Raw genomic sequence first — 57,671 nt, 5'->3', positions numbered from 1 at the left:
CACTTCATCACTACCTGCTAAGTAGTCATGCTTCGCCGTAATCGTGTCCCCTATTTTATAGCGGAGGCCTAACTCATCTAGAAAAGCTAATGCATCTCCTAATTTTTCTGGCTCCTCAAGACTGGACAAACATACAACACCAACCGTATCGCCTTTTTCTAAATGTGCGACTGTACTTATCACACTACCCCCTCCAATTCTATCTCTAATTCTAGCATATGCATCATTTATCAGACTAAAATAAAAAAGCGTAGACTGCAAAATGAAGTCTACGCCTTAATTTTTTATTTTGTACCACCGTAAATAACAGTAACATTAGGATGATTTAATAATCTGCTAGCTGGGAACGTTTCTGTTACTTCCCCGCCTCGTAACTTTTCAATAGCTTCTAGCTTCTTTTCTCCAAATGCAATGAGAACAATTGCCTTCGCATTCATAATAGATTGGATACCCATTGTAATAGCATGCGTAGGTACTTCCTCTGGACGATCAAAATAAATAGCATTTTCAGTTCGCGTTGATTCTGTAAGTTCGACAATGTTTGTAAGCGAATCAAATGACGTACCAGGCTCATTAAAGCCAATATGTCCATTTACCCCAATACCAAGCAGCTGTAAATCAATACCACCAGCTTCCGCAATTCGAGCATCATATGCTACACATTCAGCGGCTAAATCCTCCGCCTTACCATTTGGTAAATGTATATTTTCCTCATTGATATCTACATGATTAAATAAATTCTCATGCATAAACGTCCAATAGCTTGCAGGGCTAGTTTGTTCTAAACCTACATATTCATCAAGATTAAATGTTGTAACTTCCTTAAAGGAAATATCACCAGCTTGTTGACGCTTAACTAATTCTTTATACATGCCGACTGGTGAACCACCTGTTGCTAGTCCTAAAATGCTTGCTGGTTTTGCTTGTAGTTGCTCAGTAAAAATATGTGCAGCTACCTCACTCATTTCTTCGTAAGAATTTACTTCTATCCACTTTATTTCATTCGTCATTTATATACCTACCTTTAGAATCGTTATTTTTAACTAAAAATGGGAAATTCATTACTATCTAGTAGTGAATATATTAATTCTACAAGTTATTTAGCTGTATTTCTATTATTTTCTTTATCTATTTTTTACGTGTATTCTTTTGCTATTTCGGTTATGTTAATTAGTAAGGAAGTGAGGCGATTTTATGAATTCTCAAATACAACAATATTTAAATTATCTTCAATTTCAAGGATCTATAGAGCCGTCTATCAAGCTACTTGGTCAATTACAAACAAAACATCTACATACAATACCCTATGAAAATTTAGACGTTGCCTTGAAACGCGGCATCTCCTTTGCTATTCCTGATCTTTTTCAAAAAATCATTGTTCAACGACGCGGAGGCAATTGCTTTGAACTAAATATTTTATATAGCTGGTTACTCCGTGAGCTCGGTTTTTCTGTCACAAATCGCTATGCACAATTTTGGCGCAATATGGATGCGAATACACCACTTGAAGATGTCCCTATGCATCAGCTACTTCTCGTCCAATTTGACGGTGTACCTTATATCTCTGACGTTGGTGTAGGTGCACTAGCCCCATGTAAACCAGTGCCGTTAATTGCTCACCACGAACATCGAGAAGGTAATGAGCTATACAAAATTGAATGGGATGACACGTACGGCTGGATGCTTTATGAGCAAACACCACACAATTGGCGTCTACTTTACAACTTCACAGATAACGATAACGATGCCAATTTTGCCCCACGGCTTTCACACCAAAAAAATAAAATCGCAATGATTCGCACTCCTTCTGGACGACATACTATGTTCAATAATGAATTTCGTATATATGAAGGGCAATCTTTAACAACTTATACAACACATACTGAGCAAGAGTGGCAGCAAGCTCTTGAACGTTATTTTCATATATCGATCACTTAAAAAAGGATGCATTGTTGGAATGCATCCCTTTACGCTTCTAATTTGCTGTTCGTTTTAGCAACTCATATACTACTTCGCCATTGTGAAGTTCCTTGACTAAACCAATACCGTCTACAAAATAATAGGTTTTCACTACATCAATATATTTAAAACTTTCTTCTAGTACAGCTACATTTTTATAGTTAACACCACCTGCTCGAACCGTTCCATCCGTCGTTTGAACAGTTATACGATTACCGTTAACTGGACCTTCATCGTCTTCGTGAACAATTACGCCAATTCTTAGAGGAAGCCCTATATAGAAGTCGTAATGTGAGCTATATTCTTGAGCAATTGCTTGAGCATATACTGAGCCATCATAATATAATAACTCATCATTAAACTGCTTATTATTGGTCATATTAGCAATTGACCAAACATCGTTTTTATTATCATTATGGCTGTATTGATAATTTAATGTATATCTTAGGCCATCATCTGGTGAGTAAAATGCATAGGTGTATTTATTTGCAGGATCCTTTTGTAAATTTGGCTTTGAAAGGGTCATGGCACGAGCAACAAATGCTGAAAAATGTGCACGTGTTAATGGCAATTTAGGTTTAAATGTACCATCCTGATAACCGCTCGTAATATTATTGTTCGCTACCGCTAATATTTCCTTATAACCTGGTGTTTTCTCCGTAACATCCGTAAAATAATAAGGGCTCGTTCCCTTTAATTTAAAAGCACGTTGTAAAACAATGGCCATATCTGCTCTCGATAGCGTCCCATTCGGATTAAATTTCTTTGTTGCCTCGAATATGCCAGCATTTTGTGTAGCAGCGATTTCTTTATAGTAGACATGTGATGTCGGGACATCTTGATACTTCGGATTTTTCACATTCGTCGTTTTCAATCCTAACGCACGAGTTAACATGACAGCTACTTGAGCTCTTGTTACATATTCATTCGGTTTAAAAGTGCCATTAGGATACCCTTTAATAATCCCACGTTCAACTAAATAATCTATTTCCGTATTTAACGTATTGTCAGATGACACATCTTTAAAACTAGCTGCATATACCGGCTGAATCTGTAATAACCCAAAAATCATAACTACAATCAACATCCTACTTATTTTCTTCATCCTATTCCCCCTATATTTACTCCCATCCTTGTTATCCTATTCATCAAGTAAAATAAATATTAACTAAAAAGACATTTTTAATAGTTTTCTTGCATTAGTATCTAAGTATTCCATACCCGTTTGAAAATGTGCTTACACTTCTAATAGAGTTATAGCTCTTGTAAAATAAAAAACCTCTGCAAGACTTTGCAGAGGCGTTAAAGTTTATTCATTTTTCTTATTTTGAATTAAACCAAAACCTAGTCCAGTAGGGTCTACTAAATACGCAAGATAAAATTCATCAAATTCCATTTTTTCTCGGACAATAATAGCTCCCTCCTCCATAGCTTTTGCAATAGCGTCATCAATTGAATCTACTTCAATTTGCACGCGTACTCCATGTGGATAATCGATGCTTTTTTACCTTGTACTGTTTCAGAATATAAAAAAAAGACCTCAACAGAGTTGTTGAAGTCTTTTAAATTTACTTTGGATACCGGTGGTCGGGGTCGAACCGACACTCCAAAGGAACACGATTTTGAGTCGTGCGCGTCTGCCAATTCCGCCACACCGGCATAATACTTTAGAGATAAAAAAAATCGGAGTATCCGATTAAGTAAAAAATATGGAGGCGGCAACCGGATTTGAACCGGTGATAAAGGTGTTGCAGACCTGTGCCTTACCACTTGGCTATGCCGCCATATTATTGGAGCGGAAGACGAGGTTCGAACTCGCGACCCCCACCTTGGCAAGGTGGTGTTCTACCACTGAACTACTTCCGCATAAATGGCTGGGGTACCTGGATTCGAACCAGGGCATGACGGAATCAAAATCCGTTGCCTTACCGCTTGGCTATACCCCAACAATGGGGCGACTGATGGGAATCGAACCCACGAATGCCGGAACCACAATCCGGTGCGTTAACCACTTCGCCACAACCGCCACTGCTTTATAGTTTTACGTTAATTTTATATTAAATGGGGCGACTGATGGGAATCGAACCCACGAATGCCGGAACCACAATCCGGTGCGTTAACCACTTCGCCACAACCGCCATAAAATTAATTGGCAGGGGCAGTAGGAATCGAACCCACATCAAAGGTTTTGGAGACCTCTATTCTACCGTTAAACTATGCCCCTATAAAAAAACTGGTGGAGGGGGACGGATTCGAACCGCCGAACCCTAAGGAGCGGATTTACAGTCCGCCGCGTTTAGCCACTTCGCTACCCCTCCGGGAAAACATGGTGCCGGCTATAGGAATCGAACCCACGACCTACTGATTACAAGTCAGTTGCTCTACCTGCTGAGCTAAACCGGCAAAAAAACCTGATGGGTCAGGACGGAATCGAACCGCCGACACTTAGAGCTTCAATCTAATGCTCTACCAACTGAGCTACTGACCCATATTATTATTTTGAAAAAATGGCGGTCCCGACCGGGATCGAACCGGCGATCTCCTGCGTGACAGGCAGGCATGTTAACCGCTACACCACGGGACCATTTTGGTTGCGGAGACAGGATTTGAACCTGTGACCTTCGGGTTATGAGCCCGACGAGCTACCACTGCTCCACCCCGCGACAATACTATTTGATTTTAAAAATGGTGGAGGATGACGGGCTCGAACCGCCGACCCTCTGCTTGTAAGGCAGATGCTCTCCCAGCTGAGCTAATCCTCCATCTGGGTATTCGTTATAAATGGTGACCCCTACGGGATTCGAACCCGTGTTACCGCCGTGAAAGGGCGGTGTCTTAACCGCTTGACCAAGGGGCCTTACTAATTGGAATCGTAAAGTGCTGGCGGAGAGTAAGGGATTTGAACCCTTGAGACAGTGTTAACCGCCTACACGATTTCCAATCGTGCTCCTTCGGCCACTCGGACAACTCTCCAAGAATGGCTCCGAAGGCAGGACTCGAACCTGCGACAACCTGATTAACAGTCAGGTGCTACTACCAACTGAGCTACTTCGGAATAATGTTATTATGTATAGCCTAGCGACGTCCTACTCTCACAGGGGGAAGCCCCCAACTACCATCGGCGCTAAAGAGCTTAACTTCCGTGTTCGGTATGGGAACGGGTGTGACCTCTTTGCCATCATCACTAGACTATTTAAAAGACAAGATTCATTATAACATAAAATGTTATAAATGCAAGCTTTTTTCAAAGCTTTCTTGTTCTTTCAAAACTGGATAAACGTTTCATTGAATGTTTCAAACTTTTTTGGTTAAGTCCTCGATCGATTAGTATTCGTCAGCTCCATGTGTCACCACACTTCCACCTCGAACCTATCTACCTCATCGTCTTTGAGGGATCTTACTTACTTGCGTAATGGGAAATCTCATCTTGAGGGGGGCTTCATGCTTAGATGCTTTCAGCACTTATCCCGTCCACACATAGCTACCCAGCGATGCCTTTGGCAAGACAACTGGTACACCAGCGGTGTGTCCATCCCGGTCCTCTCGTACTAAGGACAGCTCCTCTCAAATTTCCTACGCCCACGACGGATAGGGACCGAACTGTCTCACGACGTTCTGAACCCAGCTCGCGTACCGCTTTAATGGGCGAACAGCCCAACCCTTGGGACCGACTACAGCCCCAGGATGCGATGAGCCGACATCGAGGTGCCAAACCTCCCCGTCGATGTGGACTCTTGGGGGAGATAAGCCTGTTATCCCCGGGGTAGCTTTTATCCGTTGAGCGATGGCCCTTCCATGCGGAACCACCGGATCACTAAGCCCGTCTTTCGACCCTGCTCGACTTGTAGGTCTCGCAGTCAAGCTCCCTTGTGCCTTTACACTCTACGAATGATTTCCAACCATTCTGAGGGAACCTTTGGGCGCCTCCGTTACCTTTTAGGAGGCGACCGCCCCAGTCAAACTGTCCGCCTGACACTGTCTCCTGCCCCGCTAAGGGGCATGGGTTAGAATTTCAATACAACCAGGGTAGTATCCCACCGACGCCTCCTTCGAAGCTGGCGCTCCGAGATCTCTGGCTCCTACCTATCCTGTACAAGTTGTACCAAAATTCAATATCAGGCTACAGTAAAGCTCCACGGGGTCTTTCCGTCCTGTCGCGGGTAACCTGCATCTTCACAGGTACTATAATTTCACCGAGTCTCTCGTTGAGACAGTGCCCAGATCGTTACGCCTTTCGTGCGGGTCGGAACTTACCCGACAAGGAATTTCGCTACCTTAGGACCGTTATAGTTACGGCCGCCGTTTACTGGGGCTTCAATTCGCAGCTTCGCTTGCGCTAACCACTCCTCTTAACCTTCCAGCACCGGGCAGGCGTCAGCCCCTATACGTCACCTTACGGTTTTGCAGAGACCTGTGTTTTTGCTAAACAGTCGCCTGGGCCTATTCACTGCGGCTCTCGTGCGCTTGCACGCTCAAGAGCACCCCTTCTCCCGAAGTTACGGGGTCATTTTGCCGAGTTCCTTAACGAGAGTTCTCTCGCACACCTTAGGATTCTCTCCTCGACTACCTGTGTCGGTTTGCGGTACGGGCACCTCTCACCTCGATAGAGGCTTTTCTTGGCAGTGTGAAATCAGGAACTTCGTCCATACGGACTCGCCATCACAGCTCAACGTTATAGTGTGCGGATTTGCCTACACACACGCCTTACTGCTTGGACGCGCACAACCAACGGCGCGCTTACCCTATCCTACTGCGTCCCCCCATTTCTCAAACGGTGAGGAGGTGGTACAGGAATATCAACCTGTTGTCCATCGCCTACGCCTATCGGCCTCGGCTTAGGTCCCGACTAACCCTGAGCGGACGAGCCTTCCTCAGGAAACCTTAGTCATACGGTGGACGGGATTCTCACCCGTCTTTCGCTACTCATACCGGCATTCTCACTTCTAAGCGCTCCACCAGTCCTTCCGGTCTGACTTCAACGCACTTAGAACGCTCTCCTACCACTGACATCGTAGATGTCAATCCACAGCTTCGGTGAATCGTTTAGCCCCGATACATTTTCGGCGCAGCGTCACTCGACCAGTGAGCTATTACGCACTCTTTAAATGATGGCTGCTTCTAAGCCAACATCCTGGTTGTCTGTGCAACGCCACATCCTTTTCCACTTAACGATTACTTTGGGACCTTAGCTGGTGGTCTGGGCTGTTTCCCTTTTGACTACGGATCTTATCACTCGCAGTCTGACTCCCGTGTATAAATATCTGGCATTCGGAGTTTGTCTGAATTCGGTAAACCGGGATGGCCCCCTAGTCCAAACAGTGCTCTACCTCCAGTATTCTCATCACGAGGCTAGCCCTAAAGCTATTTCGGAGAGAACCAGCTATCTCCAAGTTCGATTGGAATTTCTCCGCTACCCACACCTCATCCCCGCACTTTTCAACGTGCGTGGGTTCGGGCCTCCAGTAAGTGTTACCTCACCTTCACCCTGGACATGGGTAGATCACCTGGTTTCGGGTCTACGACCACGTACTAATTCGCCCTATTCAGACTCGCTTTCGCTGCGGCTCCGCCTTCTAAAGCTTAACCTCGCACGTAATCGTAACTCGCCGGTTCATTCTACAAAAGGCACGCTATCACCCATTAACGGGCTCTAACTACTTGTAGGCACACGGTTTCAGGATCTCTTTCACTCCCCTTCCGGGGTGCTTTTCACCTTTCCCTCACGGTACTGGTTCACTATCGGTCACTAGGTAGTATTTAGCCTTGGGAGATGGTCCTCCCGGATTCCGACGGAATTTCACGTGTTCCGCCGTACTCAGGATCCACTCTGGAGGGAATAAACTTTCGACTACAGGGCTTTTACCTGCTCTGGCGGACCTTTCCAAGTCGCTTCATCTAACTCATTCCTTTGTAACTCCGTATAGAGTGTCCTACAACCCCAAGAGGCAAGCCTCTTGGTTTGGGCTCTTCCCGTTTCGCTCGCCGCTACTCAGGGAATCGATTTTTCTTTCTCTTCCTCCAGGTACTTAGATGTTTCAGTTCCCTGGGTCTGCCTTCAAGACGCTATGTATTCACGTCAAGATACTACGCGATTAAACGTAGTGGGTTCCCCCATTCGGAAATCTCCGGATCAAAGCTCACTTACAGCTCCCCGAAGCATATCGGTGTTAGTGCCGTCCTTCTTCGGCTCCTAGTGCCAAGGCATTCGCCGTGCGCCCTTAATAACTTAACCTTCAACGGCTTCCAATCCACTGCGCATTTCGTTGTCAGCTTCTTTCGTTCAGTCAGTCACGTACGTAAGTACGCTCCTTCTTTCACTCAATTGCTTCCTAGAACTGCTTGTGTCTTGAAACCCTATTATTAGTTATTAAGCCTAAAAAACTTAATTTAAAAATAAATGTGTTTGTTACAATTTCAATGTCGTTTTATCCAGTTTTCAAAGAACAAGTTTTGAAGTATTTCATCGTAATGATGAACCTTCAAAACTGAACGCAAAACGTAATCTTACAAACCCAAGGTTTGTATTCCGAAAATATCCTTAGAAAGGAGGTGATCCAGCCGCACCTTCCGATACGGCTACCTTGTTACGACTTCACCCCAATCATCTATCCCACCTTCGGCGGCTGGCTCCAAAAGGTTACCTCACCGACTTCGGGTGTTACAAACTCTCGTGGTGTGACGGGCGGTGTGTACAAGGCCCGGGAACGTATTCACCGCGGCATGCTGATCCGCGATTACTAGCGATTCCGGCTTCATGTAGGCGAGTTGCAGCCTACAATCCGAACTGAGAACGACTTTATCGGATTAGCTCCCTCTCGCGAGTTGGCAACCGTTTGTATCGTCCATTGTAGCACGTGTGTAGCCCAGGTCATAAGGGGCATGATGATTTGACGTCATCCCCACCTTCCTCCGGTTTGTCACCGGCAGTCACCTTAGAGTGCCCAACTAAATGATGGCAACTAAGATCAAGGGTTGCGCTCGTTGCGGGACTTAACCCAACATCTCACGACACGAGCTGACGACAACCATGCACCACCTGTCACCGTTGTCCCCGAAGGGAAAACTGTATCTCTACAGTGGTCAATGGGATGTCAAGACCTGGTAAGGTTCTTCGCGTTGCTTCGAATTAAACCACATGCTCCACCGCTTGTGCGGGCCCCCGTCAATTCCTTTGAGTTTCAGTCTTGCGACCGTACTCCCCAGGCGGAGTGCTTAATGCGTTAGCTGCAGCACTAAGGGGCGGAAACCCCCTAACACTTAGCACTCATCGTTTACGGCGTGGACTACCAGGGTATCTAATCCTGTTTGCTCCCCACGCTTTCGCGCCTCAGTGTCAGTTACAGACCAGATAGTCGCCTTCGCCACTGGTGTTCCTCCAAATCTCTACGCATTTCACCGCTACACTTGGAATTCCACTATCCTCTTCTGCACTCAAGTCTCCCAGTTTCCAATGACCCTCCACGGTTGAGCCGTGGGCTTTCACATCAGACTTAAGAAACCACCTGCGCGCGCTTTACGCCCAATAATTCCGGACAACGCTTGCCACCTACGTATTACCGCGGCTGCTGGCACGTAGTTAGCCGTGGCTTTCTAATAAGGTACCGTCAAGGTACAGCCAGTTACTACTGTACTTGTTCTTCCCTTACAACAGAGTTTTACGAACCGAAATCCTTCTTCACTCACGCGGCGTTGCTCCATCAGGCTTTCGCCCATTGTGGAAGATTCCCTACTGCTGCCTCCCGTAGGAGTCTGGGCCGTGTCTCAGTCCCAGTGTGGCCGATCACCCTCTCAGGTCGGCTACGCATCGTCGCCTTGGTGAGCCGTTACCTCACCAACTAGCTAATGCGCCGCGGGCCCATCCTATAGCGACAGCCGAAACCGTCTTTTAGAATTGTCTCATGAGAGACAACAAGTTATTCGGTATTAGCCCCGGTTTCCCGGAGTTATCCCAAACTATAGGGTAGGTTGCCCACGTGTTACTCACCCGTCCGCCGCTAACGTCAAAGGAGCAAGCTCCTTATCTGTTCGCTCGACTTGCATGTATTAGGCACGCCGCCAGCGTTCGTCCTGAGCCAGGATCAAACTCTCCATAAAAGAAATTTGATTAGCTCAAATTGTTTTGCTGGCATCAATTTTGATGTCCAAAATTTTGTTTCGTTCACCAACGAAGTTAGTTAATAGAAACTATATTGATTACGTTTTGCTTGTTCAGTTTTCAAAGTTCATGTGTTTTGTCGTTTTTCAGCGACTTCTTTATCTTAACACCTTATTCAACTTGCGTCAATAACTTTTCAAAAGTTTTTTTCACTCGTTTTTAAGTGTTCTTGGTATGTCTTAGCGACAATTAATATAATACAATATCAATATATTAAACGTCAACACTTTTTTCAAAAAAATATCGAGGTATTTTCTATACCTCGATAACTAGCATACTATATGGCTTATTCAAATTCTATAGACTCTTTATCCACCTTATAATGCCGGTGGAATATCATTTCACTTTTTGCAACGACAGGTTCAATAAGTATGTAGCCTTTATCCACTAAATACTCTACAAATACTTCTAAGTCTACAGAATAGTTAACAAGCTCATGATGATCATGTAATTCTTGAATAGTCCATGTCTCTTTTGTTTGCATTACTTCTAATATATGTTGAGCTCCATCCTGTGTTCGTGAATGAATTAAAAACTCACTTGCTAAAAATAGAAGCTCTAATCGCTTTTCAATTGGCTCACTGCTCATAACAAGTTCTTCATATAACTTATAGATAGCAGGCTCTATCTTTTTCACTTGCGCCCATACCGTAACTTCTGGATAAAGCCCACTATCTATAATGGACAATCGCCCTAAATGATGCAATGAATCAACAACATGATTATAGGCATCCAGGTAGCTTCCCTTATCAAAATATTCTTTCCCTTCTAAATAACGTCGAATTAATTTTGAAAATTGAATACCCGTTTTAATTTTCCGACCGCTAAACGGGAACTCTTGTAGTTCAATTTTTAATTTATGAAGGAATTCATTACGATCAAACAACACTCTGCCAAAGAAAATCCAATCAACTACTTTTTTGTTAGAGCCGATTAGTAACCACTTGCGTAACAATTTCTCTGTAACAGTATGTAAGGCTACCTTATTCCCCTCATATAAATAATGCTTTGAGAAAACAGGTTGATCCGCTTCCTTCACAATAATTAGTAATATCGTATCGAATGTGTCAGTAACGTTACTTTGTTCTTCACGCTTCTCCATTAAAATGACACCTAATGTATTAGACTGACTCGCACGTTCTTGGTATATAGGGCGCAAAACTTGCTCCATGTTCAGTCCTCCTCTATTTGTTATATGACTTTATTTCGTTAAAATTTCGACATACTCTGAAAGTATTCCTTCTTTGCCTTTTAGTCAAAACTAAAATACTTTGTTCTTATATGTTATAGTAGATTTTAGATTGGGAGGCAAGATATTGTATGAAACCTTACAAAAGTAAAATTAATAAAATCCGTTCATTTGCATTAGCACTTATTTTTATCGGCTTTGTTGTTATGTATGGGGGAATATTCTTCAAAAACCATCCTATCCTTGTCTTAATCTTCATGACGCTTGGTTTACTGTGTATTATCGGTAGTACAGTTGTCTATGCTTGGATTGGCCTTCTCTCAACAAGAGCAGTTCAAGTAGAGTGCCCGAATTGCCATAAGCATACGAAGGTTTTAGGTCGTGTCGATATGTGCATGTACTGTAACGAACCATTAACACTAGATCCAACACTTGAAGGAAAAGAGTTCGATCAATCTTATAATAACAAAGCAAAAAATTCCTAGCCCTCATATAAGAGCTAGGAATTTTCTTATTATTACCACCACTACTATTATAGAAATAACCGATATTAGATGCTCACTATATATTTAGAAAGTTGTTTTTCTTTTAGACCAGCTATACCAGTTTTGTAAAATTTCTGTTGATTTTGCCTGTCATCGAATGATTGCATCATTTGCTCTACTAATTTTTGCGTAATCATATCGTTTACCTCACCAGAAGACTGTTCTTGTTCTTCTTGTTTTGAAATTTTCACTTCTCTTACAATTACTTTTTCGCCATTTTCTTTCGTTACTATATGGCGTATATAACCATTCTCTTTTTTTATTTCATATGTTGCTTTTCTTTTTTGGTTTGCTAAAAACAAATTATCCGATAAACGTTCTTCTTTTTTTAATGTACTAAAGTAATTACTACTCCCTAATTGTACATTCATTATATCCCTCCTATTAACTGTTCAATTGTCAGAGATACTCATTTGCTATGCTCCAATCTCCAACGCTTTATTCTTAACGTACATTATTTATATCGAGAATGTTCAGTCTATTTAAAGAAAATCTTTTTCGTTCCATTATAAAAAGCAAGCGAGCTAATGCCCACTTGCTTTTTTAAACGTTTTCATTCATACGCTTTCGTAAAAACTCCAAGAAAACTTATTGTACTTTCGCTGCAACATCTTTACATGCTGGACACGTGCCGTAGATTTCTAGACGGTGTGTGTGCACATCAAAGTCTGTTACTTGTGAAGCGAAGTGTTCGATTTCATCTAAACCTGGGTAATGGAAATCGACAATTTTACCGCAACATTCACAAATCATATGATAATGATCATTTGTAACAAAATCAAAACGGCTAGAGGCATCCCCATAAGTAAGCTCTTTCACTAATCCTACTTCACGGAATACACGTAAATTATTGTAGACAGTTGCCACACTCATATTCGGAAATTTTCCTTCAAGCGCTTTATAAATTTCATCCGCAGTCGGATGTGTCATCGATTGAATTAAATATTCTAAAATAGCATGACGCTGAGGAGTAATGCGTACACCAGTTGTTTTTAACGTGTCAAGTGCATCCTGTAAATGCGGTATAGACATCGTCATGCACCCCTTTTCATAAGTATTATTAATTTATAATTGTTACAATTAGTGTATCGAATTAAGCTAACATCTGTCAACTTCCGTCCTATACATCAGCTAAATTAAATTACTTTTTAATATCCTCTCGACAGATCCACTACATTTTCTAGAGCTGTCTCTCCATTTAACCATTTCATCAAACTAGGCTTAAAAATATCTAAACTGCGTTCCACATAGCGAGAAGAATGACTTGAAACATGTGGTGACACTATGACATTCGGACATGACCATAATGGACTATTTGCACTAAGTGGTTCTTCTTCAAATACATCTAATACTGCGTAGCCAATTTCACCTGTTTCCATAGCATGAATAAGTACCTTTTCATCTACTAAATTTCCACGGCCAAAATTCATGAAAATGGCATCGTTTTTCATTGCGCTAAAATGCTCTTCCTTCAATAAATACGTAGTTTCCGCTGTTTTTGGCAATACAGAAATGACGATATCCGCCTTTGGCAAAGCTTCTGTTAGCTTCGCGAAACTAACCATTTCATCCATATAAGGTGCTGCTTTACCTGAACGGTTACAGCCAATTGTAGTTACACCAAATGCTTGTAATAAGCGACCTACTTCCGAGCCAATCGCGCCAGGCCCTAATATAAGCGCTGTATTATCACGTAATTCAGTTTGTTTCCCTTTTTTCGACCATTCTCTTTTCTTCTGATGATCGTATAACCACGGCAATGCACGCTTAATTGCTAAAATATGAGCAAGCATTGACTCAGCCATAGGTGATTTATGAATTCCACGCACATTTGATACTAAAATACCTCGATCAATAATTGCTTGTGCTGGCATTTTTTCTACACCTGCCGAAGCAACGAATATCCATTTTAGTTTCGTTGCGTATTGCATATTGTCATCATTTAAATCTTCGCCATATGTAACTAGTACATCTGCTTTTTGAAGTTCATCCGTAGATAACCCATTTTTAAAAACAAAGTCACATTGTGAAAATTCCTCTACTAACGGTTCACGTAAATCGGGTCTTGGCTCAAACGTAAAATAAATTCTCATTTATGTTCCTCCTGATTTGCTAAATATGTGTATACTTCTTCAATATGATTTTTTACGCGTACTTTACGCCAAGCCTTTATAAGATTACCATCTGTATCAATTAAAAAGGTAGAACGTTCAATCCCCATATATTCGCGTCCATACATTTTCTTTAACACCCATACGCCATAAGCCTCCGCTACTGCATGATCCTCGTCCACTAATAGTGTAAAAGGTAGCCCATGCTTATCAATAAATTTTGTATGCTTTTGGACATTATCAGGGCTCACACCTATTATAACAGCGTTTAACTGACTGAAGTCTTCATGCTTATCACGGAAATCACATGCCTCTGTTGTACAACCTGGTGTCATATCTTTCGGATAAAAGTACAAAATTACATTTTTGCCCCTGAAATCTGCTAATTGTACGTACTCCCCTTTGTCATTAACAAGTGAAAAATCGGGTACTTTCTGTCCTTCTACTAATGTCATAACAATCTCCTCCTTTTGCATTTCTTATTTTACTCTAAGTAACAAATCAAGTCATATCCCTTATTTTCTTTGGATTTCTTACACTGATAGGTCTACAATAGATTAAGTATAATTACTTAGGAGGCATATTTATGAATCACTCAAAATCCGAAGCAGTACACGCAGAAGCGCTTTTACATATCGTTGGTGGTGTGAATAGCCCTTCTCGTTCATATAAAGCAGTTGGTGGGGGATCTCCCGTTGCAATGGCTCGAGGAAAAGGAGCTTATTTTTGGGATGTTGACGGCAACCGTTACATCGATTATTTAGCGGCATATGGCCCACTTGTTACAGGTCATGGCCATCCACATATCGCTAAGGCAATTTCAAATGCCGCTGAAAACGGGACTTTATTTGGAACTCCAACTGAATACGAAGTAACTTTTGCAAAAATGCTTAAAGAAGCCATTCCTTCAATGGATAAAGTACGCTTTAACAACTCTGGTACAGAAGCAGTAATGACAACGATCCGTGTTGCTCGTGCCTATACTGGCCGTACAAAAATTATGAAGTTTGCTGGCTGCTACCACGGTCACTTTGACTTAGTATTAGTAGCTGCAGGCTCTGGACCAGCTACATTAGGCACACCAGACTCAGCGGGTGTAACGACTGCTACGGCAGAAGAAGTAATTACGGTACCATTTAACAATCCAGAAGCATTTACTGAAGCGATGAATACATGGGGCGATCAAATTGCTGCTATTTTAATTGAGCCAATTGTAGGCAACTTCGGAATTGTTGAACCAAACCCTGGATTTTTAGAATTAGTGCATGCTACAGCGAAAGAAAAAGGTGCACTTACAATTTACGATGAAGTGATTACGGCATTCCGCTTCCATTACGGTGGCGCACAAACATTACTTGGTTTAACACCTGACCTTACTGCGCTAGGAAAAGTCATTGGTGGTGGTTTACCAATCGGTGCTTACGGTGGTCGCAAAGAAATTATGGATACAGTTGCGCCACTTGGACCAGCATACCAAGCAGGTACAATGGCAGGAAACCCTGCATCAATGCAAGCCGGTATAGCTTGCTTAGAAGTATTAGCTACTCCAGGTATTTACGATGAAATGGATCGACTTGGTGCGATTTTAGAAGACGGTATTTTAGCGGCTGCAACAAAACATGGTGTAACAATTACTTTAAATCGTCTAAAAGGTGCGCTTACAATTTACTTTACAGATGTGAAGGTAGAAAATTATGAGCAGGCAGAGAACACTGACGGAGAAATTTTCGGGCGCTTCTTTAAACTAATGCTTCAACGAGGCATTAACCTCGCTCCATCTAAATATGAAGCATGGTTTTTAACAACTGAGCATACAGAGGCAGATATTCGTGAAACAATCGAAGCTGTCGATTATGCATTTTCTCAACTATAATAGGGCGAAAAAAGGCGACTTTCATATGAGAGTCGCCTTTTTTATATTACGATATATAAATCTATGTATTTTCTAAGAACTTCCTTCTATAATGTAAAGAAGCATTAATTACGACTCGGCGTAATTGTATCCAGATTTTTTTGAGCCTGCTTGAGCTCCTCTTAAAATCTGAGACATCCGCTGAGGCCTTTAACTTGATTCACCCCCACTTATAGCAGTGGAGCACTTCTGCTGAAGCAAGTTAAAAATATTAGACAGAAAGGACATCGATTTTATTATGAAATTAGGTGCCCGTGTATTTAAAACTGGCGTAGCTATTGTCTTTGCTCTATTTGTTGCTGAGCTCCTGCAATTACCATCCCCAGTTTTTGCTGGAATTGCAGCAATCTTTGCGATTCAGCCGTCCATATATCGCTCATATCAAACGATAGTTGAACAAGTACAAGCAAATATAATAGGAGCCTCCATTGCCGTAATCTTCGGCCTACTTTTCGGTCACCACGTCGTGGCTGTTGGTATTGCAGTAATTATCGCAATAGGATTGATGTTAAAATTCAAGCTTGAAAAGTCACTGTCTCTTGCACTTGTTTCCGTTGTAGCCATTATGGAAATACAGGGTGATGACTTTCTTACGTTTGGTTTAATTCGCTTTCTTACAATTTTAGTTGGGGTTTTAGCAGCATTTGTTGTAAATCTTGTGTTTTTACCACCAAAATACGAAGTAAAGCTTTTCCGTAAAATTTACTTTTTACAGGATGATATTATTCGCTGGACGAGACTAGCTGTTCGTCAAGCTTCTGAGCATACTTCTACTAAAACGGCTTTAAACAAATTTAGAGAACGTATGCTTAGAGTCGACACACTTTATGAGTTTTTCAAGGAAGAACGAAATTACTTTAAAAATAAAAAATACGTCAAAGCACGGAAATTAGTTGTGTACCGTCAAATGATTACTACTTCAAAAAAGAGTCTAGAATTGTTACAACGTCTGCATAATCATGAAAACGAATTAGCACATTTACCGACACAGTTCCATTTAATGATTCAAGAGCGTCTAGACTTTCTGCTTACCTACCATGAGCAGCTGTTACTGAAATATACGGGGAAATTAAAGCCTGAGCATTCCGAATGGAGCAACCATATCGACTACATCCAACGCAATCAGTTAATGGAGATTTTTATCCATCAAGTGACCTTTGCGCACGAAGAAGGCGATACAGAATTTTCAAGCTATCACCTTCTGTATATTTTATCGCGTATTTTAGATTACGAAGAAAATTTAGAGCACTTAGATACATTAATTGTGTCCTATCAAAACTATCACGGTGAAGAAATCAACTTGGAAATTGAGGAAGAGTTTATTTAATAGGCCAATTAACAAAGCTATTTGGGCAATCCCTACCACTACTTTTCGTGCTTGGGGCTTGCCTTATAAACTTCTATGTACATGTTGACGGTACGGATTGCTCGCTTTCCGCGGGTGTTACTTAAGCCTCCTTCTCCGCTTCGCTTCGAAAGCCGTTTTCTCCTACGCTAAGGGAAAACGGCTTCTTTTTATTTTGTTTGGCTTATTCTAAAAGTCGATTCATTTTCGTACAGACCGTCATCCCCCTCCCCTCATCCTGATTAAATGCTTTATTCAACTCATTTTTCTGTGTGGATTCGTTACAACCTTTTGAATGAGACTTAAACTGGGCTACTGTGTATGTCGATACCAATCCCTGTTTAGATGTAAAAAAGACCATCGAAATGATGGTCTTGCATACTGTAGACAAATTCATAAATTAACGGATGAACCTTTCTTTGAACACTTACTTTACTTCTTTCATAAATAGTCTTACGTTTTCAGCGATTTCTTTAAATTTGGTATGGTGTAAATAATGTGATCCATCCATGGTTACTAGTTTTCCATGTACCGAGTCTTTAATCTGCTCTTCATGCAGAGGTAACCATCCTGCTACATCTTCATTATTCGCTTGTACAAAGAGAAGAAGTGGAAGATATTTAGGGAAGGTTAAACCTTGAGCCCCTTTAAAATTAGACGAAAAATGGTCCATCTCATTCAAGGTTGTGTCATTATACATGTTTTTATTTGAAATCATTTTCATTTGCTCTACGGTTTTTTCATCAAATGCCAGTCCAGCATAGGGGTCAGCACTGATTTTCATAGCCAATCTTAAGAGACCTGATTTTTTGAGATATGCAAACGTTTTTAATGGGAAATTCATATCCATACCCGGTTGTGTTGCAACACTGCTATCGATTCCGACAAATGCAGTCACCTCGTTTGGATATTTGTTCACATAATCAATTCCATAAATGCCTGTAATGGAGTGGCCCATGAGCATGTATCTGTTAATATGAAGCTGCTGTAGAGCTTCATGAACTTCACTTACAATGTTCTCCGTGGTCCGCTCTTTTTCAGTTTCATCACTTAATCCATAACCGAAAGGCTCTATCGCAACAACTTTGTAAAATGGAGATAATTCATCGATAAGAAGCTTAAAATCAAGCCCTGGAGTAGCTGTTCCATAACCAGGCAGGAGCACGATTGTTTCCTTGCCCTCGCCTTGAATTAACACATTCATGTTTTTCCCGTCTACAGATACATGCTGCCCGTAAGGCACGATTCGTTTTTGCTCCGAATGACTACTCATCACATTTACGGTATAAACAATACCTAAAAAGAGTACAATGGCTAGAACGATTGCTCCTATGATTTTAAGTAAGATGTTTCGCACTTTCTTTATTTTCGTTCCACTCGGCGTTTTCTTTTCCTCTTGTTGTATCACTGTCATCTTCTCCTGTCCTGATCTGGTTGATTGTCTTCCTTCATGTGCCTGTAATGAAACCTTAACAAATGAAGATGTACTCCCCATGACGACAATATGAACTGAATATGAACTATCAAAAAAATGCTACGGCTCTATATGCAAATAAGCTTGCATACGAGTCGTAGCATAGAGAATGAATCTAACTAATCTATTGGTGTAGTGATTGGCAAGGTGACAATGAAGGTCGTTCCTTGACCAAGTTCACTTTTCACTCGGATGTCACCTTGATGAAGCGACACAATCTGTTTAACGATAGCGAGTCCCATACCACTTCCGTCATACTTACGACTGTGGGAACGATCGGCCTTAAAAAAACGCTCGAATATACGCTTCTGGTCGTCAAGGTGAATACCAATACCAGTGTCGGATATTAGGATTGTCACGTTTTTGATATTTTGTTTAATGCTTACGTTAATTACGCTGGCATCCTCGGAAAATTTGATGCTATTTCTAAGGATATTCGTCCATACCTGATTTAACAGGTCATGGTCAGCCGTTACTTTAACTGTCTGTAAATCAAGCTCGAAATGTATATCGCGAGCAGACCATTGTGGCTGGAGCGCCACGATTATCCGTCTGATTTGTTCATCGAGGCTGAACGTGACGAGCTGCAGTTGCTTTGACTGCGATTCAAGCAAACTCAGCTTTAGCAGGCTATCGCTCATTTTGGACATCCTTTTCGCTTCAGCGATGATAATATCAAGATAACGGCTTCGTTCGTATTCTGAAAGATCAACTTGCTTAAGCACTAGAGCATAACCGGATATCGAAGTGAGTGGAGACTGAACCTCGTGCGACACGTTCGTTACGAATTCCCTGCGCATCTGCTCAAGTTGCTGCAGATCGTGCATCATTTCTTCGAAGCTGCGAGCCAAAGTACCCAGCTCACTCGTTTGCTTAATATTCAACTTGACGTTGAAATCTCCAGATGCTATCCGCTTGGTCGCTTTTGTCAGCTTTTTGATTGGTTTTACCAGGTATACAGAGGCAACTAGAATCAATAAGCTTCCTGCAATCAACGAACATGTTGCAAAGACCAATGCCCACTTTGTGACATAAGAGGACGAAGGAGGGGCGAGCGCTTCCAGAAATATCGCTTTCGTTCCCATTTCCGTTTTCAACGGCAACCCTAAGAGGACCGTGGCAATACCATTAGGAGTTTCTTGAACAACACCTCCATCTAATGCTTTCTTTAGTTGCTCCCTCGTCACAGGCGCAGGTTTGTGTCCGTGAAGTTTACCGTAAGACTTGAACTGACCCGTTGTTTCGTAAATTCGAATATAATAAGAATCGAGTTGCTTCATTTCACTTACGAACATGTCCGCTTCATGTAACGGAAGGGTGTTGTAAATCTGGACGATGTCTTGACCAAAGTTACGTAAGTTGGTTTGAGCATTTTCGTTCAATTTATCTTCGAATATCCAAGTTGACACAAAAAAAGAAATGATCGTGCCCCCGATGATGGAGACTAAAAATGTCAGGATAACACGTATATATAAGGATCTGATCATTCATAAACCTCAAGCCGATACCCAAGCCCGCGCACCGTTTCAATCCGAAAATCAGGTGTTGTCGCGAACCGTTCACGCAGCCGTTTAATATGTACGTCTACCGTTCGATCATCTCCAGCGTAATTGATACCCCAAATCTGATCGATCAACTGCACGCGCGTATAGACTTGTCCTGGTGTTCCAGCGAGCTTATACAGCAATTCAAACTCCTTTAGTGGCAACGTAAGCGTCTCCGTCCCTTTCGTCACCTTATAGGTCTGTCGATCAAGAATGACGTTCCCGAAATGGATCGTCTGCGTGGAGCCAATCTTGTATCGTTTGAGTAGTGCCCTAACACGAACCGTCAACTCTAACGGATCGAATGGTTTCGTTAAATAATCGTCCGTCCCAAGTTCGAAACCTTTCACTTTCTCCCATGTTTCTCCTCTCGCAGTCAGCATAAGTAAAGGTAGATCAGGATTGGCTCTTCGGAGCTCCTTGCTTAACGTCCAACCATCCATAATCGGCATCATAATGTCAAGTATGACAAGATCGACATTCGTTGAGTTGTAGACGGCCAGTGCTTCCTTGCCGTCCGCTGCTTCAGCTGTTTCGAATCCGTCGTTGCGTAGAAATAAACAGACGAGTTCGCGAATGTTCGCATCGTCGTCAGCAACTAGTATAGTAGGCATCGGTTCCCTCTTTTCCCTGTTTTCCACCGCATTATTTCAAGTAATCATTATACTATAAGCTAACATGTATGATGATTAACCAAAGTAATACAGTTTCTTGATTTATCGACCAGTAGAATTCATTTGTTTCTTTCCAACTAATTTGCCACTCAATTGACAAGGCTTCGCAAAGAAACAGGCGTGGTAAACCTGCAAATGAAGGCCAAAAGACAAAACAAACGTTTGAAGCTGACACCTTAATATGGTGTCAGCTTTTTTAGGCTTCACTATTTAATGCCATTAGTTGTTGTTCTATTTGTTGACGCTTAGTTGCTTGTTCAGCTCGTATTTGACGATAACTTGCAATACCAGTAACGATTGTCTCCCACATTTCTTCGAGCGTCATAGTCGTCTCACTTTGTTGCACATATTCTAAGCTTTGCAAAACAGCACGATTATTTTCTTCACCAAATTGCTTCATGCGCTTTTCAAAAGCAGCTACGGATTCCTGATGTAGCTGTTGCCGCTTTTCATTCACCGCATTCATAATACCTAATTTAAAAACGGGAATTGTCGTAATAAACGCTCCGTTTATTTGCTCCATTAACTCACTATTGCCATTGCGTAGCATATCCATTTGTGTTGCCCCTAAAATTGCTACCAAACGCGATTTTTCAAGCTCATCAATTTTTTGTGCAAGTGTTTCGGCAATTGCTTGTAAAGTTGTAAGCTCCATTTTAGCAATTTGATTACCTGCATCACTTTGTTTTTCATACATCGGAATTAGCGTTGTCTTTATCTCGTCTAGTTTCATTTCTGCTGCTATGATATATTTTTCAAGCTCCAAATAATACGACAAATTTTCGTTATACAAGCGAGCAAGCATTCGATTATCATTTGCCAATGCTTCTTCCATTAGCACAAATTGATAATGGACTTTTTCAATATCTCTACCAAGAGTATTATATTTAGCATACAAATCTTCCTTATTTTTTGGAGCTCGTTTAAACAGTCTCCCAAAAAAGCCTTGTTGCTCAATGACTTCTTTTTTATCAAACTTAGACATTAGCGCTTCAAGCTGTTTTAACAATTCATTGGATTCATTTACTTTTGAATGGGCTATCGTTTTTAAAATTTGGTCTGAGAAACGAGAAAGCTTAACTGCTGGTTCCTTCCCGAGCTCCGTTAATTCAAGTTTATTTTTAATATTGATATGATTTGCAATATGCTGTACTTCTGGATTTTGACATAGCTGTTGTTTTGTTTGATCTGCCGTTTCAGCTGTCAATCGTTCAAGGACAATAGCTCTATTTGACATCGTGTTCCTCCTTTCCAAGCCGTCAGAAGAAACGGTTAAATAATTTTTTAATCATTTTATCAGGCTTTGCCTTTTGTTGCTTTGGCTCTTCAAATTGTAAGTCAAACACCATATGCTCTAGACGATGCCCATCAAACGTATCCTCTAGCAAATGTTTTTCTATATCAAGCTTTCCTGTTGGATTGTAAAAAATAATATCCACGCCAAAACGATTTAAAAATGCTAAAAGAGCAATATCTTCTCGTGATAATGACGGCTGCTGCGGAGCTTGATAGAGCACCACTTTGGGAACTTCCTGAGCATAATCAAAACTTTGTAATAGGCGCAATATATCCTTTGGAATCATCGTCATTTGTTTGAATATAAATAATTGCAATTCGTACTGTGACTCATTTGGCTGCAGTTTCAGCATGGGCTGTTCACAGGACGTTTTAATTGTATGAGCAATTGCTGATTGTAGCTCCAATGTCAAATCATCATATTGCCACCAATCACTTTGCATAATCCGCTCCGTAGATAGTTCACCATTCACTAAACAATGTTTATAGTGAAAATGAAAATTAGCTCTACTCGTTTTTGCATATGGAAATTCATGCACAAATACAGCTTGTGGGCTAGCAAGCAGTTGATGCATATACCCCCAATATTCTTCACGGCTACTAGATACACCACTAATTTTCGCGAAAATTACAGGAATGATTACTTCATCCCTAAGCACCTCAAATTTCGGGCGAACCATCGCCTTTTCATTGGCATAAATAAAAATATCATCATATGTCATACGTAGTGTTAATGAACGCGGCAAATGATCTTTAAATTGCCATGGTCGATAAACACCAGAATGCTGGTCATGCATTAAGTGTTCAAAATGTTGGCTAGAACTATAGCCAACTGTAGCTTGGCGATCACGTAATTTATCTGGGAATGGCTGTAACGCTGTTTGACTTACATAGGAGTGCGTAACAGAAAATGCATCTGTCGGATCCACAGTAGCAAATTCATCAATCGCCGCTGGATGGAAGATTAACACATCGCAGCCAAGCTCCATTAATAATAGGAGAAAATAGCGCTGACTAATTGTTGTTTCACCATACCAAACGACCTTCGGAAAATCATCTGTCGGTTTCATCGCTTTTGTCCACTGAATCCAATGGTTTTTGAGCCACTTCACCATATCAATTAAAAAGCGTCGAAAGTCATTCGCTAGTAATCCAAGTGATTGCTGATCTCTGAAGCGCTCCACTACTCGCATCGTCACTAGCTGTAAATGACGATTCATCGAAGGATCATCATGCTTAGGAATTAGTTGATGACCATACATCATGGCAATCAGTCGATTAATCGACAAGCCTTTAGGGGATTGCTGATGTTGTTCTAAAATCGTTTGCAATGCCTGAAAATCCTTTTGCTCAATATGTTTGTTTAATTCTTCGCTTAAAATATGGACATTTGGATTTTGTGACATTGTATATAAGGAATTAAAATAATCATCTTCTTCTATCGGGACACCTAATATACGTACAGCAATACGACTAAAACGTACGTGTTGTGCTGTTACCTCGTAAACTGTTCGCGCGTTAGCTGTATCTTGGAAGGCTTGTAGCCAATCATAAGAATCTCTTTCTAATACCGATTCAATTGTGACTGTTTGCATACAAGCATCACCTCCTTACATCATACTTCCACAATCGGTTGCTTGGCAGCCAATTGTAATACATCTTCTAATAAATATTTTGTAAATGCTTCACCGCTATGAGCCGAATATACTGTGTTCTTTAGTATTTGAGGTTGTTTGTCTTTTAAGTCACCGTGGTATGGCGTATAACCCCTATCAGCCAAAGCGAGCATTCCATAATCCATTATGGAATCACCCGCTGCCAAGTGCATATTATATGTACAATGCTCCTTCAAATACGAAATTGCGGCTTCTTTCGTAAGCGCCTTTGGCATAAAGTACAATTTTCGTCCTTGCAGCAGTACATGCCAACCATGTACTGCAAAGTCTTGAATTATTGCCTGCACTTCGTCCTGCTGTAAAATATTACAATCCACATAATGAACATAAAATAGCTCATCAACATAGAACGATTGTTGAAGCCAATCATCTGATTTTATGCTATTAAATTGGCGTACCAAATCTGCTTGAGGAATTGAGGAATCTTCAATTCTTTTGCGTATAATTTTGGACCATTCCATATTAGGGCGTCCTTGTTCTATTATTGTACCCCCATTACTCGTAATTGCAAAAGTAGGACGCAGCTCTTTTATTACATGTATTCGTTCATACTGATGTATTGCACGTGTTGTAACAGGAACGAATAATGTTTGTTGGTGGACTTGTTGCAATAATGACATCGTTACTTCAGTCATCATACTAAGTGCTTCCCCATCTTTTCGTTCAGCTGTAATTGGAGCTGTATTTGGTGGATACTTATCCATCATGCGCTGTGAGTAAATAAGCGTACGATCTAAATCAGATGTAAATAGTAGCATGTCTTCTCTCCTCTACACTTCTTTTATTAAGCCACAGCATGCATAGGACATTTGTGGATATTCTTCAATTTCCACATTTTTTTCCTTAGCTAATAGTAAAATGTGCGCTAATTCATGCACATATTTAGGGTTAATTAAAATTTTCCAAGGGACTCTGCGAAGTAATACCCGTGTTGTTTCCCCAACTCCTGGCTTCACAAAGTTACTATTTGTTATGCCATAATGTTGTTGAATAGCAACAACGGTTTCCAACCCTTGCCACGTAATTGTAGATGGTATTCGTTCACGAAGCTGTTGCTCCACATCGTTCTCTACTTGTAAAAAATACGCGCTAATACGGTCAATATATACATTGGAGACATCAGCCACTTGTAGTTCTTTATAAAATTTTGCCCCGTGAAAATCATTTACATCCATGAACTGTGCATTCCATACTGTTCGGCTAACTAAGCCCGAAACGGTTGAATTTAAACATGCGGATGGTATTAAAAAATCAGTACGTGTACCATAGATCGCTGCACAATGTCCTGGATCAGCAAGTACTGCTAATGTCGCATCCAACTGTTTATTGTTTTGCTCATTAAAGCTTTCACACGCTTGTTGTAATTCTCTCGTAATCGCGCCTTTCCCTGTCCAACCATCAATAAATTGAATTTGTGCAAGTGGGTGCTGAGTAAATATGTATTTGATAGCGTAGTCATCAATACCCCGACCTCGGAGAATCGAAATAGTATAGTGAGGAACGTTCACGTTATAATGCATTTTTATATAACGCTTAATTAAAATACCAATAGGCGTTCCTGCTCTCGCTAAACTAACAAGCACTAAATGTTCTAAACCACGGCGCTCTACAATTTGTTGAGCCACCAATCCTACAGCAACCGCAATACGTTGTGCATAATCATCTAACGTTCGATAAAACAGGTTCATATATGCTTCAGAAGGAAGATACTCTACTGGCAACATTTCTGAATAGTGGGTACCCGATTGAATAAGTCGTTCACGCTGTTCATTATCTATTTCTAAGTTAACGTTACTAATATCTCGTAGTAAAAAGACAACATCTTCAGGTGAATAGCTTCCCATTTTATCTGGTTGCTTCATTTCATGCATTATTCAGTCCCCCATTCGTGCATACAAATCACATAAATATTTGCGTTACTTACAGATTTCAATGCATGTACTGCCCTTGCCACTACCTCTTCATTGGCTATACGTTCTATGACTAAAAAAAGTTCCGAATATGAATGGCTATGTAAGTTGTATAAGTAATTTTCAACACCATTATTTTCTGGACTTTCGAAAGCAATTTTTTCTGTTATTGTATAGGATGGATTATTTGCACAATAAATTGGGCTACGTGTCGTTGATTGGAAATAAACATCCTCTCCTAAACAAGTCGCTATCTGCATTGGCACATACATAAACTCCCCTGTACCGATGACAAGGGCTGGTCCATCTGTACGAAGCCCTCGTAACTGATCCGCGATAGTTTGATACAGCTTCTTTTGGGCAGCATGTTGCTCAGTCGTTAACATTAATCGACCTGTTGCTAACATATAAGGCGCTCTATTTTCCACACCATTTTCAGCGATAGAATAGTAATGTTTCTGTTCAACTACCTCGTTCACTGAAAGCAACTTCATTTCTGTTGTTGCTTGAGAGGTACTTTGCACCTGATAATTTGTTAAAAGTGGTGTGCCATCACAAATAAATTGCCCACTCATAATCGATACAAAATCAATCGTTACCCCCCACCTAGCCTCTAGCTCCGCAAACATCGCTTGTTGCTGTGGCGAACGCCAATCTAAAATCGATAAAACAGAATAATGCTGAACAGTAGGGAACTTTTGGCGTAGTGTTTCAATAATGTTTACCACTGTATTTCCTGTTGTAATTTCATCGTCAATGAGCACAATTCGTTTTGCCTGCAGCAGTTTTTCAGGTTGCTCGCAGTACACGCGATGACTCGTCGCGTGCGAATGTTCTTCTTCGAAAGTGACAAACGGTTCGAGCTCTGGTAGTAGTTCTCGCGTCGTATGGACATAAGTTGCATTGGACTTAAAAGCATTGAAAACAGCATGACCAAGAGCTGTTGCCGTTTCAGCAAAGCCGATAAATAAAACTTCCTCTGCTAGTTCCAGTCTTTGCTCCTCTACTTGCTGTAAAATCCCTTGCATATTTTGCTGATTTTTTATCGCCTGTACAACTGGCTGTAATAACAAACAATCATGACCAACCAGTTTTTCATGATACATCATTGCTAATAATGCGCCTGTCAAAATCGGCACCTGTGGACGAACTGCTAAATGCTTACCAAGGACGGTACTCACAAATAAAAACTGTCTCTTTTTATTAATACGTGTCGCCATTTTGAATAAATCCGTCATCGCAAAATCATAAGGGTTTTGGGTAATCTCAATATCAATTTTATAATCTTGAATAATGTTCATCTTGTTGTTGAGCTTCGTCATCTGTACTTCCTCCTACACTTGCATTCAATAAAAGAGAGGCAAAATCTGCAGATTCATTGTATACACCATATATATGTGCTTGGCGTAAAACTTTCTGTGCCCATCTCATATGTGGCTTCATTTCATTCATTTTATTGGCATAATGGCTTTTTAAAACACCCTTTTGCCCTTCATTATCAATAATACTAGTAGCATCTACATATTCCTCATAAGAAACAACATAAAGTGCATGTACAATTCGAATATGACTTGGATGTATAATTGTTTTACCTAAAATGCCATTTTGTCTGTCTAAAATTACTTCCTTCATCAAGCCATCCAAATAATCATCAAGTAGTGCCTTACGTGCATATAAAGCTCCCTTTTCACTGAATGGTGTAGCTCTTAGCGTTGGTTTTAATACCCGTTCATTACTGAAATACTCCCATACTGGTCCCGAAATAACAAAGTCATCTTCTTCACGACCTAGTATATTGACGATATCTGCAATACAATCTCGAATAACGGCTATATCATAAATTGTTGAGTCTACTCGACGACGAATTCCATAAATTCCACAAAAATCAGTAGCACCGATACGTACGTTAAGTACACGTTTTCTATATTGACGCAGCACATCTCGTATCGCAAATAAAGCTTCCATTCGAGACTCCTTATATAAAATGTCTCGGCTTTCTAAAATAGGCATTCCATATAGCGTTAGCTGATGCTGTTCAATCGTTTGCTCAAGTATTTCAAAATAGGCAGCTCCTTGTCTAGCTGTGAACTTAGGAAATACATAGCCCGTAAGCACTTCCTGTTGCTTTCCTAATACAGACGTCAAAAGTCTAAATTGCTCTATACTCCGCACACGAATAAATAGGAGTGGCAAATCTTCAAGCAAAATTTCGTTATGGACATAAAGTGTGTAGAGTGCGCTTATATCCTCTATTATTTTTTCTTCACAGCTCGTTAACTCTGCATCTCCAACTGCATCCTCTAAATCTATAACAAACGACTTTAAATCTTGATATTTTTGTGATTGTACCATTTCAATAATGTTAGGCATAGATGCAGGCATATATAGCGTTGCACCTAATGCGTACGATAAAATATCTGGTGAATCTAGTTTAGTAAATGTGCGTGGTTGTTGATAAAAAATCGTCTCCGCTTCAGTTGCAAAATATTGCATCCAATTCTCTCCCTCATCAAAGAATGACCTTTGTAAAAAAGACACTGCATCAACCTGTTTATACAGACTAATACAGTGCCTTCCGTTAAGTTCATCATGATTTAAATTAATGCCTACTAGTGGACATTGCAGATATACATCGTACTTTAATTACTCTAGACCATAAGCATTGATTAATGAAGCGAGCCCACCTTGATAGCCAGAGCCAACAGCGGCAAATTTCCATTCGCCATTATGACGGTACAGCTCACAAAATACGACCGCGGTTTCAATACTGAAATCTTCTGCTAAATCATAGCGAAGAACTTCTGAACCAGATTCTTCGTTCGATAAACGAACATATGCATTTAATACTTGTCCGAAATTTTGACGGCGACCTTCAGCATCGTAAATTGTCACTGTTACAACAATCTTTTCAATTTGAGGGGATACTTGCTTTAAATTCACAAGAATTTTTTCATCGTCTCCATCACCTAAACCAGTACGGTTATCACCCATATGCTGGACCGATTTATCGGGACTTGTTAGATTATTATAGAAAATAAAGTCTTGTTCATTACGGCATTTTCCCGATGCATCCAATAAAAACACTGATGCATCTAAGTCAAAGTCACTTCCTCCATCGAATTGTTTAACATCCCAGCCTAAACCAATCCCTACATTATTTAAGCCTGGATCCTGTTTCATTAAATCAATGCGTTGTCCTTTACTTAACTGAATACCCATTAGAAAAAAACTCCCTTTCTCGTGTAAAGTTAAACCGTTAGTTTACGCTTAAGCCATAATCATTACAAAGTGCAGCTAAACCGCCTTGGTATCCAGCACCAATCGCGTTAAATTTCCATTCACCACCGTGGCGGTATAATTCGCCTACAACGACAGCTGTTTCAATACTAAAGTCTTCACCTAAGTCATAGCGAACGATTTCTTCATTCGTAGCGGCATTTACAATGCGGATAAATGCGTTAGACACCATACCAAAGTTTTGGCTACGTGCTTCTGCCTCGTGGATTGTAACAGTGAAAGCTAAGCGTTGCACATGTGCAGGTACTTCTTTTAACGAAACTTTAACGATTTCGTCATCCCCTTCGCCAACTCCTGTTAAGTTATCGCCAGAGTGTTCAACAGAACCATTACCACCAATAGTATTGTTGTAGAAGATGAAATCATTTTGATCTGCTACTTTACCTGTATCAGCAAGTAAGAAAATCGACGAATCTAAATCAAAATCATGTCCACCATCGTATTTATTTGTGTCCCATCCTAAACCTACAATTACATTTGATAAGCCTGGGTTTGTTTTTGTTAAATCTACTTTTTGCCCTTTTTGTAATGAAATACCCATTTGTATTCCTCCTCAAATTTATATTTATTGATATCTTCGAACTACATCACCAAGTTTTACATCATTTGTACCGTTACCAACAGCTGCAAATTTCCATTCGTTACCGTGACGATAAATTTCACCACACACTAGCGTCGTTAAATTCGAATAATTATCAGTTAAATTATAACGAATTAGTTCATTACCTGTCTTGTCATCGTACACGCGAATATACGCATTTTGAATCATACCGAAATGTTGATTACGTCCAGCTGCATCATAAATGTTAACGACGAATACTAATTTATTGTATTGAGCAGGTACTGCCCCTAGCTCAACTGTAATTACTTCATCATCACCATCACCAGCACCAGTTAAATTATCACCAGAATGTACAACAGATCCACATTTACTCGATAATTTTCCGAAGTAAACTACGTCATCTCCTGCAACTATACGATCATCCTGTAACATTAAAACTGAGGAATCACAGTCAACATCTCTGCCTGCTGTTCTACCACTCGAAAATAAGCCTCCTAAAAAGCCACCGCTTTTTGTTTGACTTACAGGGTCCCACCCTAAGCCTACTTTAATTTTATTTAAACCAGCATTGCCTTTTGTTAAATCTACACGCTGTCCCTTTTGTAAATTAATCCCCATTTTTAATGCCCTCCTTATTTGAATGCACCTCTGCTAAAAAGTTGCTAACAGTATAAGCATCGATATACTTCTTCTTATAATAAGTCTTGTACGCTTCCTTAAAACCTTCATTAGTGAGCAGTAACTGCGTCAATAAAGTATGTATGTCAGCATAAATTAAGTCTAAAATAATATTACATAAAATTCAAATAATGGCTCCAGGATGAAATTGTAAATTTATAGTTAGTTCATTTATTCGTCTTAACAAGTAAAAAAACCTTCTAGCTTTTTCAGTAGAAGGCTATTTTACATATTAGCTTTTCATTTTCGGATCTAGTGCATCTCGCAAACCATCACCCATTAAATTAAAACCTAGTACCGTTAGCATAATCGCTAAGCCTGGGAAAATCATTGTCCATGGCGCCTTTAATAAGTAGATACGGGCATCAGCTAGCATTTTACCCCATTCTGGTGCTGGTGCTTGAGCCCCTAAGCCTAGGAAGCCTAATGCAGCTGCTTCAATAATCGCTGTCGCAATTGCTAATGTTCCCTGTACAATAATTGGCGTCATTGAGTTTGGTAAAATGTGAGAAAATAAAATACGTGAATCTCGCATCCCTATCGCTTTTGCTGCTACGATATATTCCTCTTCTTTTACACTTAACACTTTTGACCGAATTAACCGCCCAAAGTTAGGTACGTTAATAATCGCAATCGCAATTAAAGCATTTTGTAATGACGGCCCAAGTACAGCCACTACAGCGATTGCTAATAAAATGCTAGGAAACGCCAACATAATGTCAAAAATACGAGAGATAATTGTATCTATCCATTTTCCATAATAGCCTGCAAGAATTCCAAGTGTACTTCCTACAACTACCGAAAGAATAACGGCAAAAAATCCAATCCTTAACGAAATACGCGCACCATATATAATTCGTGAAAGAATATCCCGACCAAAGTCATCTGTTCCAAACCAATGTGCACTTGAAGGTGCCAATAATCGTTTTGATAAATCTTGTTCATTAATCCCTTGAGGAGCAATCATTGGACCAAATACAGCAAGTAGTATAAAAAATATTACTATCCCAGCACCAACTAGGGAGATTTTGCTTTTTTTAAAGCTTCGCCAGCCTTCTCTCCAAGGACCTGCCGCACGCTCTCGACTTGCTATTGCTTCTTTTTTAATTTCTATCGCACCAGTCATTATCGCATCTCCCTCCTATTTGTATTTAATGCGTGGATCTATCACTGTATAAAGTAGATCGACAATTAAATTGATCATGATGAAAATAAACGCAACGATTAAAATACCCGATTGGATAACTGGATAATCACGGAAGCCAATTGCATCATAAATATAACGACCAATGCCTGGCCAACTGAAAATCGTTTCTGTTAAAATGGCGCCGCCAAGTAACAACCCTGTTTGTAATCCAATTACTGTTAGTACCGGAATTACGGCATTTTTTAATGCATGTTTATAAACGACGATAAACATTTTTTGTCCTTTTGCTCTAGCTGTACGAACATAATCGGAGCGCATTACCTCAAGCATAGAGGAGCGGGTAATCCTGGCAATAATCGCCATCGGAATCGTAGCAAGTGCCACCCCTGGTAACACTAATCGCTTTATAACTTCCGTAAACTGATCAAATCTCCCTTGAATGAGCGTATCGAGCAAATAAAAATGCGTAATGGCGGTTATTGGGTCACGGACATTATCACGTCCAGATGTTGGGAACCAGCCAAGGTTAATGCTAAACGCCCATTGTTCCATCAATCCTAGCCAAAAGACTGGCACAGATACACCAATTAAAGCAATGACCATTGCTAAATAATCAAACCATGAATTTTGGAACCAAGCTGAAATAATACCTGCATTGACACCAACAATAATTGCGATAATCATCGCAAAGATAGCTAATTCTGCTGTTGCCGCTAAATATGGAAAAATTTCTTGTGAAACAGGTAACTTCGTACGCAATGAAACGCCTAAATCGCCCTGAAAAATACCACCTAAATAGCCGAAATATTGTGTGTACCATGGCTTGTCTAATCCTAAACTTGCGTTTAATGCCTCAACCGCCTCTTTCGTCGCCTGCTGACCTAAAATCACTTGCGCGGGGTTACCAGGAATTAAACGAATTAACATAAAGACGATAAAAGTCATTCCAAGCAAAACTGGGATTAATTGAAATAAACGTCTTCCCATATAGTGAAGCATCTTCTTCACCTCTCTGTAATTTTCTAATTATACTTTTGCTACGAAAAGCATTGAAGTCAATACACATACTGTAGAAAGGGACAGCCTTCAACAAACGATAGACGTTTAGATGGTTTGTCTTTCATACAGAAAAACGGGTTGCGACCAACATAGTCACAACCCGTTTTTACAACGCTAGACAAAGTCCAAAGCTGTAAAAATCTTGTTACGTCACTATGAGTAAGCGACAATTTTCATTTCTCTATTGTCTAATTCATATCTACTGCTTCTAAACGGTCAGAACCCGTTGGATGTGCATGGTAATTTGTAACTTTTGTACTTGCAGCTAAAATAGGAATTGAGTGTGCAAGTGGAACCCATGGAGCATCCTCAGAAATAATTGTTTGCGCTTGTTTGTAAAGTTCAATACGTTTGTCTTCGTTCACTTCTGTTTGTGCAGCTACAAATAATTTGTGTAACTCTTGGTTGTCATAGAACGTGTAGTTATTTGAGCCGATATTATCAGCGTCTAATAATGTGTAAAGGAAGTTATCAGCATCGCCGTTATCACCAGTCCATCCAAGTAAGAACGCATCCGCCTCACCATTTTGAGCTTTTTCTAAATACGTAGCCCATTCGAATGAAACGATTTTAGATGGAATACCTACATCAGCTAAATTCTTTTGAATTGCTTCTGCAATTTTTTGACCATCTGGCATATATGGACGTGGTACTGGCATTGCCCATAGCTCAATTTCTTTACCGTCATAGCCTGCTTCTTTCAGTAAAGCTTTTGCTTTTTCAGGATCATACGCATAACCTGTAATATCATCGTTGTAGCCAGCAATAACTGGTGGCATTGGGTTTTTCGCAGGTTGCGCTAACCCTTCATAGAAAGCATCTACTAATGCTTGCTTATCAATTGCATAGTTTACTGCTTGACGAACTTTTACATTATCAAATGGAGGGCGTGTTACTGTTAAACCAAGATAACCAACGTTCATAGAAGGACGTTCGATTAATTGTAAATCGCCATTTGTTTCGATTGATCCTTTATCAGATGGACTTAAACCATCGACAACATCTACCTCGCCATTATTTAATGCATTTAAGCGCGCTGAGTTATCAGGAATCGAACGGAAAATTACTTTATCTAATTTCGGGAACCCTGCAATACGATAGTCAGGATTTTTCTCAATTGTAATAGAATCATTTCGTGTCCATTTTACAAATTTGAATGGACCTGTTCCAACTGGATTATCGATAAGTGCATCGTCATTCGCTTCGAATGCAGTTGGAGAAGCAATTGCGAATGGTGACATTGCTAAGTTTTTCAAGAATGGTGCTTGCGGCTGCTTCAGTTTAAATACAACTGTGTAATCGCCTTCTGCTGTAATTGCTTCAATTACTTGCTCACCGCCCATTGTAAATTGGGACATGAAGTACGGGAACTTATCAGCGCCAGCTTTCCAGCGCTCGAAATTTTTCACGACTGCTTCTGCATTAAAATCAGACCCATCGTGGAACTTTACGCCTTCTTCAAGTTGGAATGTATAAGTTAATCCATCATCTGAAGCTTCCCATGATTTTGCTAAACCTGGATGCAATGTAACATCTTCATCTCCAAAGTTAATAAGTGTTTCATAGAGATTCACTGTAACTTTAAAAGATTCACCTTCTGTTACTGTCGCTGGATCAAGTGCAGTAGAGTCCCCACCTCGACCATATACTAATGTTTTTTCACTGCCGTTAGCTGAATCGCCGCCAGTAGACGTATCTTTTGAACCTGTATCCTTGCCATCAGAGCCACCACCACACGCAGCTAAGATTGTCGAGAGAACAAGGATTAGCATTACGCCTAATGACCAAAGCTTCTTTTTCTTCATTTATTTTCCCCCTAAAACTTTTTTATATCATTTAATGTTGAAGCGCATCATAAAGATGACAAGCAACATAATGACCCTGTTTCACTTCTTGCAGTTTCGGAACAACGCTTGAGCATTGTTCTTTCTTAAAAGGACATCTCGTATGGAATGCACAGCCGCTTGGCGGATTGGATGCACTCGGAATATCTCCAGATATAATAAGCTGCTCACGTTCAAAAGTTGGATCAGGCACAGGAACAGAAGATAATAATGCCTGCGTATATGGGTGGAGCGGCTCTGCATATAAATTCTCACTATCTGTCAGCTCTACTAACTTGCCTAAATACATAACCCCGACACGATTACTAATATGTCGCACAACCCCTAAGTCATGTGAAATAAATATATAAGTAAGCTTTAATTCCTTTTGCAATGTTTGCATTAGATTTAAAACTTGGGCTTGAATTGATACATCCAGGGCTGAAACGGGCTCGTCTGCAATAATTAGACGAGGATTGGTCATTAGCGCACGAGCAATTCCAATACGTTGTCTTTGCCCTCCACTAAATTGATGTGGATAGCGTTTTGCGTGATATTCATTTAAGCCAACGATTTCGAGAAGCTCTATTACTTTCTTTTTGCGTTCTTTCGAATTGCCCATACCATGAACAATGAGCGGTTCCTCTAAAATCTTGCCAATCGTATGGCGTGGATTTAACGAAGCATAAGGATCTTGGAAAATCATTTGGATATCCCTTCGCGCTTTCCGCATTTCATTGTTTGATAATGTGGAAATCATTTTGCCTCCAAATTCAATGTTACCTGCTGTCGGTTCAAGTAAGCGCATTAATAGGCGACCTGTAGTTGACTTCCCACACCCCGATTCACCAACTATGCCTAATGTTTCCCCTTCAAAAACTTCAAAGGAAACATCGTCCACAGCTTTCACATCCCCAACCTGCGTATTAAGGAATCCTTTCCGAATAGGAAAATACTTTTTTAAACCATCAACCTTCAACAACACTTTCGACATAATGAACCACCTCCTGTTCTTCCATTAAAAAGCACCTTGCTTTATGTTGCTCTGTCGCTTCATATAAAGGTGGTGTTTCCTGTAGGCAACGCTCCATTGCAAATTCACAGCGTGCTGCAAATCGACAGCCGTCTTTAATCGTGCCCGGCTTTGGAACACTACCAGGTATCGAATAAAGACTGTCTTTTTTATAACGCATATCTGGTACCGATTTAATAAGTCCTTGTGTGTAAGGGTGCTTTGGCGTTTTAAAAATTTCCTGAATAGATGCTTCTTCAACAATTTGTCCAGCGTACATAACGATAACGCGTTCACAAGTTTCTGCTACAACACCTAAATCATGCGTAATTAATAAAACAGCAGTATTCATCCGCTTGTTCAAATCTTTCATTAGTTGCAATATTTGAGCTTGAATCGTCACATCTAGCGCTGTTGTAGGCTCGTCGGCAATCAGTACCTTCGGGTCACAGACAAGTGCCATGGCAATCATTACACGTTGGCGCATCCCACCTGATAATTGATGAGGATAATCCTTTAATAGTTCCTCCGCACGTGGTAACCCTACTAGTTTCATAATTTCTACTGCGCGTGCAAAAGCCTTCTTTTTAGACCACTTAGGATTATGAATTAAAATAGCCTCTTTCAACTGATCCCCAATCGTAAATAAAGGATTTAAGGAAGTCATCGGCTCTTGAAAGATCATCGCCACATCTTTCCCACGCACTTTTTGCATTTGCTTATCAGTTAATTTAGCTAAATTTTTGCCATCTAATAGTACTTGTCCGCCTGTGATTTTTCCAGGTGGCGATGGTATCAATCCCATAATGGACAAAGATGTTACGCTTTTGCCACTGCCCGATTCCCCAACAATCCCCAAAATTTCCCCTTCATGGACCGAAAAATCAATATCGTCAACGGCAGGAATCTGTCCATCATCTGTGAAAAAGGTTGTTTGTAAACCTTTAATCTCTAACAGCTTTTTTCGCATGTTCAACCGCCCCATCCTACCAATATTTTTAAAAATTACAAATTTATAGTTTATTATATACTAACTATCAATAAATTCTCTATTTTCAGATAATTCTAACTAAATTTCTCCTCTCTTTCAATCATTATTTTTCTACCATTAGCATATATTTTCTACATTTTTCGCCTCACTTATAAATATTTCGTATTTTAACGATGTTTTTCTACAAAAATAGCTTTCATTTAACTTGGAAGAATAGAAGAAGCCGTTGCTTGCTGAAATAAGCCATTGCATACAAAAAAGCCTTTCATTCAACTAGAAATGAAAGGCTCACAATATACAAGTGCCAGGCACTCAAACAATTTCTTACAAAGAAAAAAACATAAGACGCAACAAACCGTGCGTTTGCGAGGGTTGCGGCTAACTCTGTGCCTACGTCAGTGTCAGGCACTCAAACAATTCGCTCGAAAATTAATGACATTCGTCATCTTTCAATACTCAATCTAAGTGTTGCACTTGGAATAAATTAAAGTATGTGCCTTGCTCCTTCATTAGTTGCTCATGATTCCCTTTTTCAATTAATTGTCCATGATCAATAACAAAAATATTATCGGCATGTGTAATAGTAGAAAGTCGGTGCGCAATAATAATGGTTGTTCGGTCATGCACTAAGGCATCGAGCGATTCTTGAATAAGCGCTTCACTTTCTAAATCTAGTGCTGATGTTGCTTCATCTAAAATTAAAATCGGTGGATTTTTTAAAAAGACGCGGGCAATGGCAACACGTTGCTTTTGTCCACCCGATAATTTTACACCTCGCTCGCCAACCTTCGTGTTATAGCCATTTGGCAAGCCCATAATAAAGTCATGCGCATTAGCCGCTTTTGCAGCAGCAATTACTTCTTCCTCAGACGCTTCAGGTTTACCCATCAATATATTTTCTTTAACTGAATCACTGAACAAAATATTATCCTGTAGCACGATTCCAATTTGAGAGCGTAATGAATGGATTGTGACATCCTTCACATCATGACCATCTACATATACCGCTCCATCTGACGTATCATAAAAGCGTGGAATTAAGCTAATAATGGTAGATTTCCCACCGCCGCTCATCCCTACAAATGCGACCGTCTCCCCTGGATTTATGGTAAAATTCATGTTTTTTAAAATTTGCGAACCATCTGCTTCATATTGAAAAGCGACATTCTCAAATCGCACCTCACCTGTTGCAGGCGATAATGGTAGTGCATTTTTTTTATTTTTTACTTCATAAGGCTCGTCTATTAGTTCAAACATACGATCCATCGAGGCAATCGACTGTGTTAACGTTGTGGATGCACTTACTAATCGGCGAAGTGGTCCATAAAGGCGTTCAATATACGCGATAAAAGCAACCATTGTTCCGACCGATAAAGATCCATTAATTACTTGATAGCCCGCATAAGCAATAACAAGTAATGGTGCTACATCTGTAATCGTATTGACGACCGCAAAAGATTTAGCATTCCATTTTGTTTGATCTAATGCTTTTTCTAAAAACTCGCCATTCGCTTCATTGAATAATTTTTGCTCATGCTTTTCGAGCGTAAAGCTTTTAATAATACTCATGCCAGCTACTCGTTCATGAAGATAACTTTGAACACCTGCAAGTGCTTGTGAACGGTTGCGTGTTAATGTTCGAAGTTTACCAAAGAAGAACCTAACACTAATTGCATAGAACGGGAATGCAATGAGCGCAACAAGTGTAAGTTTGACATCCAATGCTAGCATAATACAAACGGCAATAACAATCGTTGCTAAGTCCAGCCAAACATTCATCAAACCTGTCATAACAAAGTTCTTCGTTTGCTCCACATCATTAATTACACGTGAAATAACCTCACCCGCTCTTGTATTGGCGTAATACTTTAAGCTTAGGCGCTGTAAATGCGAGTAAATCTCTTTGCGGATATCAAAAAGGACCTTATTACTCACATGCTGTGCAAAATATTGACGGTAGTATTCTATTGGTGGTCGTATAACAAAGAACACAATAATTGTACCGCCTAGCCAGTAAAACAATTCTTTTGTTTTTTCTGTATCCGTCAAATCCTCCGCACCAATAATATCATCAAGTACTATTTTTATGAGCAGTGGAATGAATAACGGGATTGCAAATTTCACTATACCAATTAAAACCGTTAAAATAATTTCCCATGTGTATGGTTTTACAAAACGCATATAACGCTTTATACTACTCATTTTTCATCACTTCCTTATTAGAAAACCTCATCCCTATGTGGCTTTCTATACATTAAAAAAAGAAACAGACATTCTATTACGAATGCCCTTACGTATTATAGCAATATTTAGCATGAAGTACAGTTAGTTGACCTTTAATGCTAACTATTTTCGATTTACATCGATAGTTCTATTTATAAAATACCCCTTAAATGCAAAAAAACACCCATTAGTTGAACTAATAGGTGTTACTGACAATCATCTGCTTGCATATCGAGCTGAAACTTATAACGACTTGTCCAAGCATCGATAAAATCAGGTGCAAAGGGTCCTCTTTTTTGTTGTATCCAGCTAATTAATTTTTCGACATTACGCTTTAAAATTTTATCGATGACATCTGGGTAAGACATTTCCTGGCGATGCTGTTCATATTCATCTTCATCTAAAAGGGTATACGACATATCTGGAAAAACCTTAATATCTAAATCGTAGTCAATGTATTTAATGGCATTATTATCGAAAACAAATGGTGAGCTTAGATTACAATAATAATACACACCGTCTTCACGCAGCATGCAGATGATGTTAAACCAGTGCTCCGCATGGAAATAACAAATAGAAGGCTCTCTCGTTAGCCACGTACGACCATCGGATTCTGTCACAAGTGTTCGTTCATTCGCACCGATTATAATGTTTTTAGTTCCTTTTAAAACCATTGTTTCTTGCCAAACACGGTGGATGCGGCCATTGTGCTTATAACTATGTATTTGTATCGTTTCTCCTTCTACCGGTATTGCCATTTTTGAAGCCCACCTTTTCGTCTATGCTACCTAAATCTAGCAGTCTCTAGTATATTATAGCAATCTGTACGCGAAAGGTGTAGTTGAAAACTACAAATTTCACTGTGTCATGTTATTTATGTACAAATTTTCGAAAATTAATAGCAATTTCCATCATAACAGCAACTTTAATGGGATTTTTTAACTTATGTTATAAACTTATGCGTATCGGAGGAAAAATAGAAAAGGGCTGTCCTTTTCATCTTTTCGATTTTTAGACAGCCCCTTAGAAGGTAAATGCAATTATGCAGTTACAAAGTGCTTACTCGCTCGCGTTTTGGTTATTCTTAGCATATTTGCCTGAAGCTTGAGCTTTATTCTGCTCAGCTTTAGCATTTTGCTTTTGCACTTCATTGAAGTCCGTTTCGTAACCAAACTCTTCACTTTGGCGTTGCATGTTTTTATTTGCTTGTTGGTTTGTGTTTTGATTTTTCTTCATCAGTCATTCACCTCCACGCTAATTATTGTGTACAGAGGTGATTACTTTTATGCTCATTAATTTTTTTATTTTCGTTGCTTCGTTATAGTGTCTCCCTATTTTATCGCTTGCCATATTTTTAACATTGGCACTGGCATTGGTAACAATTCTATTTGCTCCTGTGTTAGCCAATCACCCTTTTCACATGATTTACACTTCATATAATAAGCATTCACATGCCAAGTTAAATGTGAGAAAACATGTTTAAATATTAAAATTTCTCGTTGTGCTTGTGCCTCTACTTCATAGTGCTGAGCAAATTTTAATAATGAGTCTTCTGCTTGCTCAACCATCGGGAACTGCCACATATTCGCAAGTAAGCCACTTGCGGGACGTTGCTCCATTAAAATTCGACCGTCCTCATCTTCACAAACAAAAACGTCGTATGAAATATGCTTCATCTTAACTTTTTTTGATTTAACAGGCAGTTTTTCAGGTTCTCCTTCATTAAAAGCGGTGCAATATTCACGGACAGGACATAACAAACATTTCGGTGATGTTGGGGAACAAATAAGCGCTCCAAGTTCCATTAACCCTTGATTAAAAGATGATGCATTATGTGGATCAATTAGTTCTTCAACAGCTGCTTCGAAAATTTTCTTTGTCTTCGGCAGTGCAATATCATCATGTATATTGAGTACACGACTTAAAACCCGCATGACATTGCCATCAACTGCATGTTCGGGCTTATTATAGGCAATACTTAAAATAGCACCTGCAGTATAGGGTCCAACCCCTTTTAACTTAGAAATTTCATAGCGATTATCAGGTACGATTCCGCCATAGTTTTCTAGCACCTCACGAACCCCCGCTTGCAGATTTCTCGCTCGTGAGTAATAGCCAAGGCCCTCCCAATGTTTCAATAAATATTCCTGTGGTGCCTCAGCTAATAATTCTAAAGTTGGAAAGCTTTCCATAAAGCGATTGTAATAAGGAATAACTGTATCAACTCGTGTTTGCTGTAGCATTACCTCAGATACCCAAATTTTATAAGGGTCTTTAGTATGCCGCCAAGGTAAATCTCGTTTCTCTTCTTCAAACCATTCGACTAAAGATTGTCGAAATTCTGCTACATATGGATAATTCACAGTGACCTCCCGTGTCTTTACGATTTAATTTATGATTAAAAGGGTATACAATTAAGAAAAGCTATTCGCATAATATGGCAAAAACGTATAAATTTATTACAGTTAAACGTGACATCCGCCGCTGCGTTTCCTGCTACAGCCAAGGTTTTAACGCATTAATATAAGTCGCGGACTTTTGCTGAAACAAAAAACTCCATTATTTACCTCTTGTGCGAGTGAATACTTAGCGATTGAAAAGCAAATTTTATAAGCAATACCATTATTGAAATGAAATATACATGTATGCATTGTACGACTTTTTCACGCATACAAGGAGTGGATAATTTTGGATTCAGGTACACATTTCGTTATGGGAATAGCACTCGGTGGTCTTGCTTTAGCTGACCCTGTAGTTGCCAATCATTCAATGACTTTTACTGCCGTTATGGCTGGTACCATTATTGGCTCACAAGCACCTGATGTTGATACAGTATTAAAACTTCGCAATAATGCGATTTATATTCGGCATCATCGGGGTATAACACATTCAATACCAGCAGTAGCCTTATGGCCAATTTTAATTACAATCGTGTTATCACTAATTATTCAGGACGCAAATGTATTACATTTATGGCTTTGGACATTTCTTGCAGTAGCTATTCATGTTTTCGTTGATATTTTTAATGCATACGGAACACAAGCTATTCGCCCATTCTCTAGAAAATGGGTAGCACTTGGTGTGATCAATACATTCGATCCCATTATTTTTTCCCTTCATTGCCTTGGAATATTACTATGGGCATTTGGGGCAAATCCAGTCTGGACATTTAGCGTCATGTATGGCGTTATTGTCGTCTATTATATTTTTCGCTTTGCTGTTCAAAAAGCAGTTAAAAAAGCAGTGCATAGCACAATTCAAGATGAAGATTATGTTATTGTAGCACCTACGATGCGATTTTTTCACTGGCGTATCGCCGCAAAATCAAAAACACATTACTATGTTGGTCGAGCTTATGGGCGAACTGTTAATATTTACGATAAATTCGAAATCAAATCACTACCAAAAACACCTGCTGTTGAAGCTGCTATGAAAGACCCTAATCTCGCTGCCTTTGTTTCTTTCTCACCATTGTACCGTTGGGAAATTTCCGAGCTTGAAAATGGCTTAACAGAAGTGAGGTTAATCGATTTACGTTATCGTAGTGACAATCGCTATCCTTTCGTTGCAGTTGCTCATTTAAATGACGACAACGAAATTATTACCTCTTACACTGGTTGGATTTTTACCGAGGATAAGCTTCAAAAAAAATTACAAATTGGCGCAAGCAATTAACGAATAAAGCCGGAGTATCCTATTTGAAGGGAACACCGGCTTTGTTATGCTTATAGCTTAAAATTGATTTTTGCATTGCAATGCAATCTATATGTTATTGTACCATATCATCACTAGCATCTAGTAAATGAGCGTATTTTGGATTACGTCCTGCAAATTGATGGAGCTTATCGCCATAGCTTACAATTAGCTGGCGTACTAAGTTTTCAGTGTAATCAGCCCCACGATAATCATAGCCCGCTTTTGCAGATGTTGATTCAAAATCGCTCCATAACAGTTCAATCCAAACACGCGCACGCCCTGCTGACATTTGAGGATTTTTCTCAAGTAACTCTGCTGTTAGTTTGTCGATTTTTTCTTGCATTTATTTCCCCACCTTTATAGGTGATAAAATTGAAACGGGTAAGGCTTCCTGATATTTATCGCCGCCTAGGCGATGACCCCACGCAAAACGTCCCTTTAAATAATCAACTTGGAAATAGTTGTTGTCTGAGCCATCGATTCTGTACATTTCCCCAGGTACAATCGTATCTAAATCAACTAAATATGCAGCTGCCATTAAAGCTTTACGCTCATACACTGCAAATTCATTAAGTATGCCTAGCTGTTCTGCCTTACGAGCCTTCTCTTTTAGCTTTCCTACTTCTTCACGTAGTTCATGCTCTGTCATTGCAGCATAGTTTTTTTCATTCATTCCCCATTCTCCTTCTCTTCAATAAAACGATCTATAACTTCTACAGGAAATCCCTTTTGATAAAGCGCCTGCTTCGTTTTCATTTTTAATTCATAACCAGTATACTTCGACGCATACTTTTTCCAAACTTTTTCGCCTTGCACATCGAGTAAGGTCTGCCATTCATCTTCTGCTTGCTCAATTTCAACTTGTCCAAGTACTTCATCGACAATAGTAAAAGAATACCCTTTTCGCATTAAAAAATCTTGTATCTTAGTCTTTATTTGCGTTGGTGTTTTCTTCTTCTCAGAACGAATTACTTTTTCTGCAAGCTGTGTTGCAAGCTTCACTTGTTCTTCATGGCTAAATGTTTCAAGCACTTCATCTTGTAAACTTTTATCGATTCCTTTTTTAATGAGATCTTGTCGAATTGCTCGAGGCCCTTTTTTCATCGTAGCTTTTTTTGTATCGAGCAATGCTTTCGAATAAGATTCATCATTTAAAAAGCCATATGATTTTAACTTTTGAATCGCTTCTAATATTACCGCTTCCCCAAACTCTAATGAGCTTAACTTTTTCTTCACCTCATGCTCACTACGCATTTGATAGGATAAAAAGTTTAGCCCTTTATTAAATGCTTTGCGAATTTCATCTTCATAGGCAATTTCCTGAATATCAAATTCTTCAAGCACCTTTCCTTTTGTAAGACCAAATTGTATTAAAATCGCCTCGTCTACAGGAAAAGCGTATTCCTCATTTAAATATATATTATAGCGTTCTGGATTGTTTTTTTGACGCGCAATTTTTGTAATAACACGCATAGCGAAATCACCTCTTTGCCTAATCATTATAACATCTTTTTCTTTTTTTCTATCTTTGTGTATAGTTGAGTTACATCTATTGGTAAAAGGAGGGCTTCTTATGAAAATTGTCATTGCTGGTGGTACTGGTTTTGTTGGGAAGGCGTTAACAAAACTGTTGCAAGAACAAGGACATGAGTTATTCGTTTTATCCCGTAGCAATTCGAAATATGAAAATGGCATTCATTATGTACAATGGCTAAAAGATGGAGCTCGACCAGAAAAGGAATTGGACGAGAATATCGATGCAGTCGTCAATTTAGCAGGAGTGTCATTAAATGATGGACGTTGGACAAAGAAGCAAAAGAAAGCTATTTATACAAGTCGCATGGACGCTACACTAGAAATTGTACGTATTATAGAACAATTTAAGGAAAAACCGAACGTACTTGTCAATGCCAGTGCAGTTGGAATTTACCCACCTTCCACAGTGGCCACCTATAGTGAAAACGCTAGCGACTACGCAAAAGATTTCTTAGGATGGACAGTCTATGATTGGGAACGCCATGCAAAGCGAGCAGAAAAACTCGGTGTTCGTGTAGCACTTGCTCGTTTTGGTGTTATTTTAGGTCGTGACAACGGTGCACTTCCTTCCATGCTATTGCCCTATAAACTACATATCGGTGGCACGATTGGTACAGGCGAGCAATGGTTATCATGGATTCATGTAGAAGATGTAGCGCGGGCTATTTATTTTGCCATTACCAATTCATCTATTAACGGACCATTTAATGTGACTGCTCCACATCCAACACGCATGAAGGAATTTGGTCAAACAATTGCACAAGTAATGGGACGTCGTCATTGGATGCCAGTCCCGAGTTTTGCCATGCGTTTAGCTCTCGGAGAACAAAGTATGCTCGTTTTAGAAGGACAACATGTAATACCGACTGTTTTAGAAACGCAAAATTTTGAATTTAAATATCCTTATTTAAAAGAAGCACTTGAAAATTTATTATAAAATCCGTGTGCAAAGTGAAACGACAAGCCGGATAAATTTTTGAAAAGAACGCATCCTAAAAGAAAAGGAAAGGATGCGTTTTTTATGTGGAAACAACATATAGTAGGTGCAGTAATCGCTACTTTTATTATTGCCGCAGCAATAAGCATTAATCCATACTTTGCATCTGGCTCAGATGAATATCATTGGGGCATTAAACGAGCAAAGAATGGCGAACCAGCACAGGCAGGAGCACAACTTGATAAACTACTCGACCAATATGGAGCAATTTATAAAGGAAAACCCGATAAAAAAGTGGTCTATTTAACCTTTGATAACGGATACGAAAATGGCTATACAGAAAGTATATTGGATACGTTAGAAAAAGAAAAAGCACCAGCAACCTTCTTTTTAACTGGTCATTATTTAGATAGTGCTGGTGACCTTGTTAAGCGTATGGTGCAAGACGGTCATACAATCGGTAACCATTCCTATGGTCATCCGAATATGGCAAAGTTAACAAGAGATGGTATGCGTGCAGAATGGCGTAAGTTTGATGCGAAACTGCGTGAATTAACAGGCATAGACCGTACAACTTATGCTCGTCCACCCGAAGGAATTTTCAATGCTAAGTTGTTAGAAGTCGGCAATGCAGAAGGTTACCGTCATATTTTCTGGTCTATCGCTTTTAAAGATTGGCTAAAGGATGAACGACGTGGAGCAGATTATGCTTATAATGCTTTAATGGAGCAACTTCACCCTGGCGCTGTCATTTTAATGCATACAGTAGCTCAAGATAATGCGGAGGCTCTACCTTTATTCATCGCTGAAGCAAAGAAACAAGGCTATACTTTTTTATCGCTTGACGATTTAGTATTGGAGTATGAAGATTTCCCTGTCACTATGCAATCGTCCACTCCTTAGTTATAATGGGGAGATGACATCAGCATGTTATCAATACTACGTGCTGAACAAAGTTAAAGGACGTGGATCGCTTGACGCAACAAACTACGATGGAAGTGGGACAAAAATTCCCATTAACTATAAAAAGACTTGGCATTAATGGCGAGGGCGTTGGCTTTTATAAACGCAACGTCGTCTTCGTAAAAGGCGCTATTCCTGGAGAAGAAATTACTGCCCAAGTTACGAAAACCCAACACAATTTCGCTGAGGCAGATATACTTGCCATACGGAAAGCGTCACAATTTCGTCAGGAAGCACCCTGCCCAGTTTACAATGAATGCGGTGGGTGCCAGCTTCAACATATGACATACGAAAAACAGCTTATAGAAAAACGGGATATCGTTATTCAAGCGTTAGAACGCTATGCTAAGCCATTAGCAGAAACCGTAGAAGTTCGCAATACACTTGGTATGGACAACCCTTGGAATTATCGAAATAAAAGCCAGTTCCAAGTACGCAAAGAAGGCAAACGTGTCTATGCTGGGCTTTTTACAGAAGGCAGCAACAAGCTACTGAATATTAATGATTGCCTTGTACAGCATCCAATTACATCGAAAATTACTGTAGCGACACGTAAAATCTTACAAAAGCTAAATATTACGATTTACGATGGTCGTACGCTCGATGGTTTAGTGCGTACGATTGTTGTACGTACAGGTATTCGCACTGGTGAAACGCAAGTGGTGCTTGTTACGACTCGTAAAGAAATCCCTCACCTTACTGAGCTTTTAACGCGCATTAAAAAAATCGATCCAAGTATCGTATCGATTGCACAAAACATTAACCGTGAAAAAACATCACTTATTTTTGGTGATGAAACAATTGTTCTTGATGGCAAGGACACAATACATGAAGAACTAGGAGAATTAGCATTTGATTTATCTGCTCGCGCATTCTTCCAATTGAATCCAACACAAACCGTACATTTATACGATGAAATCAAAAAAGCAGCGGCATTAACAGGCAAAGAAACCGTTGTTGATGCCTATTGCGGAGTTGGCACTATCGGTTTATGGCTAGCAGATAAAGCGAAAGAAGTTCGTGGTATGGACGTAATTCCAGAAAGCATTCAAGATGCACGAACAAACGCGCGTAACCATGGCTTTAAACATACAAAATATGCAGTCGGCACAGCTGAAAGTGTTTTAGCAAAATGGCGTAAAGAAGGCTTCACGCCTGATGTTATTACAGTAGATCCGCCACGCACAGGCCTTGCACCAGAATTTATCCGCACTGTCCTTAAGCTAAAACCGAAACATTTTGTCTATACGTCTTGTAACCCATCAACATTAGCTAAAGATTTACAGGAATTATCAAAGCTTTATGATGTAGAATATATCCAACCAGTAGATATGTTCGCACAAACTGCACAAGTCGAATGTGTTGCTAAGCTTGTGTTAAAAAAATAAATAAATTGGAGCATCTCAATTAATTTTGAGATGCTTTTTTATTTTAATAAGGTAACAAAACCGTTGCTTTCGCGGGATTAACTCCTGCTTCCGCGGGATTCTTCCCTCCTTTCGCGGAATCCTCACCTCCTTTCGCGGAATCCCCACCCTCTTTCGCGGAATTCTCACCCTCTTCCGCGGAATCCACGCCCGCTTTCGCGGAATCCTCACCTCCTTCCGCGGAATTCTCCCCCGCTTTCGCGGAATCCACACCTCCTTTCGCGGAATTCTCACCTTCTTTCGCGGAATCCTCACCTGCTTCCGCGGAATCCACGCCCGCTTTCGCGGAATTCTCACCTCCTTTCGCGGAATCCCTGCCCGCTTTCGCGGAATTCTCACCCTCTTCCGCGGAATCCACGCCCGCTTTCGCGGAATCCTCACCTGCTTTCGCGGAAATCCCACCTCTTTCGCGGAATTCTCCCCCTCTTTCGCGGAATCCACACCCTCTTTCGCGGAATCCTCACCCTCTTTCGCGGAATCCTCACCCTCTTCCGCGGAATCCTCACCTTCTTTCGCGGAATTCTCACCCGCTTTCGCGGAATTTTCACCCTCTTCCGCGGAATCCCCACCTTCTTTCGCGGAATCCCTACCTCCTTCCGCGGAATTCCCTCCCACTCCCGCAAGCATGGAACTAATATCTAATTGCTTTTATAGAAGCTTGTCTGTATAATGTATTTCTAGGTGCCAAACCTACGTGGCATGGACGGAACATCCGTGTCACACCGAAAAACGCCATTACAGCACGGATTTGCTGGGCGTTTTTTGTTTTATGAGCGGGAGATGAGCCCCGCTCTTTTATTTTGCATTTAAAAAGCGACCGTGACATTAAACAGTCACTGATCGCTTATTTTTATTCCCAAATACAAGTAGAACTGTCGCTACAGCTAGTAATAGAAGTGCTACAAGTAACAGGAAGCTATAATTTTTTACAAATTCTAAATAAACGCCACCTAAAAACGGTCCTGTTAAACTACCGATACTTAATGCAATACCACAAAGAAGGTTTCCGGTTGGTAATAGCTCTTTAGGCGTTAAATCAGCCATAAACGTAATACCGAGAGAAAACATCGAACCGACAAATGTACCTGCGAAGAAAAACGCGATCGCTACTGCCATTTGTGAGTGCTCTAAAAAACTAGCAATACTAAATAAAATTGCGCCTCCAAATGATCCAAACATCAGTATATTCCGTCGCCCCATTTTATCGCCAAGTGCACCAAGCGGCACTTGCGTTAAAATGCCCCCAAATGTAAAGACGGATAAAATAATTGGAATCATGTCTACCTCAAAACCTATACGTAAAGCGTATACTGGAAATAAGGCATTTAATGAAGATTCTAAAAAACCGTAAACAAACGGACCTAAAAATGCTATCCATCCAAATACAATTGCCACCTTATAGCGATTCCATCCTCTTGCATTCATATCACCCGTTAAACGCTCTGGCTTTTCATTGCGTAAAAAGAATACAAATGACCAAGCAAATAAGCACATAATCGATGACACAATAAACGGCAATGCCTCTGCAATTTGTATAAGCTGTACCATCAATGGCCCTATCGCAAAGCCCATGCTAAAGGACAAACCATAAATAGCCATACCTTTGCCTAAGCTTTTATGATCAGCTGTGCTCGTAATCCATGTTTGAGTAGCATAATGTAGCGCATGATCTCCAACACCTATTAGCAAACGTAGCACAAACCAAAATGTGACACTTTTCCATAAAGGGAATATGATAAGTGATACAAAGACAAATGCCCCGCCAATTAAAATAATTGGCTTATAGCCCCATTTTCGTAAAGGCTGTTCGATAAACGGTGAGATTAATAAAGTTCCTATGTATAGTCCCGTCGCATTTAAACCATTTAAAGCGGACGAAACACCATCACGCTCAAAAATTATGGAGATAAGCGGCAGTAGCATTCCTTGTGAAAATCCCGATATAGATACAATTAACACTAAAATAGTAAATCTTTTTTTGCTGTAATCTGAGAAGTAATTCATTTTTTCCTCCAACATCAAGTCTTCTTCCACATTACAGCATACCAAAAAGCCTTAGCGCTCACCACATGTGATTTTACGCTAAGGCCTAACTAACACTTATCTTCATTCAACTTGTATAAACACGAATTTCGGCTTTTTTATTTGACCGATTACTTGTTTAAACTCCCTCCTTTTCGAGTTAGAGTTCACCGTTTTGTACAATCAGCTCCTTTACTATTTCTTAAAATAACTTTAACACACAACATCAATATTGTAAATATTCTGTCTATTGATTTTTAAAAATAATCGCTAAGTCCTAGGCGTTGACCTAGGCATTGAAATTTAGTCCCAAATCAGCTACTATGTAAGGGACGAAATGAGGTGTATGCATGTCAAAGCCAATCACGGATAAAGAACAACAAGTGACTTACTTAAAAGAACGTCTTGAAATGTTTTTAGAAGTTTTAGATGCCATCGACCCAGAAAAAACTGAATTACAAGATATTGATCGTTTAATTCAAATGATGGATGATTTAGAAGATAAAATGGAGCAATTCAACGCTCGTGAACAATAGTAACGATAAAAAGCAAGCGAGCATATAAATTGCTCGCTTGCTTATTTAATGACAATCCCAATTGTAAACAACTTTGCTAAAATCTTTATTTTTAAGTTCATCCTCTGTAATGAAGAAATTGCAAACACCACAATCCCCCCACATAATATGATCTCCTTCACTATCTATTTGAAGTAACATTGTTGTTGAATCCGTATAATTGCCGTATGCTCTAGGATCCTCCTGTGTAAAGAAAGGATACCCTCCAATTTTATGACCATCACCCGTTAATACATCATATAATACATCTGTCAGCTCTTCGTCTTCTTCAGCGGCTGTTTCGATGCTTGCGTATATTTCATTGCTTCTAAAGTCATCCATAGATAAAGGTTCAAATTTTGCTTTAAAGGACAATGCCATTTCCTTATCTACTGGAAAGTACAATTCTTCTTCTTTATTTTCTACAAATGAGAAATCTTGAATAAGCTGTGATTCATCCTTGACGATTGTATCGTGGAAAATAACTCGAAAACCATTTTGATTTTTCCCATTATCGAAATCCATTCCAAGTACATCATCATAGCCATCAATATAAAATTGCAGTATCCCCTCGTTAGGGAAATGAGGTAAGTGCTTAGGTACATCTGCAAAATTAATTTGTGCTAAAAGCTTTAATGGTTGTTGTTCCTCGTTTTTTGGATATTCCATAGAAAGTGGAAAATACGGATTACCTGCAAACTTACTTTCAAATAATGTCGTTTCCTTTTCATGCGTTTCAATTACAACAACAGGCTTCATAGTTCCTTCTATTATATTTCGAAAATGCTCAACTTCCTTTGGTAACTTCAACGATATTGTTTCAGACATGAAATATCCTCCTTAAAGTAAAGTTAATTCTATTTTAGAACAAACGTTCCTAATAATCAAATACTATTTTCTTTGAACATTTAATGGTTAATGATTAAACATTACAAAATCTATAAAAATAATCGCTAATTCCTACCACAATTAGATGGACTCTTTTTTTCATTAGTGGAAAAGAGTATAATGTATCGTGGAAATAATCAATTTTTCATTGGGGGGCAATATCAAAATGAATCTTCAAACTTTGGAGAAAAGTCTTTACAATTTAATTACTGAAACGTCAACAAACTTACCAAAAGATGTACGTCGTGCCATTAAAAAAGCTAAAGAAGCTGAAAATGCGGGTACTCGCGCAGCAATGAGTTTAGAAACAATCTCAAATAATATTATTATGGCAGAAGACAACGTATCACCAATCTGTCAAGATACTGGTCTACCAACATTTAAAATTTACACTCCTGTAGGTGTAAACCAATTAGAAATTAAAGAAGCGATTAAAAAAGCAATTAACGATACAACAGCTGATGCAAAATTACGTCCAAATGCCGTTGATTCTTTAACTGGTGCAAACAGTGGGAATAACCTTGGTGATGGTCTGCCAGTTATGAAATTCGAGCAATGGGAAAAAGATTATATTACGATTAAATTAATTCTTAAAGGTGGCGGCTGTGAAAACAAAAACATCCAGTACAGCCTACCATGTGAGTTAGAAGGTCTTGGCCGTGCTGGTCGTGATTTAGATGGTATCCGTAAATGTATCTTACACTCTGTTTATCAAGCACAAGGACAAGGCTGTTCTGCAGGCTTTATCGGTGTAGGTATCGGTGGCGATCGCTCTTCTGGATATGATTTAGCAAAAGAGCAATTATTCCGTCATGTTGAAGATACAAATTCAAATCCTGACCTTGCTAAATTAGAAGAATATGTTGTGAAAACTGCAAACACTTTCGGTATCGGTACAATGGGCTTCGGTGGTGAAGCAACTTTACTTGGCTGTAAAATTGGTGTAATGCACCGTATTCCTGCTTCATTCTACGTATCTGTAGCATATAACTGCTGGGCATACCGTCGTATGGCAGTTGATATTAATCCTGAAACAGGCGAAATCATCAACTGGCACTACCAAGAAGGTGAAAAAATTACATTTAAAGAAGATGAAGTCGCTGCAACAACAGATGAAACTTTAACAAATGTAGTAGAACTTACTGCTCCAATTACAGAAGAACAAATTCGTTCACTTAAAGTTGGTGACGTTGTATCTATTACTGGCCGTATGTACACTGGCCGTGATGCAATTCACCATCATTTAATGAGTCACGATGCACCAGTCGATCTTAACGGACAAGTTATTTATCACTGTGGTCCTGTAATGGCAAAAGACGAAGAAGGCAACTGGACTGTGAAAGCTGCTGGTCCAACTACTTCTATTCGTGAGGAGCCATATCAAGGCGACATTATGAAAAAATTCGGTATCCGCGCAGTAATTGGTAAAGGTGGTATGGGTCCTAAAACGCTTGCTGCTTTAGGCGAACACGGCGGTGTTTACTTGAATGCAATTGGTGGTGCTGCTCAATACTACGCAGACTGCATTAAAGGTGTAGATGGTGTAGACTTAATGGAATTCGGTATTCCAGAAGCTATGTGGCACTTAAATGTTGAAGGGTTCACAGCTGTAGTAACAATGGACTCTCACGGTAAATCGCTTCACGCTGATGTGGACAAATCTTCTCTAGAAAAACTTGCTCAACATGCAGAAAGAGTTTTCTAATCTAGAAGAACATTTTTAACTAAAGAGATTTATTTGTTACGCACACAAAATGTAAAGGCACAGAATATTCCTAGTGAATATACTGTGTCTTTTTCTGTTCTCAATGCAATGTTCAGAATAGAAAAATCAACAATCAGTTTCTTGAACACATTATTATATTTAATTGATTACTTTCCTAGACCATTTCCTCTAAAAGTTATTGCTTTCATTTTCCAAAAACCTTTGTTATAATAATTCTAAATTAGAAAAGATGTAAATGAAAGTGATTATCAACTACAAGAATGTTTATACTTCCTTATTATATAAGGGTTTTGATATTGATTTTCATTATCAGGGGGGATATTGATGGAATATACTAATCGAGAAAATGTAAGTCTAATTGAGAATACAAAGAGACATGCTGAACTGATTGCTGCTGTTATGGCTGGATTATTTATTTTACTTGCATGGCGTTTAGATACAAATGATCAAACAACAGCTTCTATTCTCTTATATGTTGTTGCTTTTTGTGTCGGAGGATTTGCCAAAGCAAAAGAAGGTATTGAAGAAACACTAGAAGAAAAAAAATTGAATGTAGAATTACTTATGATATTAGCTGCAGTCGGCTCAGCTGCCATTGGCTATTGGACAGAAGGCGCAATTCTTATTTTTATCTTCGCTGTCAGTGGTGCTCTTGAAACATATGCTATGAACAAAAGTCATCGCGAAATTTCTGCTCTTATGAATTTACAACCTGAAGAGGCTTGGCTAGTACGTGGTGGATTTGAACCGATGAAGGTTGCTGTCTCCACATTAAAAATTGGCGATCATTTACTTATTAAACCAGGTGAACGTGTTCCAGCAGACGGTATTATCTTTAAAGGACAGTCGTCTATTGATGAATCAGCGATTAGTGGTGAGCCGCTACCTATTGCTAAATTTGAAGGTGACGAAGTATTTGCAGGAACGGTTAATTTAAATGGTGCAATTACGATGGAAATGACGAAACCAAATTCCGAAACACTATTCCAAAAAATTATTATGCTTGTACAAAGTGCTCAAAGCGAAAAATCGCCTTCTCAACAATTCATCGAAAAATTCGAAGGCACATATGTAAAGTTTGTATTATTATCTGTAGCGCTTATGATGTTCCTTCCCCACTTTTTACTCGGTTGGGATTGGACGACTACATTTTATCGAGCAATGGTGCTCCTAGTTGTTGCCTCCCCTTGTGCACTCGTTGCATCCATAATGCCTGCAACATTAGCAACTATTTCAAATGGCGCTAAAAATGGGGTGTTATTTAAAGGTGGCTTGCATTTAGAGCATCTAAGTGTTTTACGTGCATTAGCTGTCGATAAAACAGGTACTCTTACACAAGGAAAACCAGTCGTTACAGAGTTTATTGTACGTGAAGGCTTAGATCAACAAGAAGCATTAGCTCTTCTTGCAGGCATTGAAGCACAGTCAAATCACCCATTAGCCCAAGCAATTACAAGCTACGCAAAAGCGCAACATATTTCACAGTTTGCGCAAGCAACAATAGAAGATATCCCTGGTTGGGGCATGAAGGGCTACGTTAATGAAACAGAGTACCTTATCGGTAAACCCGATTTTGTAGGAGAGGATGAAGCCAATGCTTTTGCAAATAACGCATTAGCGAAGCTTACCTCAGAAGGTAAAACGGTAATTTTCATGCGTGACAAAGAAGGCATTGTTGCACTTGCTGCGTTAAAAGATACAGTTCGTGATGAGGCAAAGAAAGCCGTCACATTATTAAAAGAATTAGGTATAGATGTCGTCATGCTTACTGGTGATAATGATAAAACAGCAAAAGTTATTGCGAAAGAAGCTGGCGTTACTGAATACGTGGCAGAGTGTCTTCCCGAAACAAAAGTTACGGAAATGAAACGCCTACTTAATCAACATAACTTTGTAGGGATGGTTGGCGATGGCATTAATGACGCACCTGCATTAGCTACAGCTACTACTGGGATTGCAATGGGAGAAGGTACTGATGTTGCTTTGGAAACAGCAGACGTTGTGTTAATGAAAAATGACTTATCTAAAATTGCATATGCAGTACGCCTATCTCGCAAAATGCAACGAATCGTCAAACAAAACATCTTCTTCTCTATCGGTATCATTGTTTTGCTAATTGCCTCTAACTTTTTACAAGCTGTTGATTTACCACTAGGTGTCATCGGGCATGAAGGTAGTACAATTCTTGTAATATTAAACGGCTTACGAATGCTTAATAAAAATGTATAAAAAAAGGGTGGTCTCAAACTGGTATTTATGAGAAGTGCCAGGCACTCAAACAATTCTGAATTTTTAACAAAGCAAAAATCCACGTAGACCCCTGCGGGAACGCACGCAAAGTAAGACGCAACAAACCACGCGACTGCGAGGGTTGCGGCTTACGTGTGTGCCCGCGGAAAGCGTAGTGGATTTTTACGCTTTAGGAGCCGGTAATCTAAGAGAAGTGCCAGGCACTCAAACAATTCTGAATTTTTAAAAGCAAAAATCCACTTAGACTCCTGCGGGAACGCACGCAAAGTAAGACGCAACAAACCGCGCGACTGCGAGGGTTGCGGCTTACACTGTGCCCGCGGAAAGCGTAGTGGATTTTTTCGTTTTAAGAGTCGATATTATGCCCGCAAAAATCAACGGCATTTAACTGTAAAAAGACTGAAGGGTGGTCTCCAATTGAGACCACCCTTTTTCTAAAGTTATTTAATAGCACCTTCAGCTTTTTGCAAGGCTCTTTTTTGCATTGTGGCATTTAACACACCACCAAAAATTATTATCATCCCTGTAAAATACAGCCATAGCATTAAAATAATAACGCCACCAATACTACCGTATGTAGCAGAATAATTTCCAAAGTTACTTATATAAAAAGAAAAACCATATGTCACAACGAGCCATGCAAGCGTAGAAAATATTGCCCCTGGCCATACACCCATTATTTTCAATCGTGGGCTTGTATTCGGTACTAACCAATAAATTGCCATCAACAGTAAAAAGATAAGTAATGGCGGCATTGACCAACGAATATTACGCCAAAGAGACTCAAACTCATCTTCAATGCTAACAATTGAAAACAAAAAATGCCCAATTTGCTGTCCAAAGACAGGTAATAGAAGAGCTACTGCAATTACAATAACTAAAGCTATAGTAAATACAAGTGAGAGCCCTCTGTCTATAAAGCCTACTCTACCTTCCGTATCGTACGCTTTATTTAGAGCTCTTATTAACGCATTTATTCCTTTTGAAGCAGACCATATTGTCCCTAGTACCCCGATGGATAATAAACTACTATTGCGATTTGTTAATACTTCATTTAATGTACTTTCAATAAGCCTATATACTTCATCTGGCATTAGATTGACTAAAAACGAGTACACTTGCGTTGTCTCTAAGTTTAAATATGGCAATAGGGTAACAAGGAAAATTAATAGGGGGAAGAAAGAAAGTAAAAAGAAATAAGCAAGTTGTGCCCCAAGAGCTGATATTTCAACGCGTTGTATGCGAAGCATTAAATCTTGGATAAAGCCTTTCGATGTCATCACATCTACCGCATCTTCATTTGGTGAGAAAAACGACTTAACCTCACCAATCGTTGAATGTATGGATGCTTTTCTCTTTTCCATTTAATCCCCTCCTTTTACTACAGCTTATTCTTTATCTGGCGAAGAGAAGGCTGATTTAGTATCGCTAATCATCCCTTGAATTGTAGAAGGCAATTCTTTAAACTCATCAACTTTCTCGGCTAGCGTGTTTACATTTTCTGACACACTATCGCAAAGTACTTTTGCTGCTAACACCTTTTCTTCAATTAGGTCTTGCAGTTCACTTCGGTTTGATGCGTAATAAGATACCGCTTCTTTCATTCTTTTTGTTGTAGCGACTGTTTTTTCTCGTGTAGTACGATCAAACATGCTTATTGCAGCCCCTACAGCTGCGCCTACGACGATAGATGCTAATAATTTACTTTGTCCCATATTTTATTTACCCCCTGCTTGTTTAATGTGTATTCCCATTTTTAAAAATAACTAAACAGCTTACTGCCCTTATTCTACCCAATAACAGTGCATTTTTAAAGCAACGCCCAATTACAGTATTGACATTTTTTTTATTCAATGAAATGATATTGGCTAGGATTATGAAAGGTAGGTTTAATTGAATGGATTTATCAGTACCGTCAAAAGAAAACGTTATTTATATGGTCGACCAAATGAAAGATAAGCTCCGCATGGTAAATGTAGATGCTATGAAATCTGAGAATTTTGATGAAGCAAATTATGAAGATTTAGTCTATCTGTACGAAATGGTTATGAAACGTGATACATTTAGCCCGAGTGAAATGCAGGCTATCGTTGCCGAATTAGGATCTTTACGTAAATAAATGTTCAGCGCACTAAAAAAGCTATTAGCAAGGACGACGAGTCTATTGCTAATAGCATTTCTTTTATTACTGAGTGTTTTTCGCTACAGAACCGTCTTCGGCAACAAGTGGTTGAATTAACACTTCCACACGACGATTTTTTGCGCGACCTTCAGCCGTATTATTTGGTGCGATGGCTTTATACTCACCATATCCTTTTGCACTAAAATAAACCGGATCAAGATTTGAGTTACTATCCACTAAAATTTTCAAGAAGTTCACTGCACGCATAACCGATAATTCCCAGTTTGAAGCAAATTCAGGACCTGTTTGAGGCACGTTATCGGTATGACCAGTAATGACAATACTACGAGCAGGATCGGATACTAATACGCCTGCAAGTTCCTTAGCTATTGCATTATACTCAGGCTTAATAGTTGCTCTCCCTGGGTCGAACAAGATGCTATCTCGAATTGTTACTAGCAATCCCTCATCAGTCATTTCAGTTGCGAACTGACCTTCCATCTCATTTACTGCGATAAAATTATCTACACTATCTTTAATTTCAGCTAACTCCTGTTGATCCTTTAAATACGCTGAGTTTTGCTGTGGCTGTTGCGGTGTTTGGTCATTATTTGCATCAGGCGTTGGCATTGGCGATGGCTGTTCTAAAAAGCTCGTACCACCGTCAAAAACCTGATTAAATACTGCTGACATACGATCTAACTTTTCTTGGTCAACTGAACTGGATGCAAAAAGTACGATAAATAACGCTAGTAATAACGTTAAAATATCTGCATACGGTACTAACCAAGACTCATCAACATGCTCTTCATGCTTCTTTTTCTTAGCTTTCTTTGCCAAGGCCGCCCGCCCCGCTTTCACCCGAAATTTGACGACGCTCTTCCATCGTTAAATAAGAAGATAATTTTTGTTCAATTACACGTGGAGCTTCTCCTTCTAATACAGAAAGGATTCCTTCAATCATCATA

General features: G+C 39.7%; 50 protein-coding genes, 16 tRNA genes, 3 rRNA genes and 1 pseudogene (2 of these 70 running past the window's edge). 12 read left to right on the top strand and 58 right to left on the bottom strand.

All coding sequences use genetic code 11. From position 1 onward, the window contains the following. Together NSQ74_RS07280 and nagB are read right to left on the bottom strand one after the other, a co-directional pair. Positions 1-183, bottom strand: the start of a protein-coding gene (locus NSQ74_RS07280) for a S66 peptidase family protein (RefSeq protein ID WP_340822391.1). It extends 720 nt beyond the left edge of the window; 183 of the gene's 903 nt are visible here — the first part of the coding sequence; its start codon is at positions 181-183; its stop codon lies off the left edge, out of view. Positions 184-284: 101 nt separating this feature from the next. Next, positions 285-998, bottom strand: a complete 714-nt coding sequence (nagB, locus tag NSQ74_RS07275; RefSeq protein ID WP_340826423.1) for a glucosamine-6-phosphate deaminase — start codon at positions 996-998, stop codon at positions 285-287. A 196-nt stretch (positions 999-1,194) separates the two neighbouring features. Between nagB and NSQ74_RS07270 the strand changes: the two genes are divergently transcribed. Beyond that, positions 1,195-1,938, top strand: a complete 744-nt coding sequence (locus NSQ74_RS07270; RefSeq protein ID WP_340822390.1) for an arylamine N-acetyltransferase family protein — start codon at positions 1,195-1,197, stop codon at positions 1,936-1,938. A 37-nt stretch (positions 1,939-1,975) separates the two neighbouring features. Here the strand turns inward: NSQ74_RS07270 and NSQ74_RS07265 are convergent, their stop codons facing one another. From NSQ74_RS07265 to NSQ74_RS07160, 22 genes and pseudogenes are all read right to left on the bottom strand, one after another. Then, positions 1,976-3,064, bottom strand: a complete 1,089-nt coding sequence (locus tag NSQ74_RS07265) for an S-layer homology domain-containing protein (protein ID WP_340822388.1) — start codon at positions 3,062-3,064, stop codon at positions 1,976-1,978. A 204-nt stretch (positions 3,065-3,268) separates the two neighbouring features. Next, positions 3,269-3,454, bottom strand: a pseudogene (locus NSQ74_RS07260) (VOC family protein); the annotation flags it as partial. A gap of 83 nt (positions 3,455-3,537) precedes the next feature. Beyond that, positions 3,538-3,618: transfer RNA gene (locus NSQ74_RS07255), tRNA-Leu, on the bottom strand. Positions 3,619-3,669: 51 nt separating this feature from the next. Beyond that, positions 3,670-3,743, bottom strand: a tRNA-Cys gene (locus NSQ74_RS07250). 7 nt (positions 3,744-3,750) lie between these two features. Beyond that, a tRNA-Gly gene (locus tag NSQ74_RS07245) sits at positions 3,751-3,825 on the bottom strand. A gap of 5 nt (positions 3,826-3,830) precedes the next feature. Continuing rightward, positions 3,831-3,905: transfer RNA gene (locus tag NSQ74_RS07240), tRNA-Gln, on the bottom strand. Between the two features lie 4 nt (positions 3,906-3,909). Continuing rightward, positions 3,910-3,985 (bottom strand) — tRNA-His (locus NSQ74_RS07235). A gap of 36 nt (positions 3,986-4,021) precedes the next feature. Continuing rightward, positions 4,022-4,097, bottom strand: a tRNA-His gene (locus NSQ74_RS07230). A gap of 12 nt (positions 4,098-4,109) precedes the next feature. Next, positions 4,110-4,183 (bottom strand) — tRNA-Trp (locus NSQ74_RS07225). Between the two features lie 10 nt (positions 4,184-4,193). Beyond that, positions 4,194-4,277 (bottom strand) — tRNA-Tyr (locus NSQ74_RS07220). Between the two features lie 9 nt (positions 4,278-4,286). Further along, positions 4,287-4,362: transfer RNA gene (locus tag NSQ74_RS07215), tRNA-Thr, on the bottom strand. Positions 4,363-4,374: 12 nt separating this feature from the next. After that, positions 4,375-4,447, bottom strand: a tRNA-Phe gene (locus NSQ74_RS07210). Positions 4,448-4,467: 20 nt separating this feature from the next. Further along, positions 4,468-4,543 (bottom strand) — tRNA-Asp (locus NSQ74_RS07205). 4 nt (positions 4,544-4,547) lie between these two features. Then, positions 4,548-4,622, bottom strand: a tRNA-Met gene (locus tag NSQ74_RS07200). 23 nt (positions 4,623-4,645) lie between these two features. Further along, positions 4,646-4,721, bottom strand: a tRNA-Val gene (locus NSQ74_RS07195). Positions 4,722-4,741: 20 nt separating this feature from the next. Continuing rightward, a tRNA-Glu gene (locus NSQ74_RS07190) sits at positions 4,742-4,816 on the bottom strand. Positions 4,817-4,840: 24 nt separating this feature from the next. Then, positions 4,841-4,932, bottom strand: a tRNA-Ser gene (locus NSQ74_RS07185). 5 nt (positions 4,933-4,937) lie between these two features. Continuing rightward, a tRNA-Asn gene (locus tag NSQ74_RS07180) sits at positions 4,938-5,014 on the bottom strand. Between the two features lie 18 nt (positions 5,015-5,032). Next, positions 5,033-5,148, bottom strand: a 5S ribosomal RNA gene (gene rrf, locus NSQ74_RS07175). 115 nt (positions 5,149-5,263) lie between these two features. Beyond that, positions 5,264-8,191 (bottom strand): 23S ribosomal RNA (locus NSQ74_RS07170). A 310-nt stretch (positions 8,192-8,501) separates the two neighbouring features. Next, positions 8,502-10,053, bottom strand: a 16S ribosomal RNA gene (locus tag NSQ74_RS07165). The 16S, 23S and 5S rRNA genes sit together here with 16 tRNA genes alongside, the layout of an rRNA operon. 347 nt (positions 10,054-10,400) lie before the next feature. Then, on the bottom strand, positions 10,401-11,285 hold the full coding sequence (locus NSQ74_RS07160) for a nucleotidyltransferase-like protein (protein ID WP_340822386.1): 885 nt from the start codon (positions 11,283-11,285) through the stop codon (positions 10,401-10,403). Positions 11,286-11,434: 149 nt separating this feature from the next. Between NSQ74_RS07160 and NSQ74_RS07155 the strand changes: the two genes are divergently transcribed. Continuing rightward, complete coding sequence (locus tag NSQ74_RS07155) at positions 11,435-11,788, top strand: YgzB family protein (protein ID WP_340822385.1); 354 nt, start codon at positions 11,435-11,437, stop codon at positions 11,786-11,788. A 65-nt stretch (positions 11,789-11,853) separates the two neighbouring features. Here the strand turns inward: NSQ74_RS07155 and NSQ74_RS07150 are convergent, their stop codons facing one another. From NSQ74_RS07150 to bcp, 4 genes are all read right to left on the bottom strand, one after another. Continuing rightward, positions 11,854-12,219 (bottom strand): hypothetical protein, encoded by a 366-nt coding sequence (locus NSQ74_RS07150; protein WP_340822384.1) that lies wholly within the window; start codon positions 12,217-12,219, stop codon positions 11,854-11,856. A 217-nt stretch (positions 12,220-12,436) separates the two neighbouring features. Further along, the gene (gene perR, locus NSQ74_RS07145) at positions 12,437-12,880 is read right to left on the bottom strand and encodes a peroxide-responsive transcriptional repressor PerR (RefSeq protein ID WP_173479551.1); all 444 of its coding nucleotides are present in this window, start codon (positions 12,878-12,880) and stop codon (positions 12,437-12,439) included. Positions 12,881-12,996: 116 nt separating this feature from the next. Further along, positions 12,997-13,941 carry a D-2-hydroxyacid dehydrogenase gene (locus NSQ74_RS07140; RefSeq protein WP_340822383.1) on the bottom strand — a complete coding sequence of 315 codons (945 nt, stop codon included), beginning with the start codon at positions 13,939-13,941 and terminating at the stop codon, positions 12,997-12,999. Continuing rightward, on the bottom strand, positions 13,938-14,414 hold the full coding sequence (bcp, locus tag NSQ74_RS07135) for a thioredoxin-dependent thiol peroxidase (RefSeq protein WP_340822382.1): 477 nt from the start codon (positions 14,412-14,414) through the stop codon (positions 13,938-13,940). The genes NSQ74_RS07140 and bcp overlap by 4 nt, the downstream gene beginning before the upstream one ends. A 131-nt stretch (positions 14,415-14,545) precedes the next feature. On the opposite strand from bcp, the gene NSQ74_RS07130 reads away from it, so the two are divergent. Together NSQ74_RS07130 and NSQ74_RS07125 are read left to right on the top strand one after the other, a co-directional pair. Beyond that, positions 14,546-15,832 carry a glutamate-1-semialdehyde 2,1-aminomutase gene (locus NSQ74_RS07130; protein ID WP_340822381.1) on the top strand — a complete coding sequence of 429 codons (1,287 nt, stop codon included), beginning with the start codon at positions 14,546-14,548 and terminating at the stop codon, positions 15,830-15,832. Between the two features lie 277 nt (positions 15,833-16,109). Beyond that, positions 16,110-17,198: an FUSC family protein gene (locus NSQ74_RS07125; RefSeq protein WP_340822379.1), complete on the top strand. Its 1,089-nt coding sequence runs from the start codon at positions 16,110-16,112 to the stop codon at positions 17,196-17,198. 445 nt (positions 17,199-17,643) lie between these two features. On the opposite strand, the gene NSQ74_RS07120 is transcribed toward NSQ74_RS07125, so the two are convergent. The 21 genes from NSQ74_RS07120 to mutY form a co-directional block, all read right to left on the bottom strand. Next, positions 17,644-18,624, bottom strand: coding sequence for an alpha/beta hydrolase (locus tag NSQ74_RS07120; RefSeq protein ID WP_340822377.1), 981 nt, complete (start codon positions 18,622-18,624; stop codon positions 17,644-17,646). A gap of 185 nt (positions 18,625-18,809) precedes the next feature. Next, positions 18,810-20,177: a sensor histidine kinase gene (locus tag NSQ74_RS07115; protein ID WP_340822375.1), complete on the bottom strand. Its 1,368-nt coding sequence runs from the start codon at positions 20,175-20,177 to the stop codon at positions 18,810-18,812. Continuing rightward, the gene (locus NSQ74_RS07110) at positions 20,174-20,848 is read right to left on the bottom strand and encodes a response regulator transcription factor (RefSeq protein ID WP_340822374.1); all 675 of its coding nucleotides are present in this window, start codon (positions 20,846-20,848) and stop codon (positions 20,174-20,176) included. Before NSQ74_RS07110 ends, NSQ74_RS07115 begins: the two co-directional genes overlap by 4 nt. A 256-nt stretch (positions 20,849-21,104) precedes the next feature. Then, complete coding sequence (locus NSQ74_RS07105; protein ID WP_340822372.1) at positions 21,105-22,145, bottom strand: toxic anion resistance protein; 1,041 nt, start codon at positions 22,143-22,145, stop codon at positions 21,105-21,107. Positions 22,146-22,167: 22 nt separating this feature from the next. After that, on the bottom strand, positions 22,168-23,799 hold the full coding sequence (locus tag NSQ74_RS07100) for a YceG family protein (RefSeq protein WP_340822370.1): 1,632 nt from the start codon (positions 23,797-23,799) through the stop codon (positions 22,168-22,170). A 20-nt stretch (positions 23,800-23,819) separates the two neighbouring features. Next, positions 23,820-24,638 (bottom strand): HAD family hydrolase, encoded by an 819-nt coding sequence (locus tag NSQ74_RS07095; protein WP_340822369.1) that lies wholly within the window; start codon positions 24,636-24,638, stop codon positions 23,820-23,822. A 12-nt stretch (positions 24,639-24,650) separates the two neighbouring features. Then, complete coding sequence (locus NSQ74_RS07090) at positions 24,651-25,751, bottom strand: cysteine protease StiP family protein (RefSeq protein WP_340822367.1); 1,101 nt, start codon at positions 25,749-25,751, stop codon at positions 24,651-24,653. Further along, positions 25,751-27,112 carry a phosphoribosyltransferase family protein gene (locus tag NSQ74_RS07085; protein ID WP_340822366.1) on the bottom strand — a complete coding sequence of 454 codons (1,362 nt, stop codon included), beginning with the start codon at positions 27,110-27,112 and terminating at the stop codon, positions 25,751-25,753. The genes NSQ74_RS07090 and NSQ74_RS07085 overlap by 1 nt, the downstream gene beginning before the upstream one ends. Continuing rightward, positions 27,069-28,283: an HpcH/HpaI aldolase/citrate lyase family protein gene (locus NSQ74_RS07080; protein WP_340822365.1), complete on the bottom strand. Its 1,215-nt coding sequence runs from the start codon at positions 28,281-28,283 to the stop codon at positions 27,069-27,071. The genes NSQ74_RS07085 and NSQ74_RS07080 overlap by 44 nt, the downstream gene beginning before the upstream one ends. A 150-nt stretch (positions 28,284-28,433) precedes the next feature. After that, a complete protein-coding gene (locus NSQ74_RS07075; RefSeq protein ID WP_340822364.1) occupies positions 28,434-29,009 on the bottom strand; it encodes a TerD family protein in 576 nt (191 codons plus the stop codon). 37 nt (positions 29,010-29,046) lie between these two features. After that, positions 29,047-29,628, bottom strand: coding sequence for a TerD family protein (locus NSQ74_RS07070; RefSeq protein ID WP_340822363.1), 582 nt, complete (start codon positions 29,626-29,628; stop codon positions 29,047-29,049). Positions 29,629-29,652: 24 nt separating this feature from the next. Then, positions 29,653-30,267: a TerD family protein gene (locus NSQ74_RS07065; protein WP_340822361.1), complete on the bottom strand. Its 615-nt coding sequence runs from the start codon at positions 30,265-30,267 to the stop codon at positions 29,653-29,655. Positions 30,268-30,559: 292 nt separating this feature from the next. After that, positions 30,560-31,453 (bottom strand): nickel transporter permease, encoded by an 894-nt coding sequence (nikC, locus tag NSQ74_RS07060; RefSeq protein WP_340822360.1) that lies wholly within the window; start codon positions 31,451-31,453, stop codon positions 30,560-30,562. A 15-nt stretch (positions 31,454-31,468) separates the two neighbouring features. Next, positions 31,469-32,473, bottom strand: coding sequence for an ABC transporter permease (locus NSQ74_RS07055; protein ID WP_340822358.1), 1,005 nt, complete (start codon positions 32,471-32,473; stop codon positions 31,469-31,471). A gap of 248 nt (positions 32,474-32,721) precedes the next feature. Continuing rightward, positions 32,722-34,338, bottom strand: a complete 1,617-nt coding sequence (locus NSQ74_RS07050) for an ABC transporter substrate-binding protein (RefSeq protein ID WP_340822357.1) — start codon at positions 34,336-34,338, stop codon at positions 32,722-32,724. Positions 34,339-34,369: 31 nt separating this feature from the next. After that, complete coding sequence (locus NSQ74_RS07045; protein WP_340822355.1) at positions 34,370-35,350, bottom strand: ABC transporter ATP-binding protein; 981 nt, start codon at positions 35,348-35,350, stop codon at positions 34,370-34,372. Beyond that, complete coding sequence (locus NSQ74_RS07040; RefSeq protein ID WP_340822354.1) at positions 35,325-36,338, bottom strand: ABC transporter ATP-binding protein; 1,014 nt, start codon at positions 36,336-36,338, stop codon at positions 35,325-35,327. Before NSQ74_RS07040 ends, NSQ74_RS07045 begins: the two co-directional genes overlap by 26 nt. A gap of 477 nt (positions 36,339-36,815) precedes the next feature. Next, positions 36,816-38,561, bottom strand: coding sequence for an ABC transporter ATP-binding protein (locus tag NSQ74_RS07035; protein WP_340822353.1), 1,746 nt, complete (start codon positions 38,559-38,561; stop codon positions 36,816-36,818). A 227-nt stretch (positions 38,562-38,788) separates the two neighbouring features. Then, complete coding sequence (gene ntdP, locus NSQ74_RS07030; RefSeq protein ID WP_340822352.1) at positions 38,789-39,340, bottom strand: nucleoside tri-diphosphate phosphatase; 552 nt, start codon at positions 39,338-39,340, stop codon at positions 38,789-38,791. A gap of 301 nt (positions 39,341-39,641) precedes the next feature. Then, positions 39,642-39,818 (bottom strand): gamma-type small acid-soluble spore protein, encoded by a 177-nt coding sequence (locus NSQ74_RS07025; RefSeq protein WP_340822351.1) that lies wholly within the window; start codon positions 39,816-39,818, stop codon positions 39,642-39,644. 95 nt (positions 39,819-39,913) lie between these two features. Continuing rightward, positions 39,914-40,945 (bottom strand): A/G-specific adenine glycosylase, encoded by a 1,032-nt coding sequence (gene mutY, locus NSQ74_RS07020; protein ID WP_340822349.1) that lies wholly within the window; start codon positions 40,943-40,945, stop codon positions 39,914-39,916. A gap of 325 nt (positions 40,946-41,270) precedes the next feature. On the opposite strand from mutY, the gene NSQ74_RS07015 reads away from it, so the two are divergent. Further along, positions 41,271-42,257, top strand: coding sequence for a metal-dependent hydrolase (locus NSQ74_RS07015; protein ID WP_340822347.1), 987 nt, complete (start codon positions 41,271-41,273; stop codon positions 42,255-42,257). A gap of 94 nt (positions 42,258-42,351) precedes the next feature. Here the strand turns inward: NSQ74_RS07015 and NSQ74_RS07010 are convergent, their stop codons facing one another. Genes NSQ74_RS07010 through recX form a run of 3 tightly spaced genes read right to left on the bottom strand, consistent with a single transcriptional unit; the run spans position 42,352 to position 43,751 of the window. Next, a complete protein-coding gene (locus NSQ74_RS07010) occupies positions 42,352-42,621 on the bottom strand; it encodes a YfhJ family protein (RefSeq protein ID WP_340822345.1) in 270 nt (89 codons plus the stop codon). Continuing rightward, positions 42,622-42,951 carry a YfhH family protein gene (locus NSQ74_RS07005; protein WP_340822342.1) on the bottom strand — a complete coding sequence of 110 codons (330 nt, stop codon included), beginning with the start codon at positions 42,949-42,951 and terminating at the stop codon, positions 42,622-42,624. Further along, complete coding sequence (recX, locus tag NSQ74_RS07000) at positions 42,948-43,751, bottom strand: recombination regulator RecX (RefSeq protein WP_340822341.1); 804 nt, start codon at positions 43,749-43,751, stop codon at positions 42,948-42,950. The genes NSQ74_RS07005 and recX overlap by 4 nt, the downstream gene beginning before the upstream one ends. A 100-nt stretch (positions 43,752-43,851) precedes the next feature. Between recX and NSQ74_RS06995 the strand changes: the two genes are divergently transcribed. The 3 genes from NSQ74_RS06995 (at position 43,852) to rlmD (ending at position 47,102) form a co-directional block, all read left to right on the top strand. Further along, the gene (locus tag NSQ74_RS06995) at positions 43,852-44,751 is read left to right on the top strand and encodes a TIGR01777 family oxidoreductase (protein ID WP_340822340.1); all 900 of its coding nucleotides are present in this window, start codon (positions 43,852-43,854) and stop codon (positions 44,749-44,751) included. An 84-nt stretch (positions 44,752-44,835) separates the two neighbouring features. Further along, entirely contained in the window at positions 44,836-45,654 is an 819-nt protein-coding gene (locus NSQ74_RS06990; protein WP_340822339.1) for a polysaccharide deacetylase family protein, read from the top strand. A gap of 71 nt (positions 45,655-45,725) precedes the next feature. Then, a complete protein-coding gene (gene rlmD, locus NSQ74_RS06985; RefSeq protein WP_340822337.1) occupies positions 45,726-47,102 on the top strand; it encodes a 23S rRNA (uracil(1939)-C(5))-methyltransferase RlmD in 1,377 nt (458 codons plus the stop codon). A gap of 864 nt (positions 47,103-47,966) precedes the next feature. Here rlmD and NSQ74_RS06980 read toward each other — a convergent pair. Next, positions 47,967-49,145: an MFS transporter gene (locus NSQ74_RS06980; RefSeq protein WP_340826422.1), complete on the bottom strand. Its 1,179-nt coding sequence runs from the start codon at positions 49,143-49,145 to the stop codon at positions 47,967-47,969. A 368-nt stretch (positions 49,146-49,513) separates the two neighbouring features. On the opposite strand from NSQ74_RS06980, the gene NSQ74_RS06975 reads away from it, so the two are divergent. Beyond that, entirely contained in the window at positions 49,514-49,699 is a 186-nt protein-coding gene (locus NSQ74_RS06975) for an SE1561 family protein (RefSeq protein ID WP_173479575.1), read from the top strand. Between the two features lie 45 nt (positions 49,700-49,744). Here NSQ74_RS06975 and NSQ74_RS06970 read toward each other — a convergent pair whose 3' ends face one another. Then, a complete protein-coding gene (locus NSQ74_RS06970; RefSeq protein WP_340822333.1) occupies positions 49,745-50,545 on the bottom strand; it encodes a YwqG family protein in 801 nt (266 codons plus the stop codon). 226 nt (positions 50,546-50,771) lie between these two features. Here NSQ74_RS06970 and NSQ74_RS06965 point away from each other — a divergent pair, with 226 nt between their 5' ends. After that, positions 50,772-52,310 (top strand): fumarate hydratase, encoded by a 1,539-nt coding sequence (locus NSQ74_RS06965; protein WP_340822332.1) that lies wholly within the window; start codon positions 50,772-50,774, stop codon positions 52,308-52,310. A 345-nt stretch (positions 52,311-52,655) separates the two neighbouring features. Then, on the top strand, positions 52,656-54,560 hold the full coding sequence (locus tag NSQ74_RS06960) for a heavy metal translocating P-type ATPase (RefSeq protein ID WP_340822331.1): 1,905 nt from the start codon (positions 52,656-52,658) through the stop codon (positions 54,558-54,560). Between the two features lie 461 nt (positions 54,561-55,021). Here NSQ74_RS06960 and NSQ74_RS06955 read toward each other — a convergent pair whose 3' ends face one another. Both NSQ74_RS06955 and NSQ74_RS06950 read right to left on the bottom strand, forming a co-directional pair. Then, complete coding sequence (locus NSQ74_RS06955; RefSeq protein WP_340822329.1) at positions 55,022-55,945, bottom strand: YihY/virulence factor BrkB family protein; 924 nt, start codon at positions 55,943-55,945, stop codon at positions 55,022-55,024. Between the two features lie 24 nt (positions 55,946-55,969). Beyond that, positions 55,970-56,296: a YtxH domain-containing protein gene (locus NSQ74_RS06950; protein WP_340822327.1), complete on the bottom strand. Its 327-nt coding sequence runs from the start codon at positions 56,294-56,296 to the stop codon at positions 55,970-55,972. A 182-nt stretch (positions 56,297-56,478) separates the two neighbouring features. Here NSQ74_RS06950 and NSQ74_RS06945 point away from each other — a divergent pair, with 182 nt between their 5' ends. After that, on the top strand, positions 56,479-56,700 hold the full coding sequence (locus NSQ74_RS06945) for a DUF1128 domain-containing protein (RefSeq protein ID WP_340822324.1): 222 nt from the start codon (positions 56,479-56,481) through the stop codon (positions 56,698-56,700). Between the two features lie 66 nt (positions 56,701-56,766). Here the strand turns inward: NSQ74_RS06945 and motB are convergent, their stop codons facing one another. Beyond that, positions 56,767-57,543: a flagellar motor protein MotB gene (gene motB / locus NSQ74_RS06940; RefSeq protein ID WP_340822323.1), complete on the bottom strand. Its 777-nt coding sequence runs from the start codon at positions 57,541-57,543 to the stop codon at positions 56,767-56,769. Then, on the bottom strand, positions 57,527-57,671 hold the 3' end of the coding sequence (gene motA / locus NSQ74_RS06935; protein ID WP_340822322.1) for a flagellar motor stator protein MotA. Its footprint extends 659 nt past the window's final position; 145 of the gene's 804 nt are visible here — the last part of the coding sequence; the start codon falls outside the window, past its right edge — the gene reads right to left on this strand; it ends in the stop codon at positions 57,527-57,529. Before motA ends, motB begins: the two co-directional genes overlap by 17 nt.

The sequence above is a fragment of the Lysinibacillus sp. FSL W8-0992 genome, assembly GCF_038008685.1.
Taxonomy (GTDB): domain Bacteria; phylum Bacillota; class Bacilli; order Bacillales_A; family Planococcaceae; genus Lysinibacillus.
Note: the sequence above shows the minus strand (reverse complement) of the source record. Positions and strands in the feature narration are given on the sequence as shown.

Coding starts and splice junctions, on each gene's coding strand:
- NSQ74_RS07270 (WP_340822390.1), top strand. CDS start 1,195: ATGAATTCTCAAATACAACAATATTTAAATTATCTTCAATTTCAAGGA.
- NSQ74_RS07265 (WP_340822388.1), bottom strand. CDS start 3,064: ATGAAGAAAATAAGTAGGATGTTGATTGTAGTTATGATTTTTGGGTTA.
- NSQ74_RS07160 (WP_340822386.1), bottom strand. CDS start 11,285: ATGGAGCAAGTTTTGCGCCCTATATACCAAGAACGTGCGAGTCAGTCT.
- NSQ74_RS07155 (WP_340822385.1), top strand. CDS start 11,435: ATGAAACCTTACAAAAGTAAAATTAATAAAATCCGTTCATTTGCATTA.
- NSQ74_RS07150 (WP_340822384.1), bottom strand. CDS start 12,219: ATGAATGTACAATTAGGGAGTAGTAATTACTTTAGTACATTAAAAAAA.
- perR (WP_173479551.1), bottom strand. CDS start 12,880: ATGTCTATACCGCATTTACAGGATGCACTTGACACGTTAAAAACAACT.
- NSQ74_RS07140 (WP_340822383.1), bottom strand. CDS start 13,941: ATGAGAATTTATTTTACGTTTGAGCCAAGACCCGATTTACGTGAACCG.
- bcp (WP_340822382.1), bottom strand. CDS start 14,414: ATGACATTAGTAGAAGGACAGAAAGTACCCGATTTTTCACTTGTTAAT.
- NSQ74_RS07130 (WP_340822381.1), top strand. CDS start 14,546: ATGAATCACTCAAAATCCGAAGCAGTACACGCAGAAGCGCTTTTACAT.
- NSQ74_RS07125 (WP_340822379.1), top strand. CDS start 16,110: ATGAAATTAGGTGCCCGTGTATTTAAAACTGGCGTAGCTATTGTCTTT.
- NSQ74_RS07115 (WP_340822375.1), bottom strand. CDS start 20,177: ATGATCAGATCCTTATATATACGTGTTATCCTGACATTTTTAGTCTCC.
- NSQ74_RS07110 (WP_340822374.1), bottom strand. CDS start 20,848: ATGCCTACTATACTAGTTGCTGACGACGATGCGAACATTCGCGAACTC.
- NSQ74_RS07105 (WP_340822372.1), bottom strand. CDS start 22,145: ATGTCAAATAGAGCTATTGTCCTTGAACGATTGACAGCTGAAACGGCA.
- NSQ74_RS07100 (WP_340822370.1), bottom strand. CDS start 23,799: ATGCAAACAGTCACAATTGAATCGGTATTAGAAAGAGATTCTTATGAT.
- NSQ74_RS07095 (WP_340822369.1), bottom strand. CDS start 24,638: ATGCTACTATTTACATCTGATTTAGATCGTACGCTTATTTACTCACAG.
- NSQ74_RS07090 (WP_340822367.1), bottom strand. CDS start 25,751: ATGCATGAAATGAAGCAACCAGATAAAATGGGAAGCTATTCACCTGAA.
- NSQ74_RS07085 (WP_340822366.1), bottom strand. CDS start 27,112: ATGACGAAGCTCAACAACAAGATGAACATTATTCAAGATTATAAAATT.
- NSQ74_RS07080 (WP_340822365.1), bottom strand. CDS start 28,283: ATGCAATATTTTGCAACTGAAGCGGAGACGATTTTTTATCAACAACCA.
- NSQ74_RS07075 (WP_340822364.1), bottom strand. CDS start 29,009: ATGGGTATTCAGTTAAGTAAAGGACAACGCATTGATTTAATGAAACAG.
- NSQ74_RS07070 (WP_340822363.1), bottom strand. CDS start 29,628: ATGGGTATTTCATTACAAAAAGGGCAAAAAGTAGATTTAACAAAAACA.
- NSQ74_RS07065 (WP_340822361.1), bottom strand. CDS start 30,267: ATGGGGATTAATTTACAAAAGGGACAGCGTGTAGATTTAACAAAAGGC.
- nikC (WP_340822360.1), bottom strand. CDS start 31,453: ATGACTGGTGCGATAGAAATTAAAAAAGAAGCAATAGCAAGTCGAGAG.
- NSQ74_RS07055 (WP_340822358.1), bottom strand. CDS start 32,473: ATGCTTCACTATATGGGAAGACGTTTATTTCAATTAATCCCAGTTTTG.
- NSQ74_RS07050 (WP_340822357.1), bottom strand. CDS start 34,338: ATGAAGAAAAAGAAGCTTTGGTCATTAGGCGTAATGCTAATCCTTGTT.
- NSQ74_RS07045 (WP_340822355.1), bottom strand. CDS start 35,350: ATGTCGAAAGTGTTGTTGAAGGTTGATGGTTTAAAAAAGTATTTTCCT.
- NSQ74_RS07040 (WP_340822354.1), bottom strand. CDS start 36,338: ATGCGAAAAAAGCTGTTAGAGATTAAAGGTTTACAAACAACCTTTTTC.
- NSQ74_RS07035 (WP_340822353.1), bottom strand. CDS start 38,561: ATGAGTAGTATAAAGCGTTATATGCGTTTTGTAAAACCATACACATGG.
- ntdP (WP_340822352.1), bottom strand. CDS start 39,340: ATGGCAATACCGGTAGAAGGAGAAACGATACAAATACATAGTTATAAG.
- NSQ74_RS07025 (WP_340822351.1), bottom strand. CDS start 39,818: ATGAAGAAAAATCAAAACACAAACCAACAAGCAAATAAAAACATGCAA.
- NSQ74_RS07010 (WP_340822345.1), bottom strand. CDS start 42,621: ATGCAAGAAAAAATCGACAAACTAACAGCAGAGTTACTTGAGAAAAAT.
- NSQ74_RS07005 (WP_340822342.1), bottom strand. CDS start 42,951: ATGAATGAAAAAAACTATGCTGCAATGACAGAGCATGAACTACGTGAA.
- recX (WP_340822341.1), bottom strand. CDS start 43,751: ATGCGTGTTATTACAAAAATTGCGCGTCAAAAAAACAATCCAGAACGC.
- NSQ74_RS06995 (WP_340822340.1), top strand. CDS start 43,852: ATGAAAATTGTCATTGCTGGTGGTACTGGTTTTGTTGGGAAGGCGTTA.
- NSQ74_RS06990 (WP_340822339.1), top strand. CDS start 44,836: ATGTGGAAACAACATATAGTAGGTGCAGTAATCGCTACTTTTATTATT.
- NSQ74_RS06980 (WP_340826422.1), bottom strand. CDS start 49,145: ATGAATTACTTCTCAGATTACAGCAAAAAAAGATTTACTATTTTAGTG.
- NSQ74_RS06975 (WP_173479575.1), top strand. CDS start 49,514: ATGTCAAAGCCAATCACGGATAAAGAACAACAAGTGACTTACTTAAAA.
- NSQ74_RS06970 (WP_340822333.1), bottom strand. CDS start 50,545: ATGTCTGAAACAATATCGTTGAAGTTACCAAAGGAAGTTGAGCATTTT.
- NSQ74_RS06965 (WP_340822332.1), top strand. CDS start 50,772: ATGAATCTTCAAACTTTGGAGAAAAGTCTTTACAATTTAATTACTGAA.
- NSQ74_RS06960 (WP_340822331.1), top strand. CDS start 52,656: ATGGAATATACTAATCGAGAAAATGTAAGTCTAATTGAGAATACAAAG.
- NSQ74_RS06955 (WP_340822329.1), bottom strand. CDS start 55,945: ATGGAAAAGAGAAAAGCATCCATACATTCAACGATTGGTGAGGTTAAG.
- NSQ74_RS06950 (WP_340822327.1), bottom strand. CDS start 56,296: ATGGGACAAAGTAAATTATTAGCATCTATCGTCGTAGGCGCAGCTGTA.
- NSQ74_RS06945 (WP_340822324.1), top strand. CDS start 56,479: ATGGATTTATCAGTACCGTCAAAAGAAAACGTTATTTATATGGTCGAC.